Source organism: Acinetobacter sp. ANC 4805 (assembly GCF_022549495.1).
Lineage (GTDB): Bacteria > Pseudomonadota > Gammaproteobacteria > Pseudomonadales > Moraxellaceae > Acinetobacter.
Map to the genome: position 1 here is coordinate 57,672 of NZ_JAKZGD010000011.1, position 54,904 is coordinate 112,575.

The 54,904-nt window shown below is 39.0% G+C and carries 47 protein-coding genes and 1 pseudogene (1 of these 48 running past the window's edge); 32 read left to right on the plus strand and 16 right to left on the minus strand.

Annotation, left to right across the window (positions count from 1 at the left end):
* The 3 genes from MMP60_RS14075 to MMP60_RS14085 form a co-directional block, all read right to left on the minus strand.
* On the minus strand, positions 1-1,706 hold the 5' portion of the coding sequence (locus MMP60_RS14075) for a Mu transposase C-terminal domain-containing protein (RefSeq protein ID WP_241336988.1). The gene continues 187 nt to the left of window position 1, outside the view; 1,706 of the gene's 1,893 nt are visible here — the first part of the coding sequence; it begins with the start codon at positions 1,704-1,706; its stop codon lies beyond the left edge, outside the window.
* A 1-nt stretch (position 1,707) separates the two neighbouring features.
* The gene (locus MMP60_RS14080) at positions 1,708-2,397 is read right to left on the minus strand and encodes a Tn7 transposase TnsA N-terminal domain-containing protein (protein WP_241337023.1); all 690 of its coding nucleotides are present in this window, start codon (positions 2,395-2,397) and stop codon (positions 1,708-1,710) included.
* Positions 2,398-2,629: 232 nt separating this feature from the next.
* The gene (locus tag MMP60_RS14085; RefSeq protein WP_241315673.1) at positions 2,630-2,887 is read right to left on the minus strand and encodes a pyocin activator PrtN family protein; all 258 of its coding nucleotides are present in this window, start codon (positions 2,885-2,887) and stop codon (positions 2,630-2,632) included.
* 161 nt (positions 2,888-3,048) lie between these two features.
* Here MMP60_RS14085 and MMP60_RS14090 point away from each other — a divergent pair, with 161 nt between their 5' ends.
* A complete protein-coding gene (locus MMP60_RS14090; RefSeq protein WP_241336989.1) occupies positions 3,049-3,900 on the plus strand; it encodes a hypothetical protein in 852 nt (283 codons plus the stop codon).
* 98 nt (positions 3,901-3,998) lie between these two features.
* On the opposite strand, the gene MMP60_RS14095 is transcribed toward MMP60_RS14090, so the two are convergent.
* Complete coding sequence (locus MMP60_RS14095) at positions 3,999-4,622, minus strand: hypothetical protein (protein WP_241336990.1); 624 nt, start codon at positions 4,620-4,622, stop codon at positions 3,999-4,001.
* Between MMP60_RS14095 and MMP60_RS14100 the strand changes: the two genes are divergently transcribed.
* The 4 genes from MMP60_RS14100 to MMP60_RS14115 are packed head-to-tail and all read left to right on the plus strand — an operon-like array spanning position 4,613 to position 10,197.
* A complete protein-coding gene (locus MMP60_RS14100; RefSeq protein WP_004638035.1) occupies positions 4,613-4,843 on the plus strand; it encodes a helix-turn-helix transcriptional regulator in 231 nt (76 codons plus the stop codon). The genes MMP60_RS14095 and MMP60_RS14100 overlap by 10 nt on opposite strands.
* A 40-nt stretch (positions 4,844-4,883) precedes the next feature.
* A complete protein-coding gene (locus tag MMP60_RS14105; RefSeq protein WP_241336991.1) occupies positions 4,884-5,777 on the plus strand; it encodes a radical SAM protein in 894 nt (297 codons plus the stop codon).
* Between the two features lie 9 nt (positions 5,778-5,786).
* Positions 5,787-6,197, plus strand: coding sequence for a DUF6375 family protein (locus tag MMP60_RS14110; RefSeq protein WP_241336992.1), 411 nt, complete (start codon positions 5,787-5,789; stop codon positions 6,195-6,197).
* Position 6,198: 1 nt separating this feature from the next.
* Positions 6,199-10,197, plus strand: coding sequence for a hypothetical protein (locus tag MMP60_RS14115; protein ID WP_241336993.1), 3,999 nt, complete (start codon positions 6,199-6,201; stop codon positions 10,195-10,197).
* A gap of 141 nt (positions 10,198-10,338) precedes the next feature.
* On the opposite strand, the gene MMP60_RS14120 is transcribed toward MMP60_RS14115, so the two are convergent.
* From MMP60_RS14120 to MMP60_RS14135, 4 genes are all read right to left on the minus strand, one after another.
* Positions 10,339-11,622 (minus strand): ribonucleotide-diphosphate reductase subunit beta, encoded by a 1,284-nt coding sequence (locus MMP60_RS14120; protein WP_241336994.1) that lies wholly within the window; start codon positions 11,620-11,622, stop codon positions 10,339-10,341.
* A 41-nt stretch (positions 11,623-11,663) separates the two neighbouring features.
* Entirely contained in the window at positions 11,664-12,128 is a 465-nt protein-coding gene (locus tag MMP60_RS14125; RefSeq protein ID WP_004682967.1) for a hypothetical protein, read from the minus strand.
* 24 nt (positions 12,129-12,152) lie between these two features.
* Positions 12,153-12,281 carry a preprotein translocase subunit YajC gene (locus tag MMP60_RS14130; protein ID WP_081401095.1) on the minus strand — a complete coding sequence of 43 codons (129 nt, stop codon included), beginning with the start codon at positions 12,279-12,281 and terminating at the stop codon, positions 12,153-12,155.
* A 71-nt stretch (positions 12,282-12,352) separates the two neighbouring features.
* The gene (locus MMP60_RS14135) at positions 12,353-15,187 is read right to left on the minus strand and encodes a ribonucleoside-diphosphate reductase subunit alpha (RefSeq protein WP_241336995.1); all 2,835 of its coding nucleotides are present in this window, start codon (positions 15,185-15,187) and stop codon (positions 12,353-12,355) included.
* A gap of 544 nt (positions 15,188-15,731) precedes the next feature.
* Here MMP60_RS14135 and bfmR point away from each other — a divergent pair.
* Positions 15,732-16,448 carry a response regulator transcription factor BfmR gene (gene bfmR / locus MMP60_RS14140; RefSeq protein WP_000076440.1) on the plus strand — a complete coding sequence of 239 codons (717 nt, stop codon included), beginning with the start codon at positions 15,732-15,734 and terminating at the stop codon, positions 16,446-16,448.
* Positions 16,449-16,488: 40 nt separating this feature from the next.
* On the plus strand, positions 16,489-18,129 hold the full coding sequence (bfmS, locus tag MMP60_RS14145; protein WP_241336996.1) for a sensor histidine kinase BfmS: 1,641 nt from the start codon (positions 16,489-16,491) through the stop codon (positions 18,127-18,129).
* A 101-nt stretch (positions 18,130-18,230) separates the two neighbouring features.
* On the opposite strand, the gene MMP60_RS14150 is transcribed toward bfmS, so the two are convergent.
* Positions 18,231-18,587 carry a hypothetical protein gene (locus MMP60_RS14150; RefSeq protein WP_241336997.1) on the minus strand — a complete coding sequence of 119 codons (357 nt, stop codon included), beginning with the start codon at positions 18,585-18,587 and terminating at the stop codon, positions 18,231-18,233.
* A 92-nt stretch (positions 18,588-18,679) separates the two neighbouring features.
* The gene (locus MMP60_RS14155) at positions 18,680-20,098 is read right to left on the minus strand and encodes a diguanylate cyclase (protein WP_241336998.1); all 1,419 of its coding nucleotides are present in this window, start codon (positions 20,096-20,098) and stop codon (positions 18,680-18,682) included.
* 396 nt (positions 20,099-20,494) lie between these two features.
* Here MMP60_RS14155 and ndhC point away from each other — a divergent pair, with 396 nt between their 5' ends.
* The 16 genes from ndhC (at position 20,495) to MMP60_RS14235 (ending at position 37,479) form a co-directional block, all read left to right on the plus strand.
* Positions 20,495-21,046 carry an NADH-quinone oxidoreductase subunit A gene (gene ndhC / locus MMP60_RS14160; RefSeq protein ID WP_241336999.1) on the plus strand — a complete coding sequence of 184 codons (552 nt, stop codon included), beginning with the start codon at positions 20,495-20,497 and terminating at the stop codon, positions 21,044-21,046.
* A gap of 6 nt (positions 21,047-21,052) precedes the next feature.
* Entirely contained in the window at positions 21,053-21,730 is a 678-nt protein-coding gene (locus tag MMP60_RS14165) for an NADH-quinone oxidoreductase subunit B (RefSeq protein ID WP_004881335.1), read from the plus strand.
* 84 nt (positions 21,731-21,814) lie between these two features.
* Positions 21,815-23,602, plus strand: a complete 1,788-nt coding sequence (gene nuoC / locus MMP60_RS14170; RefSeq protein WP_018677954.1) for an NADH-quinone oxidoreductase subunit C/D — start codon at positions 21,815-21,817, stop codon at positions 23,600-23,602.
* Between the two features lie 12 nt (positions 23,603-23,614).
* The gene (gene nuoE / locus MMP60_RS14175) at positions 23,615-24,124 is read left to right on the plus strand and encodes an NADH-quinone oxidoreductase subunit NuoE (RefSeq protein ID WP_004669859.1); all 510 of its coding nucleotides are present in this window, start codon (positions 23,615-23,617) and stop codon (positions 24,122-24,124) included.
* A complete protein-coding gene (gene nuoF, locus MMP60_RS14180; RefSeq protein ID WP_241337000.1) occupies positions 24,121-25,446 on the plus strand; it encodes an NADH-quinone oxidoreductase subunit NuoF in 1,326 nt (441 codons plus the stop codon). The genes nuoE and nuoF overlap by 4 nt, the downstream gene beginning before the upstream one ends.
* Positions 25,447-25,457: 11 nt before the next feature.
* Complete coding sequence (nuoG, locus tag MMP60_RS14185; protein WP_241337001.1) at positions 25,458-28,142, plus strand: NADH-quinone oxidoreductase subunit NuoG; 2,685 nt, start codon at positions 25,458-25,460, stop codon at positions 28,140-28,142.
* Between the two features lie 3 nt (positions 28,143-28,145).
* Positions 28,146-29,162, plus strand: coding sequence for an NADH-quinone oxidoreductase subunit NuoH (gene nuoH / locus MMP60_RS14190; protein ID WP_004663752.1), 1,017 nt, complete (start codon positions 28,146-28,148; stop codon positions 29,160-29,162).
* A gap of 18 nt (positions 29,163-29,180) precedes the next feature.
* Complete coding sequence (nuoI, locus tag MMP60_RS14195) at positions 29,181-29,723, plus strand: NADH-quinone oxidoreductase subunit NuoI (RefSeq protein ID WP_004663751.1); 543 nt, start codon at positions 29,181-29,183, stop codon at positions 29,721-29,723.
* A complete protein-coding gene (gene nuoJ / locus MMP60_RS14200) occupies positions 29,723-30,241 on the plus strand; it encodes an NADH-quinone oxidoreductase subunit J (RefSeq protein WP_171067616.1) in 519 nt (172 codons plus the stop codon). Before nuoI ends, nuoJ begins: the two co-directional genes overlap by 1 nt.
* A complete protein-coding gene (gene nuoK / locus MMP60_RS14205; protein WP_004638057.1) occupies positions 30,241-30,549 on the plus strand; it encodes an NADH-quinone oxidoreductase subunit NuoK in 309 nt (102 codons plus the stop codon). Before nuoJ ends, nuoK begins: the two co-directional genes overlap by 1 nt.
* On the plus strand, positions 30,546-32,441 hold the full coding sequence (nuoL, locus tag MMP60_RS14210) for an NADH-quinone oxidoreductase subunit L (RefSeq protein ID WP_241337002.1): 1,896 nt from the start codon (positions 30,546-30,548) through the stop codon (positions 32,439-32,441). The genes nuoK and nuoL overlap by 4 nt, the downstream gene beginning before the upstream one ends.
* Position 32,442: 1 nt before the next feature.
* A complete protein-coding gene (gene nuoM / locus MMP60_RS14215) occupies positions 32,443-34,041 on the plus strand; it encodes an NADH-quinone oxidoreductase subunit M (RefSeq protein ID WP_241337003.1) in 1,599 nt (532 codons plus the stop codon).
* A 3-nt stretch (positions 34,042-34,044) separates the two neighbouring features.
* Positions 34,045-35,541: an NADH-quinone oxidoreductase subunit NuoN gene (gene nuoN, locus MMP60_RS14220; RefSeq protein ID WP_241337004.1), complete on the plus strand. Its 1,497-nt coding sequence runs from the start codon at positions 34,045-34,047 to the stop codon at positions 35,539-35,541.
* Positions 35,542-35,648: 107 nt separating this feature from the next.
* Entirely contained in the window at positions 35,649-36,284 is a 636-nt protein-coding gene (gene upp, locus MMP60_RS14225; protein WP_241337005.1) for a uracil phosphoribosyltransferase, read from the plus strand.
* Positions 36,285-36,401: 117 nt separating this feature from the next.
* On the plus strand, positions 36,402-36,695 hold the full coding sequence (locus MMP60_RS14230; RefSeq protein ID WP_241337006.1) for a cold shock domain-containing protein: 294 nt from the start codon (positions 36,402-36,404) through the stop codon (positions 36,693-36,695).
* Between the two features lie 79 nt (positions 36,696-36,774).
* Positions 36,775-37,479 carry a cold shock domain-containing protein gene (locus MMP60_RS14235; protein WP_241337007.1) on the plus strand — a complete coding sequence of 235 codons (705 nt, stop codon included), beginning with the start codon at positions 36,775-36,777 and terminating at the stop codon, positions 37,477-37,479.
* A gap of 19 nt (positions 37,480-37,498) precedes the next feature.
* Here MMP60_RS14235 and gigC read toward each other — a convergent pair whose 3' ends face one another.
* Positions 37,499-38,383 carry a LysR family transcriptional regulator GigC gene (gene gigC, locus MMP60_RS14240; protein WP_241337008.1) on the minus strand — a complete coding sequence of 295 codons (885 nt, stop codon included), beginning with the start codon at positions 38,381-38,383 and terminating at the stop codon, positions 37,499-37,501.
* A gap of 84 nt (positions 38,384-38,467) precedes the next feature.
* Between gigC and MMP60_RS14245 the strand changes: the two genes are divergently transcribed.
* Entirely contained in the window at positions 38,468-39,229 is a 762-nt protein-coding gene (locus MMP60_RS14245) for a ferredoxin--NADP reductase (RefSeq protein ID WP_241337009.1), read from the plus strand.
* A 52-nt stretch (positions 39,230-39,281) separates the two neighbouring features.
* On the opposite strand, the gene MMP60_RS14250 is transcribed toward MMP60_RS14245, so the two are convergent.
* Positions 39,282-39,704 carry a hypothetical protein gene (locus MMP60_RS14250; protein ID WP_241337010.1) on the minus strand — a complete coding sequence of 141 codons (423 nt, stop codon included), beginning with the start codon at positions 39,702-39,704 and terminating at the stop codon, positions 39,282-39,284.
* Between the two features lie 206 nt (positions 39,705-39,910).
* Here MMP60_RS14250 and MMP60_RS14255 point away from each other — a divergent pair, with 206 nt between their 5' ends.
* The 3 genes from MMP60_RS14255 (at position 39,911) to MMP60_RS14265 (ending at position 42,340) form a co-directional block, all read left to right on the plus strand.
* A complete protein-coding gene (locus MMP60_RS14255) occupies positions 39,911-40,111 on the plus strand; it encodes a hypothetical protein (protein WP_241337024.1) in 201 nt (66 codons plus the stop codon).
* A gap of 228 nt (positions 40,112-40,339) precedes the next feature.
* On the plus strand, positions 40,340-41,902 hold the full coding sequence (locus MMP60_RS14260) for a mechanosensitive ion channel (protein ID WP_241337011.1): 1,563 nt from the start codon (positions 40,340-40,342) through the stop codon (positions 41,900-41,902).
* Positions 41,903-42,160: 258 nt separating this feature from the next.
* Positions 42,161-42,340 carry a hypothetical protein gene (locus tag MMP60_RS14265; RefSeq protein WP_241337012.1) on the plus strand — a complete coding sequence of 60 codons (180 nt, stop codon included), beginning with the start codon at positions 42,161-42,163 and terminating at the stop codon, positions 42,338-42,340.
* Positions 42,341-42,376: 36 nt separating this feature from the next.
* On the opposite strand, the gene MMP60_RS14270 is transcribed toward MMP60_RS14265, so the two are convergent.
* On the minus strand, positions 42,377-43,573 hold the full coding sequence (locus MMP60_RS14270) for an NAD(P)/FAD-dependent oxidoreductase (protein WP_241337013.1): 1,197 nt from the start codon (positions 43,571-43,573) through the stop codon (positions 42,377-42,379).
* A gap of 382 nt (positions 43,574-43,955) precedes the next feature.
* Between MMP60_RS14270 and MMP60_RS14275 the strand changes: the two genes are divergently transcribed.
* Positions 43,956-48,068 (plus strand): hypothetical protein, encoded by a 4,113-nt coding sequence (locus tag MMP60_RS14275; protein ID WP_241337014.1) that lies wholly within the window; start codon positions 43,956-43,958, stop codon positions 48,066-48,068.
* A gap of 107 nt (positions 48,069-48,175) precedes the next feature.
* Here the strand turns inward: MMP60_RS14275 and MMP60_RS14280 are convergent, their stop codons facing one another.
* Positions 48,176-49,045 carry a pyridoxal-phosphate dependent enzyme gene (locus tag MMP60_RS14280; protein ID WP_241337015.1) on the minus strand — a complete coding sequence of 290 codons (870 nt, stop codon included), beginning with the start codon at positions 49,043-49,045 and terminating at the stop codon, positions 48,176-48,178.
* A 334-nt stretch (positions 49,046-49,379) separates the two neighbouring features.
* On the opposite strand from MMP60_RS14280, the gene MMP60_RS14285 reads away from it, so the two are divergent.
* Both MMP60_RS14285 and MMP60_RS14290 read left to right on the plus strand, forming a co-directional pair.
* On the plus strand, positions 49,380-50,057 hold the full coding sequence (locus MMP60_RS14285; RefSeq protein WP_241337016.1) for a DUF1345 domain-containing protein: 678 nt from the start codon (positions 49,380-49,382) through the stop codon (positions 50,055-50,057).
* A gap of 101 nt (positions 50,058-50,158) precedes the next feature.
* A complete protein-coding gene (locus MMP60_RS14290) occupies positions 50,159-50,917 on the plus strand; it encodes a class I SAM-dependent methyltransferase (RefSeq protein ID WP_241337017.1) in 759 nt (252 codons plus the stop codon).
* Positions 50,918-50,962: 45 nt separating this feature from the next.
* Here the strand turns inward: MMP60_RS14290 and MMP60_RS14295 are convergent, their stop codons facing one another.
* Positions 50,963-52,585: an oleate hydratase gene (locus MMP60_RS14295; protein ID WP_241337018.1), complete on the minus strand. Its 1,623-nt coding sequence runs from the start codon at positions 52,583-52,585 to the stop codon at positions 50,963-50,965.
* Positions 52,586-52,942: 357 nt separating this feature from the next.
* Here MMP60_RS14295 and MMP60_RS14300 point away from each other — a divergent pair, with 357 nt between their 5' ends.
* Complete coding sequence (locus MMP60_RS14300; RefSeq protein WP_241337019.1) at positions 52,943-53,566, plus strand: LysE family translocator; 624 nt, start codon at positions 52,943-52,945, stop codon at positions 53,564-53,566.
* Positions 53,567-53,613: 47 nt separating this feature from the next.
* Here MMP60_RS14300 and MMP60_RS14305 read toward each other — a convergent pair.
* Positions 53,614-53,785: pseudogene (locus MMP60_RS14305) on the minus strand (MBL fold metallo-hydrolase); the annotation flags it as partial.
* Positions 53,786-54,054: 269 nt separating this feature from the next.
* Here MMP60_RS14305 and MMP60_RS14310 point away from each other — a divergent pair.
* Positions 54,055-54,852 (plus strand): DUF6119 family protein, encoded by a 798-nt coding sequence (locus tag MMP60_RS14310; protein ID WP_241337020.1) that lies wholly within the window; start codon positions 54,055-54,057, stop codon positions 54,850-54,852.
* Positions 54,853-54,904: the final 52 nt, after the last annotated feature.

Below are 54,904 nucleotides of genomic sequence, written 5' to 3' on the forward strand. Positions count from 1 at the left end.
TTCCTAACAATATCTGTTTGTATGTCCTGCATAAGGCTATATAAGTGATAAAGATCAGCAAACATTCCTAATCGTTGTCTGTCTGAATCTGCCATTAATTTTTTTCTTTTCTGTACTTCTAAGTGAGCTGCTCGAGATAAGTTGCGTGTATATTCAGGTTTTGTTGAATCTGCTTGAATGACGACTTGTTTATCATTTGGAGAAAGAATATAGACTTCATTGAGGTTAAGGTCATCGACCAAAACGGTAACTTTTTTAATCCTTTCTGCTTCTAGAACTGTTAATGCATGGGAGTAATAAGTCAATCCATCTATTTGTACTTGTCCATGATGGATTGTTCTTTCAACAGGTCTACGGCAAATAATTTTAGCATCAGCTTCTGCTAGAAAAGATGGCTTAATATGTTCAATTGCATTATTCCACATCGTAATAGGAGTCAGTCCAATTTGACTATGGATAGATTGCTGATAGATATTATTAATCCACTCATTTATGTATTCTTTGACCTGTTCTAATGAATACCTGGCATTCTTACTGGGATTATAGAGACCTCGCTCACTGGGATTTGAAAAGGTGGTCCCAGATAGCTTCTGAATAACTCCTTTGGTCAATGTCGAGAAAAAGCGTTCGATATGAGGTTTGTTATTAGGTGTTCCAATTTGGGATGGAGTAAGTGTAATTTTTAATTGTTCACAAACTCTTGCCAAGGCATTATTTTTAAATTCGACACCATTATCTGGAATAATAATTGATGCAATGCCTCCAGGTAATCCATGATTTGGACGAGTAATCATGTCCTTGATAACTGCTAAGGTTGTCATGGCACTAGGTGGAAACATACTAATGTAGGTACCCACGATCACACGTGAATATACATCGATCGCACAAGCTAAGTATGGTCGTCCTAATACCTGGTGTGTTATCGGGTCAATCACAATAATATCCAAATAATGCGTATCGATTTCGACCATGTAGAGTGCAAAGGGACTAGGGCAACTTTGACCAGATGCTTGAAACGTTTTTCGTGCTATGCGACTCCCTTTTTTAATTTTAGTAACAAGATAAGGGTCTAATTTTTCTATATAACGTTGAATGGTTCTTCTGCTGGGTAAATATTTTGTTGATATTCCTTGTTCTATCAACTTACCAAGCACATATGCTTGCACATCTTTACTGGTTCGATACTCAGGCTTTAAATAAATTTCATTAATTCCTTGAGATATGATTTGATAAATTTCTGGAGGGAATCGAAGCGATTGATTACCTTTATGCCCATTACTTAAACTTAAATTGTTATGACAGCTACTGTGATATTTATTTACCCATCGGGCTACAGTTCTAGGTGAAGGAGGTGTTTGATCCTCAAGCTCTGCTGCGACTTCCTTAATAAGTTCCTTTAAAGGAGCCAGAGCTGTAGGCATGTGTAATTTGTACAGAGCCGATTTCACATATCGTTCTTTACGTTGTATTTCACTACATTTCTCAGGATTGATGATTAGTTTTTCAGGAGCAAAAATACATTTGATTTCATCATTTTTATAGTATTGTTCAAATGATTCAGACGATAAAGTGAATGATTTTCCTCCGATAACAGCAGCGTAGCGAATTGTTCCATACGTAACCGTAGTGATCTCAAAAACATAGTCTTCTTGATTGCTAAAAATAAAGCGAAAGCCTGGTTGAGGAATAAATAATGATGATGACATTTTAAATTCCTCCTTCAGTATCTATGATGATCTTTTTATGAAAGAGTAAGTAATCTCCCAACTCGCAAGGCAAACCCAATTTTTGAAGAGATTCATAAGTAGCTTCAATATTCTGAAGAGGAAGCCTTTGTAGTGCCCTGATAGCCAAATCAATTTCTAATGATGTCCAAATGCGTTTATGTCCCCGTTGATAAAGATATAAAAGTTTTTGGAGCTGTTTCTTATTTGGTAAGCTAAATTGATCAATAAGTTTAAAAGTAATACCCATTTGATTGAATATTTCAGCGACTTGTTCAAACTTTTGTAGCTCTTCTAGTGTCAGAGCTTTAATAGAAGGTTTAACCTCATGGATTTCAAATGATCCATCTATGTTTTGGACTAAAAAGTCTGGATAGCAAAAATTACTTCCTGATAAGGGAATTTTTAAAGCCTGTGTACGGAAGCGTTTTACTTGGGAACTTTGTTCAAGACAGATTGCATTTGCTAATTCTAGGAAACTTTCAAGCGGAATTGATCCACCAGATTTAGTACTAGGAAATAAGGAAGTTCTACGACCAAAGCATCCTAGGTAAATGTCTCGTTGCCCAGGAAGTGTTGATGCCAAGTTGGGTTCAGCCTGAAAAGCTTTTTCTATTTGCTCCCAAATAAATTTGGTCAGAGTATTCTTTTTTTGTTGTGGGAAAGGGTACATATAAGTATCTCCAGCATTCTGTGACATCTCCAAAATATTTTTTAGAGATGAGTGAAATTCTTTATTGCTTAAAAAATGGCAACAAGACTTGACTGGTGGCTTTATACAGAAGATACTTTTGATTCTGACGTCTTTGTATGTTTCTATATAAAGTCACTAACGGATCCTTTTTTAGGGTCCGTTTTTTATTTGTTAATTCTTTTATGGCATTAATGTCACTCCTCAGTGAAAATTAACTTTGTTGGATAGATTCATTTCGTTGTTTTGCTAACCAAAAGGCTAAGTCTTTAACTAGTGCATATTTACCACGACGGTTTTCGACAGAGAAAATGGGGATTGGTACAGTTTTTCTTGTTAGGGCTTGTCTAAAGGCATCACTAGAGCGATATCCCAATGCAACTCTCAATGCTTCATCTGAAATCATGGGGCCATGACGTTCAAATAGATCACGTTCAATCATTTCTGCATTTATTAAGATTGCTTTATTCATCTTATTTAGTCCTAACACGTCATAACAAAAGCATATATCTTCTTAGAAAAATATGGTAGAAGAGCGTTAAGAGCTAAAGTTATACATAATTTTTTAATTAAGCTTTTGATTTTAAATGAGTAGATATCATTAATTTATAGTTGCGTTGAGGTCGCTACAACATGCAAGCGAAAAAAATAAAAACTAGGATAAGAAGAGATTGGCTTGATGTTATTCGTACAGCCATTTGGTATGCATATATAGAAGCAAAATTTTTAAATAGTACAAACTATGAGATAGCAAAGTTTATTGAACCTGATGTTTTCGGGAAAGATGAGGAGAAAGATATTAATAATCATATTAGGTGGGCAAAATATAGAAGAGGAAAGCATACGCCCGGAAAAGAGCTTATAAGCAAAGCTGATCAACATGTAAAAGGGACCGCTAGGATTATTAATCATGTTTTGTGGGAGGTCATTAGAGGACGTAAACCATTGAAATGGTTCATGGAAGATGGCGTAAATCAACTTTCTTGGGATGTACGAAGAATTATTATTAAATCAGCAAATGATAAAAATGAATTAATCCCTGTTTTACATATAACAAAAAATTTAAGAAGAATAGAGCGACTGGAAAATTTAGATGCATTGGCTGCATTGATCATCTTTTTAAGGATTGCGGTTGATCAAAATCAAAAGGAAATCGCTTTAAGGATAGGGCGTTCAATTTATAGAATATTATTGGTAATGTGTGTATTTCTCCCTTTAGTACATTTTAAGTATGGATTGGTATTTTTAATTTATCTATATGTTTTTTCTATTCTTCCACGTAAAACAAAAAACTTTGATAGTAATGATGTTGAGGAGTTTTGTGATAAATCTAGTAAGTTGAATTATATTTTATTAGCGGCTGAAGATGAAAATATTATTAAGGGGAAGGGAATCAGTAAAAAAATGTACACTAATTTTCTATTTGATATTCTAGATGGTAAGCGTGGGCTTAAACTTATAAAAGAATTTTCTCCCTCTTTTTAAAAAAAGGGAGTTTTTTTAGTTCATAAAGATGGTCAATTGATATGTTGATCAATATCTATACTCTTAAAGCTCATTAGATCAAAAGTATAGGTATCGATCTAATGTTTTTGATTTATAGAAATTTTTGTTGTTGTGGTTATATAGCGCCAAGCATTTGTTCCATCATTTTTTGCTCTCCAGTTTGTTGCTTTGATAGAAGCCCTCCAGTTCTCTGTACTACTTGAACAAGAATAATCACCAATCCATTTAGAATTGCGGATTTGTATTAGTACTTCAATTGTTAATTGGTCTGGTGGGGGCAATGGTTGCCCATTTTTTACTAATCCTGCATTTATCATTACTGCATTATTATCACCTAGATAAGTAAATTGCCCATTTTGTCTGCGGCATAGACCTTGTAGCTTTTTATAAGGTGATGCTACTTGCTCTACCCACTGTTGATGAATGAAAAAAGGGGATGAGTAAGTAGATACTCTCATTTCAAATTCATTATCGATCAGGACTGGTTTTGAAGGATCATATGATTTGATATGCCATTCATTGGTCAGCATCTGACTCACAGATGTAGATGTACCAGTATCTTGAAATTTTGTTGTACAAGACACCAAGGTTATAACACATATAATTATTGGTAAAATTTTAATCTTAAACATCATTCTAATTCTCAAATATCCTATTTTGGGATATTTTGAATTGTAACTGATATTGAGCCATGCGCTCAATACACGACCCTAGGTATCAAGACCTTATTAAGAAACTTATAGAACTTCGTGAGTCAAAAAATGTGACTCAGGTCGAGCTTGCGCGTCGTTTGGTAAAGCCGCAGTCTTATGTATCTAAAGTAGAAATTTTAGAAAGACGTATAGATGTAATTGAATTAATAGATTGGCTTAATGCTTTAGATAAAAAAACTATAGAATTTATTAGTCAACTTAACAATTGAAGCTAGAATACTTTTATCTTAATGACTTTATAAATTTAAAATGAAAAAAAGAATAGGACCAGATGGGATTCATTTTTTTGATAGATTCACAGGTTTAAATATTTTAATCGATGAAGTTATACCTCCTGAAAATGAGTGGTCACAAGCCCCAAGGCAAGTTTCTGTTGCTCTCACAAATGTATGTGATTTGCATTGTGAATTTTGCTATGCGCCAAAAGTAAAGGCTTCACTCCAATTAGATCAATTAAAGAGGTGGATCAAAGAGCTAGATCAACTGGGTACTCTTGGTATTGGATTTGGAGGAGGAGAGCCAACTTTATATCCCCATTTTTCAGAAATTTGTAAATATACGGCAAATGAAACAGAGTTGGCGGTGACCTTTACAACACATGGGCATCGTTTAACAGACACGTTACTATCTAATTTGAAGGGAAATGTACATTTTATAAGGATCAGTATTGACGGAGTGGGGCAGACCTATGAGGGCTTTCGAGGTCGTAAATTTGATAAATTAATAGAGCGCATTGAAAGAGCAAGGGAAATCAGTTCATTAGGTTTTAATATTGTAATTAATGATTCAACAATACAGGATCTTGATCAGGTCACGGAAATTGCAAGGAAGTTTGATATATCCGAAGTTCTACTCTTACCTCAGCAAGCCACCCAAAATGTCAAAGGTTTATCAAAAGATTCCTATGAAAAAATGAAGATTTGGATAACAGGCTATAGTGGAGAAACTCGCTTAACTATAAGTGATATCGGTCTTGAGTCAAATTTTATATGTAACCCACTTTTGATGGAAACTGGGCTTAATGCTTATGCTCATATAGATGCTCTAGGCTTATTAAAAAGTAGCTCATATTCAAATATTGGTCAGCAAATTGGTGACAAAAGTATTTTAGATACACTTAAGTTATTAAAAGAAGATAAGTAAGGGGTAAGTATGAAAATTTGGAATAGTTATGGTTCAGAGCATTCAATGAATTTGGTGTTAATAGGTTCATTTGTTCAGGCTAAAGATGCTGAAAATGTAGAAAATTTAGTGAAGAGTTTACAAAAGATTTCTGAACATGAAAGCTATTATTTATCTGGTGAGCCTCCAGAAAATCATCGATTTTCTAAAGAAGTTTTAGAGGTTCTTCAAAAACAGAAAATTTATCATTTGTCACCTTTAGAAATAGATCAGTTTAATTCTGATTATTATCTAGAACGAGATGGAAATAAGATAACGATTGATACAGAAGAGATTGATATCTCTGCATTTATTAAAATTTTTGTGGATGCTGGTGCAAAAGTAGAAGTTTACTCCAAGCATTTTTATCCTGAGAATCCTGAGCAAGTTGAGGAAAAATAGAATGTCTCAACTTGATTGGAATAAATTTGAAAATTTATCTGGTGCTGCTGATGTTAATTTTGAAAAACTTTGTAGATCATTAATAAAAAGACACTATGGTCAATATGGTTCCTTCAAAGAGCTTGCTAATCAGGCTGGGGTTGAGTTCCATCTAAAGTTAGATAAAGAGTGTGAATTGGGGGATTCAACGAGATGGTATGGATGGCAATGCAAATGGTATGAGATCGCTAAAGCAACCAATATTGGGGCAGCAAGACGATCTCAAATTGTTGATGCAATTGAAAAATCTAAAAATTCCTTGAAGGAATTAACCGATTGGGTTCTATGGACGAAAAATATTTTAACTAAAGTTGATCAAGAGTGGTTTTACGGATTGCAAGCTAGCTATCCATTTAAACTTCATCTTCAAACTTGTGATGACATTGAAAGTTTATTGATTGGGCCTGCATTAGCGTTGCGAGAGGCTTATTTGGGTGAGTTGGTAATTGATGAACAAGTACTAAATCAACATTACCAAATCATAGCATCTACTCATAGTAAGAAGTTTCAACCGGAAGTGCACCAAACGGTTAAAGCTGAAAAGATAATTGAAAAATGTTTAGGAAGACACTCTTCTTGGGACTCACTAGATAGCCTTGAAAAATCTATAAACAATAATTTAAAAATAGTCAAAGATGCAGTTAATCTTGATGATAGCTATGTCAAAACAACCTTGCCCGATTTTATAGCAGATGGGGAAAGATTGAGTGATTTTTTAAATTCTTTATTTTCAGAGTTGGCAGTAGGAAATTTTGAAAAAGCAAAAGAGCTTTTGGTTGAAGATTTAAGTTGTGATGGGTCTAAATATAGGAAAACGATAGCTCGATTACGAGCTAACAGAAGCTATACTGCTATGTTTGCAGCAAATTTGTTAGCAGATTTTTATGCTTTTTCACAAGAAATAAAAAGGGTAAGGAATGCTTTAAATACCAAGGTCATTACTATCGTTGGTAAGGCTGGCGATGGTAAAACAGATCTTGCTTTAGACATATGTAGACCAAGAGATAGCATTAATGCTGGAGTTCTTTTTTTAGGAAAAGATTTAAATGCAGGCGAAACTTTAGATCATTTAGTCAAAAGTTTTAAGATATATGGACGACCTGTTAATACATTTGAGGATCTTTTAGAAGCTGTAGATGCAGCAGGTCAACGTCTTTGTAAACGTATTCCAATTGTAATTGATGGGTTAAGTGAATCTGAAGATCCAAGAAATTGGAGAAATGAAGTAGCTAAAGCAAATGTATTACTAGAAAACTATCCAAATATATTACTAGTGTTAACTTTAAGAGGGGAGTTTTATAGAGATTGTATTCCAGAACAAATTCTAACTTTTGAGTTGAATGGGTTTGTAGATGATCCAATTGCAGCGATACATTGTTATTTTGAACATTACAAAATAGATGCTTTAGATGCAGATATACCAATCGAACTACTTTCACATCCTTTAACATTAAGACTTTACTGTGAATCAGCAAATTCAGAAAGAAGAATAGTTGTAGGTGTAGAAGCATTACCCCGTTCTCAAGTTGCTATATTTGAGAAATATTTTGAAAAAGCAATTGATCATATTGTAGATTTATCTCCGTCAAATCAAAGGTTATATCATGAAGATATTGAAGATACTTTATTGAAAATTGCTGAAGTTTTATGGACAGAAAATCGTAGGACATTAGATTTTAATCAGGCTCGTAGTATTGCTAATGAAGTCGTGAGGTCAGGAAGCAGCTTAATAAAAAACCTTGAATCCGAGGGGATATTATTAAAGTATAGATCACAAAATGGTAATCAAGAGATAGGTTTTGCTTATGATTTAATGGCTGGCTTTAAAATAGCTGAATACTTATTGAAAGGTGATTTTAATAGCTGGATTATACAAAATATAAATAAAATTCAATATCATCAACCACATTCAAATACTTTGGCTTATGATGTTTTTAACTCATTAGTTGGCTTATATCCTAATTATTATTCTAGAAAACAATTTTGGCAATTATTGGAAGGGGCTTTTAGAGAGAAAGCTCTTTTACAAACAACTCAAGAGCAAGCGGCTCTTATCAATAGAGAAACAATCGAGAAGTTTCAGGAATATTTATTATCCTCAGAGAAGTTTGCATTTGAAGCATTTACAAAACTGAAAACAACTCGGTCAGCATATGCTCATCCCTTTGATGCAAACTTTTTAGACAAAGCTTTAAGAGCGATGGGAAATACATACCGTGATTTAACATGGTCTGAATGGATAAGAAGAAATTCTAGAGAACTTAAAAATGACTTAGAGGTCCTTGAAAAAAGATGGTCTGAAATACAAATTGGTTCTAATGAAAAAGGTCGAGCTATATGGGTCCAATGGTTATTAACAACTAACCATAGAGATCTAAGAGATCAAGCAACAAAAGTACTTTCTATATATGCTAAAAAAGATCCAAGAGCATTCTTTGAGATGGCAATTAATTCATTAGATATTACCGATCCATATGTGCCAGAAAGAACTTTTGCTGCAGCGTATGGGGCTATTTTAAGTGCTGATTTTATTGATGGCGAAAAAATAAGTAGTAATGTTTGTGATTTTGCGACACGAATAATTGAATGTTGTTTTGAGCCAGATGCAAAATTCTCAACTACTCATACAATTCTAAGAGAATATTTCCTAGGTATTATTAATTATGCTTCAACGGTAAATCAAAATTTTGTCAGTCAAGAATATTTAGATTATTGTCAAAAGCCTTATAAGCATTTACCAGATCTGTTCGATAGTCTTCCTGATATAAGTGATGAAGAAATTCAGGCTATAAAGGAATCAGCCTTACGTATGGATTTTAATAACTACACTATTGGTAGATTGGTGCCTGAACGGGGAAATTATGATGATTCACATCCTGGTTACATCCAAACACGAAAGACTATATTGAGAAGAATGGCACAACTTGGTTATGTTCCAGCAAAATTTCAAGAAATAGATAGAAATATATCCTCAAGCTCAAACTCTCGCTATGAGAATGATAAAAAAATTGATAGATATGGTAAAAAATATAGTTGGATTGCTTTCTACGAAATGTATGGATGGCGGTCTGATAGAGATCTTTTAGATGAATGGCGGGACAATGAAAGATGTAGCGATGTGAGTATCGATCCAACGTTCCCTAAAATTGATAATTCTTGGAATCCAGAACTTACAGATATATTTACTAATTCTCCAAATGATATTGGTGAGTGGATTTTACATGGACCAATCCCTGATTATTTTAATCTTTTGGAGACTCAGCAGTTTACTCAAGGTGATAGTTGGATTTTACTTAATGGATTTATACAAGAAGATTCAAAAACAGATTATCGTGAAATATTTACATTTATGAGAGGTTTTTTTGTTGCAAATGAATATATATCTACAATACGTGAATTTGTAAGTAATAAGGATTATCTTGGTAATAATGCATTGCCACAAATTCCTGAAAACTATTACAAATATGCAGGCGAAATGGTTTTGGACAATACATTTTTAAATCTGAATCAAGATGTAAGTAGTCGAGTAAGATTTGATGAATGGGATGAATCAAGCTTCTTAATAGAAGTGCCTGTGCAGTCTTATTCTTGGGAGTCTTATCATAGTTCATTGAATCAAGCAGGGGGAATTGACTTTCCAAATCCTGAGTTATGTCAAAGACTAAATTTAAAATATCATAATGGCGATCCAGACTTATATGATATTCATGGAGTCGCGTCTATTTTCAGAACATTCAAGACCGATGTTGGGAATCTGAAAGGTCATTTATCATATTTGAGAAAAGATCTTTTCCAAAAATATCTGACAGAAACTGGACAAACTTTTATATGGATATTGTGGGGGGAGCGGAGACAAAACTATAAGGGCGGTGTTGAAGTATATGAATATTTCAAAACTAAACAATATCTGCATAAACAAGTTTATATTTGGAAGGATGATCAAATAGTTAAATTAGATTAACTTATGATATTAAAATTCAATTAAAGAAAAAAACCGCCAATTTATGGCGGTTTTTTATCAATGACAACTTATGTATCGCTCAATGACATTTTATGTGTCGCAAATGACAACTTATGTGTCGCGTGACGCGGTGGCGCTATCTTACCAACTCAAAGCTCCGCCCGTTTGGTAATCCGTAACGCGCGTTTCAAAAAAGTTCTTCTCTTTACGTAAATCCATCATCTCAGACATCCACGCAAAAGGATTGGTTACTCCAGCAAATTGCTCAGGTAAACCAAGTTGAGATAAACGACGGTTACAGATGAACTTCAAATACTCTTCCATCATTGCCGCATTCATACCCAATACACCACGTGGCATCGTGTCACGCGCATATTCGATTTCAAGCATTGTGCCTTCAAGAATCATCTGAATTACTTCTTGTTGGAACTCAGCCGTCCATAAGTGTGGGTTTTCAATCTTGATTTGGTTGATCATGTCGATACCAAAGTTCAAGTGCATTGATTCATCACGCAAGATGTATTGGAATTGCTCAGCAACACCATTCATCTTATTACGGCGACCCATACTCAAGATTTGAGTGAAGCCACAATAGAAGAAGATCCCTTCAAGTACACAGTAGAATGCGATCAAGTTACGAAGTAAGCGTTGGTCGTTTTCAGGTGTACCTGTATGGAAATTAGGATCAGTTAATGATTGTGTATATTTCAAACCCCACGATGCTTTACGTGCAACACTTGGAATTTCACGGTACATGTTGAAGACTTCGCCTTCGTCCATACCTAAAGATTCGATACAGTATTGGTAAGCATGCGTGTGAATCGCTTCTTCAAATGCTTGACGCAAGATGTATTGGCGGCATTCAGGGTTTGTAATATGACGATAAATCGCCAAAACCAAGTTGTTCGCAACCAATGAGTCTGCTGTTGAGAAGAAACCTAAAGAACGCATAACGATAGTACGCTCATCTTCGGTTAAGCCATTTTCAGACTTCCAAAGTGCGATATCGTGGTTCATGTTAACTTCTTGTGGCATCCAGTGGTTTGCACACCCATCCAAGTATTTTTGCCAAGCCCACTCATATTTGAATGGAACAAGTTGGTTTAAATCCGCACGACAGTTGATCATGGCTTTGTCGTCAACTTGTACACGCTGAGCACCCATTTCAAGCTCTTCTAAGCCCGGTGCAACGTCCAAATGATCTAGGGCTGCAGATGCTCTAGCCAACGAATCGGTTGGATTTGTTGCTCGGTTGGCACTGGCTCCAACGGGTTGTGCAGCTGCCATGCTCGGCGATGATTGCTCTGCATTAGATACCACCTGCGTATTAACCGTTTTTTGCGAGTCGAGGGACGCAGACTTGTGTTCAGGTGTAGTCGGTTTTTGCGAATCATCTTCAAAATCGTCCCAACTTAGGATAGACATATTTAATCTCACTATAATCTTAATTTATTTACATTGCAGTTTTAAAAAATGAAAATGGCGCATAAGAAACACAGCAAAACAAAAAGGGTAATAATCAATCCCATCATCGCTAAACGTTTGAGATTGATAGTTGCGGGAAGTGAGTTTGGCGTTAATAATTTGCCTGTTTCATCATAAATGGCAATCGCTCTTGCCCCGCTACTTAGCCCTAGCTCTTGTAATGCTCGTATTTCTACTTGTGTTAAACCAAATTCCATTCGCTCCATTGCTTGAATAAACATATAAGGAGCTAAATACTTAAAACCGCCACCACCACGTTTGAGTAACTGCGTTAATGTAGTTTCAGCGATACTAAAATCACCTAATAACGAACGTGGATGTGAAAACTGTGCACATTCAGTTAGGTATTCTGTAGAAGATGGATAATGAAGTACTATCCGATCGACATAAATCTGTACTAAAACAGCAGGAGCATTAGCATATCGTTCTAAATCAGTTTGAAGCATAGTTCTATTCCCTAATAAAGCACTTTATTCGTCTTGCTTACGCTGTTGTTTACGAATGGCTAAAAATGCATAGACCATTGGTACATAAAAGAAAATAAAAGCAAAGATGAGAACTGCAAGTCCTAACATATAGTTATGATTGATATTGAACATCATCTTTGCCTCTATATTTTAAATCTTGAATAAGCCCTACTTTATTTGAGAAGGGCTATCCCAAGATCTAATTACTGACAAGCTTCGCAGTCTGGATTGTCAATTGAACACGCCATTGGTACTGGAGCAGCAGTAGTGAAACCATCTTCTTCAACTTGAACTGCTGGTTTCTTTTCTTCAAGGACAGGAGCTGCAACCACAGGTGTTTCAACAGTTGCTGGTTTTACTGCATTAAGCGCACCCGTATTGATTGTTGATTTCTCAGCAGAGGTTGCACCTAAAGCTCGGAGATAATACGTGGTTTTAAGACCGCGTAACCATGCCATCTTATAGGTGATGTCAAGTTTCTTACCATTTGCACCAGCGATATAAAGGTTAAGAGACTGTGCTTGATCGATCCATTTTTGACGACGAGACGCAGCATCAACGATCCAGCGTGTATCCACTTCAAACGCAGTTGCAAAGATTGCTTTTAATTCTTCAGGAATACGTGCAATTTTTTGTACCGAACCTTCAAAGTGTTTCAGGTCATTGACCATTACTGTATCCCACAGACCACGTTCTTTTAATGCGCGAACAAGGTAAGGGTTGATGACCGTAAATTCACCAGAAAGGTTAGATTTCACATATAAGTTTTGGAATGTTGGCTCAATTGATTGAGACACGCCACAAATATTTGAAATGGTTGCAGTTGGTGCAATTGCCATCACATTTGAGTTACGCATACCATCTTTTTGAACTTTGTTACGTAAAGTATCCCAGTCCAAACGTTGAGTACGGTCAACTTCAAACATACGCTCTGGACGTGATTTTGCAACGATTTCTAAAGAGTCGATTGGCAAAATCCCTTGATCCCACAATGAACCTTTAAATGTTGAATACGCACCACGTTCGATCGCCAAGTTACTAGACGTTTCGATTGCGTAATAACTGATGACTTCCATTGATTCGTCAGCGAAATCTACTGCTGCATCTGAACCGTAAGCAATGCCCATTTCATAAAGCGCATCTTGGAAGCCCATGATTCCCATGCCCACAGGGCGATGTTTCATGTTTGAGTTCTTCGCTTGTGGTACTGCATAGTAGTTAATGTCGATCACGTTATCGAGCATACGTACCGCAGTCTTAATCGTGCGAGCAAGTTTCTCACGATCTAACACACCACCTTGAACATGTTGTACAAGGTTGATCGAACCTAAGTTACATACCGCGATTTCGTCTTGGTTTGTATTTAAGGTAATTTCTGTACACAAGTTAGATGAATGAACCACGCCAACATGTTGTTGTGGTGAACGTAAGTTACATACGTCTTTGAATGTGATCCACGGATGACCTGTTTCGAACAACATCGAAAGCATTTTGCGCCATAAATCTTTTGCACGAATTTTCTTGTGCAACATGTTTTGGTCTTTTGCGATTGCTTCGTAGTGTGCATAACGCTCAGCAAATTCAGCACCTGTTAGATCATGCAAATCTGGTGTTTCAGAAGGTGTGAATAGTGTCCATTCAGCATCTTCAAATACACGTTGCATAAATAAATCAGGAACCCAGTTCGCTGTGTTCATATCGTGGGTACGGCGACGATCATCACCTGTGTTCTTACGTAGCTCTAGGAATTCTTCAACATCCAAGTGCCAAGTTTCTAGGTATGCACAAACAGCGCCTTTACGTTTACCACCTTGGTTGACTGCAACGGCTGTATCATTCGCAACTTTAAGGAATGGAACAACACCTTGAGACTTACCATTCGTACCCTTGATATAAGAGTTCAAGGCACGTACAGGTGTCCAGTCATTACCTAAACCGCCTGCCCATTTTGATAACATTGCGTTGTCACGCATTGCACCATAAATATCATACAGATCATCACCAATCGTGGTGAGGTAACAGCTTGATAATTGTGGACGTAATGTACCTGAGTTAAATAGGGTAGGCGTAGACGCCATATAGTCGAAGCTAGAAAGTAAGTTATAAAACTCTATCGCACGTTCTTCTTTGTTTTCTTCATTCAGTGCGAGACCCATTGATACACGCATGAAGAACAATTGTGGTAATTCGAAACGTACGCCATTTGAATGAATGAAGTAACGGTCAAATAACGTCTGTAGACCTAAATAAGTAAATTGGTTTGAGCGTTCTGGTTGAATTGCTGCTGCCAATTTAGCAAGGTCAAAATTAAGAAGATCCGCTGAAAGTAGATCAAGCTCAATCCCTTTCTTTAAGAAAGTTTCTAAAGCATCATTTTCTAATGTATCGGTAGATAGACCTAGGAATTCTAAGCCAGTGCTCACCAATTCATTAGATAATAAACGTGCTGTGACATAAGTATAGTTCGGCTCTTGTTCGATACGAGTACGCGTTGCCATCATCATGGTGGTCGCGATATCGCTTTCTTTTACGCCGTTATATAAATTTTTAACAGTTTCATCAACGATTGCTTGAACATCAATCCCTTCCAAACCTTCACTTGCAACTTCAATTGTTGTTGTAAGCGCACCGAGGTCCAAAGGTTGGAGCTGACCTTTAGCATCAGTGATCTGAAGCGTAGGGTGGTGGTTTGCACCAGTTTGCTGACGAGCGGTTGCACGTTGATCGCGATAAATCACATAGGCACGGGCAACTTTTTGTTCGCCTGTACGCATAAGAGCCAATTCGACTTGGTCTTGGATTTCTTCGATATGAATCGTGCCGCCCGATGGCAAACGACGGTTAAACGTATTGAGTACCATCTCAGTGAGTTGAGTGATACGGTCATGGATGCGACTAGAGTCAGCACCTTGTTGACCTTCAACAGCTAAAAAGGCTTTCCCAATCGCAACAGAAATCTTCTCGGCATTAAATGACGCAATCTCACCAGTGCGCTTAATAACCTGAATTTGACCAGGAGTAGAAGTGATGATGCTCATGTCAGCATAGCTCCATTATCATCTATTTTTATGTTCATAGACCGTTTGAATCGAGCAGAAATATGCCACGATGTTTGAGGGATAAACACAATACTTAGTGGTTAAAGTTTATTTTCAACACAAGATACGGGATTTTTTACAGCAGATCAATCCTTGACATTTTGATAAGTTTTTTTTCATGTCTTAACTGCTGAATTCACAGGCACATAGCATAACAAAGCCATTAAAAAAGGCTTATAGATAACTCTGTGGATAAGTCAAAAAACAAACACTTAAATTATTGGGGGTGAAGAAAGAAACAGATTGTTTAACATTGGCACAAAATCTATACTAAAAATTCATCCTGTCGGAAAAAGCAGACGAAATTAAAAAATATATTAAAATTCATAATTTTAATAAAAATATAACAAAAGTGCTTAGCCGTGTATCAGTTTGGTGAACGCCTACTTGTTTACAATGTAAACGTGTGTATATTGCAAAACATAAACCAATGTATCTGTCAGATTTTTATAGATAGATTCACTCTAATTGTAGGGGCATACAAATGAGCCAAGAAGAAAAGTTACCAAAAATTTTGATCGTTGAAGATGACGAACGTTTAGCTCGCTTAACACAAGAGTATTTGATTCGTAACGGTTTAGAAGTTGGGGTCGAAACAGATGGTAATCGTGCGATTCGCCGTATTATCAGTGAGCAACCAGATTTAGTTGTCTTGGATGTGATGTTACCAGGTGCAGATGGTTTAACCGTTTGTCGAGAAGTTCGTCCACATTACCATCAACCGATCTTGATGTTAACCGCGCGTACAGAAGATATGGATCAGGTACTTGGTTTAGAAATGGGTGCAGATGACTATGTTGCTAAACCCGTTCAACCACGTGTGTTATTGGCTCGTATCCGTGCTTTATTACGTCGTACAGATAAAACGGTTGAAGATGAAGTTGCTCAACGTATTGAGTTTGACGATCTTGTGATTGATAACGGCGGTCGTTCAGTAACACTTAATGGTGAGTTGGTTGATTTCACCAGTGCGGAATATGATTTGTTGTGGCTGTTAGCTTCAAACGCAGGGCGTATCTTATCTCGTGAAGACATTTTTGAGCGTTTACGTGGTATTGAGTACGACGGTCAAGATCGTTCGATTGACGTGCGTATTTCACGTATTCGTCCAAAAATCGGTGATGATCCAGAAAATCCAAAACGTATCAAAACTGTGCGTAGTAAAGGTTATTTATTCGTTAAAGAAACCAACGGATTATAATTTGCCGCTTGCTTAAAATTAGCTTGGAATTATTTTTTGTATGGTGAGTCGAGTACTAAGAAACAGCATTTTCTTGCGAATTTATGCTGGGTTAGTGGTTTTAGTTGTTGTGGTTGCCGCATTTTGTTATTTGCTGGTGCAAGTCATCAACTACCAACGTGCGCAAGAATATCGTGAATCCCTTACTGATGGTATTTCATATGTCATTAGTGAGGGGGTATCTCGACAGCCTCAAAAACAACAAAAGTTAGATTGGATTTCTGATGCTTCTGATTTGTTAGAACTTCCAATCTACTATGTGGATGCAGAACGGGTAGAGCTTTCTCGTACAGAAAAAAAACGGATTGCTGAGCAAAAGTCAGTAGTTCGTTATGATGCAAATAATGGTGTGGGCTATATCATTATTGGTTTGAAAGATGATGCGAAACACTATCTTTATATCAAGGTGGATAAGCTTGCTGAACGCCAAATGAAGGCGTTACCTATTTTTGTATTGGACTATTTGATTTTTTATCCTGGTCAAGAGCGTGAATATCTAGAACGGATTAAAAAGCATTTTTATTATCCGATTACCATTGCCAGTATTAAAGATATTAATCTAGATTCAGAGCAGATCGGTCGTTTACGTCAAGACCAAAGTATTCTGTTATATAAAGACAGTGCAACCGTACGTGGTACAACGATTTCGATTGTTTCTCCGATGCCCAATCATCCTACACAAGTCCTGATTTTAGGGCCTGTTCCAATGTTTAATTGGATGCCTTTTCAGCTTGCAGCAGGGATTACACTATTCAGTTTATTCTTATTGAGTTTGGGTGTTTATGGCTTAATTTTGCCATTGGAACGTAAAATTCGTCAGGTACGTTATGCCTTGAATAAGATGAAGTCTGGTGATTTGTCATTACGTGTACCCATTGAAGGTACGGATGAAATGGCAAACTTGGCATCCAGTTATAACAATATGTCTGATCATATCCAGCGTCTGATCGAAGCACAGCGTGAATTAATGCGTGCGGTTTCGCATGAGCTGAGAACGCCAGTTGCACGTATTCGTTTTGGCATGGAAATGTTGGCCGAAGAGGATGACTATAGTTATCGTATTCAGCAAGTCGATATGATTGATAAAGATATTGAAGCACTCAATACTTTGATTGATGAAATCATGACCTATGCCAAGCTAGAGCAGGGTACACCATCTTTAGATTTTGAAGATGTAGTATTGGTTGAGGTGCTTGATCAAGTTGCAATGGAAACAGAAGCACTGAAGACGCAAAAAGAAATCGAATTAATTGCTCCACCATTAGCGCTATGTGTAGATGCGGAGCGTCGTTATTTGCATCGTGTGGTACAGAATTTGGTTGGAAATGCAGTTCGTTATTGCGATCATAAAGTTCGGATTAGTGGTGGTGTTCGTGCCGATGGTAAAGCATATGTCTGTGTTGAAGATGATGGCCCAGGTATTCCAGAACAAGAGCGTGCGCGTATTTTTGAAGCCTTTGCGCGTTTAGATGATAGTCGTACACGTGCATCTGGTGGATATGGTTTGGGTTTATCAATCGTGAGTCGTATTGCTTATTGGTTTGGTGGTGAGATTCAAGTGGATCAAAGTCCAAATTTAGGTGGCGCACGTTTTACCATGACATGGCCTGCAAAGCGCTATAAACAAAATGTAAAAAAATAGTTTTAACTGATCGAATTTTGAGAAAGATATAAAAAAGCCAAAGCTGAAATACTTTGGCTTTTTTATATCTATCTTTCGATGGACAATTGAATGACAATAATTTATTCGTGGACAGAGGAATCAGGTTCAATCACCGGATGACCAGATTTCAAGTTATTGAGCGCATCACCATTAAAATCAAGCAGTAAGGAATTATTTTTGACGTCTATCTTGTAACTTTTGATCAGTGCTTGATCTCCATGTAGGGTTTCAACTTTATAGCTATCGGCAATGTTTAAAATACTCTCGAGATTGGTTGTGGTTGCAGCGAAATCTTCTCTAAAAACCTCGTAAATATCTCTTAAGTCGAAAATTGCATTCACAGCATCTGGATGTTTTTGAATATAACTTTCAATGTGTCGCATCAATAACTGTGAAAAAAAGAAATAATCTGAGTCATGTCTATATTCTAAATGCATATTTTTCTCCTTGTTTGCTTCTTTTAGAATACCGATCTATTTACCGAATAGTGTATAAAGTTAATTAAAGCATGTAGCTGAATTGCAACATATTATGTCGATATGACAACCTGATTTCGACCTTGTCGCTTGGCTTGGTATAAGGCATCATCTGCCTGCTTAAATAGATATTCAATTGATTGCTGATTTTCAGGTTTACAGATATAGAGACCTACACTAATTTGGATATAAAAATAATCTTGATGTTCTAAAGCAATCGGTGTTTGGCTAATTTTCTCTCGAATTTTTTCCGCACAATGATAAGCCGTTACTGTATCGGTGTTGCTCATAAAAATAGCAAATTCTTCACCGCCTAAACGACCGAGCAAATCGTGAGGTTTGAGGAGGGCTTGAATCGTATGAACACAGCTTTGTAAGGCACGATCTCCGATTTGATGACCATAGTTATCATTTACTTGTTTGAAATGATCGATGTCTAGCATGATAAAAGCAGTGGTTTGTACTGAATCTTTTGCTTGTTGTTGCAAGATTTGTATGGATTGAATGAGTTGACGTCTGGTTAGGCTGGATGTTAATTCATCATGGGCAATAATATGTTGTAACTCTTGAATAAGCTTCGATCTCACCATATTGATGCTAGAGACCGTGAGTGGTGCGATGGTCATCATGATTAACCCAAGGCGAATCGAGATGGTGTTGTTTAAATATTGATTTGGATAAAGTAGTAAATATTTTTGAGAGACGTGGTAGATAATAAATGCACAACTCAGTGAGGTAATGATGGTCACGGAGAAATGACGATAACGTAACGCACACCAAATTAATGCGGCAATTGGATAAAGTAAGGAACCTGGTCCAGCATCATAATAACCAATGACAATCGAAAAAATAACGGCAAATAAGGGTAAGCTTTCTTGTACAGTTTGAGTTTTAATTTCTTTCAGTTGTTGTTTAAATTCAATTAGGTTCGGCATGCTAATGATTGCAGGTAAAAGCAATAGTGCATTTTGAATCTCTGCAGTAAACCAGTAGCTCAAGTCAGTCCAAAAAGAACCAAGTGTAAACTTGGTATTGAAGTAGGGAAGTATAAGGGCTGCGAATAAAGAACTTGATAAAGCACCTACACAGCAAAAACTAAATAAAAATAAGTAGAAATAGCCATGATGCATTGAGCGTATCAAAGCATTAAAGCGTATATAAAGAATGAGGGTGGTGATGACATAAAGTACGTTGGCAAAAGTTAAACAAAGATTGAGTAAAAATGGAGTATCTTGTGAGCTGTCGGCAAGGAGGTAGCCCACAATTGCGCCAATAAAACTGATTGGATGACGTGTTTGTGGAAAGCGAATGAGTAAGCCCAATAAAATGGAATTGGCAGGCCAAAATGATGCGAGAAAAGTTAAATGTCGGGTTGCAATACCGAAGATGCAGCAAAAAAAGATCACAGCAGCAAAAAGTAAAAATAACTGCAAAAGCGATGGAGGCTTTAATTCTGCTACTGATTGAGTCATCCTGACACGTATCCTTGAGGAATTTGGTCGGATTATTATATAAATTTTGTTTAAATTTTCAGCGCAATTTTGTATCAGTGCAATGATTTAGTTCATGCTGCAATATTTTTGCGCACCTGTAATAAATTGCGAATGTTTTTGGCGCATAAATAATGAAAAAAATGATCAAGATGGAGTATTTGATTAGATAATTCGATTTTTAAGGGTGAATTCGTAGTGATCTAGGATAGATCAGTAAATTAATCAATGAAATCATCCTAAAGACTAAAGCGCTTCAACTAGCATGAGAAATTAGAAATCAGGTACAATTGGCGGGATTAATTTTGTGTTTGGTGTATTTGAAGGCCAATACATACATTCTTTGTTAAAAATAGGCCTGCCAGGAGTTATCCCCGCATGAGTGCCATTACTCCATACGATTGGGCGATTATCGCCTTCGTGATCGGCGTTACATTTCTTTGCGTTTTTATGCTTACCGTTCCCTTACTCCTCGGGGGTAAAGCATGGGGGCGTGCGAAACAAGAGCAGTTTGAATCAGGTGTAGTTAGTGCGGGCGGCGCTCGTATTCGCTTGTCAGCCAAATTCTATTTAGTTGCGATCTTCTTTGTGGTTTTTGATTTGGAAGCCCTTTACCTCTACGCATGGGCAACTTCTGTTCGTGAAGTAGGTTGGTTTGGATTTACCACGGTCGTTATTTTTGTTGTTGATCTATTGATCGCCTTAGTTTATGCAATTTCTGTAGGAGCGCTGAATTGGGCACCTGTAGATCGTCGTAAAGCTGCTGGTATGACAGTAAAAATTGGTTCACCGAATATGAATATTGCTGACATTACTCGATTCAATAATATTGAAGAATTGGTTGTCGATCCTACTGGTCATATTCCAGCGCAGTCTTCTGGTCGTGTTAAGTCTAAGACACCGACTACATCATCATTTAAACAGGAGTAAGTCGGGATGAAATATACTTTAACCCGTGCGAATCCAGATGCCGATCAATATCCATTACAAGATCGTCAAATCGTAACTGATCCTCTTGAGGAAGAAGTGAATAAAAGTGTGATGATGACACGTCTTGAAGATGTGTTGCATACCGCAGTGAACTGGGGGCGTAAAAACTCTTTATGGCCTTTTAACTTTGGTACCTCATGCTGCTACGTTGAATATGCAACAACATTAACTGGCGTACATGACTTATCACGTTTTGGTGCTGAGGTGATTCGTGCTTCACCACGTCAAGCGGATTTGATGATTGTTGCAGGAACCTGCTTTGTCAAGATGGCACCCGTTATTCAACGTTTATATGAACAAATGCTTGAGCCTAAATGGGTCATTTCAATGGGTGCTTGTGCAAACTCTGGTGGTATGTACGACATCTATTCTGTGGTGCAAGGCGTAGACAAAATTATTCCTGTTGATGTGTACATCCCAGGTTGTCCTCCTCGCCCAGAAGCACTCATTCAAGCGTTGATGTTACTTCAAGACCAAATTCAACTTGAGCGCCGTCCACTTTCAGCGGTGATTGGTGATGATCTTCAGCCTGTATATAAGCCAAAGATGATGCCAGAACGCGATCGTAAGAATGCTGACCGTATTGCGGTGAAAAACTTACGCTCTATGGATGAAATTAAATAATTTTAACGATGAGTTTTGACATATCTAATGGATATGGTCATCGGGAAAATTGCCAGAATTTGTATTAAATAGGAAGCCAAGCCAATGGCTGAAACTGACATTGCTATGCCAGAATCAACGAAAGTTGATTCACGCCCAGCATTTGCAATTGTAGAAGAGCTCAAAACCAAATTTGGTGAGAACTTCTACGTGCAGGCGACTTTTGAAGAGTTTCCAACAGTCTGGGTTGAGCGCGCACGCGTGCAAGAAGTCCTTATGTTCCTCCGTAAAGTGGAACGTCCTTATGTGATGCTATTTGACTTGTCTGCGGTAGATGAACGCTTACGTGTTCACCGTGATGGTTTACCAGCATCTGATTTTACTGTGTTTTATCATTTACTTTCACTTGAGCGCAATAGTGATATTCGTATCAAAGTTGCATTGAATGAAAATGATTTAGACATTCCAACAGCAAGTAATATCTGGCCAAATGCGAACTGGTATGAGCGTGAAGCCTACGATATGTTTGGGATCAATTTCGCAGGGCATCCAATGCTCCGTCGTATTTTGTTACCAACTTACTGGGAAGGTCATCCTTTACGTAAAGAGTATTCGGCGCGTGCGACAGAATATACGCCGTATATGCAAGACCAAGCGAAGCAAGATTTTGAACAAGAACACTTGCGCTTTGTACCTGAAGACTGGGGTCTAAAACGCGGCACTGCCGATGAAGACTTTATGTTCTTAAACTTAGGTCCTAACCATCCATCTGCGCACGGTGCATTCCGTATTGTTTTGCAGTTAGATGGCGAAGAAGTCAAAGACTGTGTGCCTGACATCGGTTATCACCACCGTGGTGTGGAAAAGATGGCTGAACGTCAAACATGGCATTCATTCATTCCGTATACGGATCGTGTTGACTACTTAGGTGGTTGTGCGCAAAACATGCCATATGTGATGGCGGTTGAGCAGCTTGCAGGGATTAAAGTTCCTGAGCGCGCACAAGTCATTCGTGTGATGTTGAATGAATTGTTCCGTATCAATAACCACTTGTTGTTCTGTGGTACAGCGATTCAGGATGCGGGTGGTATGACGCCAGTATTCTATATGTTCGCAGACCGTCAAAAAGTCTATGACATCGTTGAAGCAATCACGGGTTACCGTATGCACCCAGCATGGTTCCGTATTGGCGGTACAGCACACGACCTTCCAAATAACTGGCAGAAGCTAGTGAAGGAGTTGTTGGAGTGGATGCCGAAGCGTTTGAACGAGTACTACACTGCAGCACTTAAAAACTCAGTATTTATTGGTCGTACTCGCAATGTTGCGCAATACGATGCTAAATCTGCGTTGGCTTGGGGTGTAACAGGTACAGGTTTACGTGCGACAGGAATTGACTTTGACGTTCGTAAATATCGTCCATATAGCGGTTACGAAAACTTTGATTTCGATGTGCCAGTAGAATACGAAGGCGATGCTTATGCGCGCGTATTGGTTCACTTCCGTGAAATTACTGAGTCGTTGAAAATCATTCAGCAGTGTTTGGATAACATGCCTTCTGGTCCTTATAAAGCGGATCATCCATTGGCAGTTCCACCACCAAAAGATAAGACATTACAAGATATTGAAACTTTGATTACGCACTTCTTGAGCGTGTCTTGGGGTCCTGTAATGCCTGCGGGTGAGTCATCGTTCATGACTGAAGTGGTGAAAGGTGCGAGTACTTACTATTTGACTTCAGATAAGTCAACCATGAGTTACCGTACGCGTATTCGTACACCGACCTTCACGCATTTGCAGCAAATGCCTTCTGTGATTAATGGCAGTTTAGTTTCTGACTTGATCATTTATTTGGCGACCATTGATGTGGTTATGGCTGACGTGGATCGCTAGGGGCAAACGATTATGATGATTTTGACTGATAAAAAACCTCGTGTGAATGTTGAAGGGATTTTGACTGCTGAAGAAATCCATGACATTGAACATCACATTGATCACTACCCGTACCCACGTGCGGCATCGCTTGATGCGTTGAAGTGTGTACAGCGCCGTAACGGTTGGGTAGATGACGCGCAAATGAATGCGATTGCACAATTGCTCAGCATGAGTGTGGCGGATCTGGAAGGCGTAGCAACGTTCTATAACCGTATCTACCGTCAACCTGTTGGTCGTCACGTGATTTTATTGTGTGACTCGATTGCGTGCTTCTTGATGGGCGCTGAAACTTTGGCAGAAGCGTTCCAGCGCGAGTTGGGCATCCAGTATGGACAAACCACAGCAGATGGCCGTTTTACCTTGCTCCCAATTTGCTGTTTAGGCAACTGCGATAAAGGTCCAACTTTAATGATTGATGAAGATACGCACGGTCTTGTGGACGTGTCATCAGTTAAACAGTTATTGGAGAAGTATGTATGAATACTGAACCAAAACCAATTTATGGCGACGGTAACCCAGAAACGCATCCATTGACTTGGCGTTTGAGCAAACAAGAGTTTGTTCGTGCTGCCGATGAGTACGAAGCACTTGAAGGTTATGCTGGCTTTAAGAAAGCATTGGGCATGCCACCGAAAGATGTACTTGACGTCATTAAAGCTGCGACAGTAAAAGGTCGTGGTGGTGCAGGCTTCCCAGCAGGAATTAAATGGTCACTCATGGCACCAAATGATGGTGGTCCACGTTATTTGATCTGTAATGCTGATGAAATGGAGCCAGGTACATTCAAAGACCGTTTGTTGATGGAGCAGCTTCCTCATCAATTGATCGAAGGGATGTTGATTGCAGGGTATACCCTTGAAGCGACTCACGGTTATATCTTCATCCGTGGTGAATATATCGAAGCGGCTCAATACTTAAATGAAGCGTTAGAGCAAATCCGTGCCAAAGGTTACTTAGGTGAAAATATCCTTGGTACTGGCTGGAACTTCGAGATGCATGTGCATACGGGTGCAGGGCGTTATATCTGTGGTGAAGAAACCGCATTGATTAACTCGCTTGAAGGTCGTCGTGCCAATCCACGTACTAAGCCACCATTCCCGCAAGTTGCAGGGGCGTGGGGTCGTCCAACGATTGTCAATAACGTTGAAACCTACAATAACTTGCCTGCGATTATGCTTCGTGGTCCAGAGTGGTATATCAACCTGTCTGCGGGTAAATCCAAAGATCCAGGCACCAAGATTTATGGTGCATCAGGCAAAGTGAAATTCCCTGGTTTATGGGAACTTCCATTTGGTACAACTGCGCGTGAAGTGATTGAAGATCATGCGGGTGGTATGCGTGATGGTTTAACCCTGAAAGCATGGTTGCCGGGTGGTGCATCAACTGACTTCTTAGCGGCTGAACATATTGACTTGCCAATGGACGCTGAAAGCATCATGAAAGCAGGTTCACGTTTAGGAACATGTTTGTTGATGGTGGTTGATGAAACCCAATGTATGGTCTCTGCAACACGTAACTTAGAAGAGTTCTTTGCACGTGAATCATGTGGTTTCTGTACACCGTGCCGTGATGGTTTACCTTGGGCAGTCAAAGCGCTGAAAGCACTCGAAACAGGTACAGGTAAGAAAGAAGATATCGATCATTTACAAGAACTCACTCGTAAATTATGGATCGGTAAAACTTTCTGTGCTCACGCACCAGGTGCGATGGAGCCGCTTATGGGCGCATTAAAATATTTCCGCCATGAGTTTGAAGCAAAGGTTAAAACCCATGCTCCTGCTCTTGACGTAGAACAAGCTTAAGGAATTCGACTATGGCTACAATTCATGTCGATGGAAAATCGTATGAAGTCAATGGCTCTGAAAACTTGCTACAAGCATGTCTCAGCCTTGGTATCGACATCCCGTATTTTTGTTGGCACCCATCCTTAGGTTCAGTTGGTTCTTGTCGTCAATGTGCTGTTACGCAATATAATAATGCGGAAGATACACGTGGGCGTTTAGTCATGTCTTGTATGACACCTGCGACCGACAATACCTATATTTCGATTGAAGACAAAGAAGCGACGGATTTCCGTGCCTCGATCGTTGAATTCTTGATGACCAACCACCCACACGACTGTCCAGTCTGTGAAGAAGGTGGTCACTGTCATTTACAAGATATGACGGTGATGACGCAACACGATCGTCGTCGTTATCGCTTTACCAAACGTACTCACTATAACCAAGAGTTGGGTTCGTTCATTGCGCATGAGATGAACCGTTGTATCGCGTGCTACCGTTGTGTGCGTTACTACAAAGACTATGCTGGTGGTACCGATTTTGGTGTCTATGCCAATGCATCACGTGTTTATTTCGGTCGCCCAGAATCAGGTACTTTAGAATCTGAGTTCTCAGGTAACCTGACTGAAGTGTGTCCAACAGGTGTATTTACCGACAAGACCCATTCAGCACGTTATAACCGTAAATGGGATATGCAATATGCGCCAAGCGTGTGCCAAGGCTGTTCTTCAGGTTGTAACATTTCACCGGGTGAGCGTTATGGCGAAATCCGTCGTGTTGAGAACCGTTTCAATGGTTCAGTCAACCAATACTTCCTGTGTGATAAAGGTCGTTTCGGTACAGGTTATGTGAATCGTGAAGATCGTCCACGTCAACCACAGTTCCGTAATGGCGACGCTGTTACAACTGTGAGTGTTGATCAGGCACTTGATCAAGTCATTGCACAGCTTAAAGGTAAGAAAGTTCTAGGTATCGGTTCTCCTCGTGCAAGCTTGGAATCAAACTACGCACTTCGCCAACTTGTTGGTCAAGCCAACTATTCAACAGGTATGTCTCAAAAAGAGCAGAACTTGGTTGAGTTAGCTGCTTCAATCATGCAAACACAGGGTATTTATAACCCGAACATGCGTGAAATTGAGAGCTATGATGCAGTTCTAATCTTGGGTGAAGACTTAACGCAAACAGCACCACGTATGGCTTTATCAGTTCGCCAAGCTGCGAAAAATAAAGCGAAAGAAATGGCAGCTAAAACACGTACACCTGATTGGTTGGCAGAGCCTGTACAACGTATTGGTCAAGATGCTAAATCTCCAATCTATATTCTTGCTGCAACGCAAACACGTTTAGCAGATGTGGCAACGGGTGAAGTAGTTGCATCGCCAAATGACATCGCACGTTTAGGTTTCGCGGTTGCTGCTGCTGTTAAAGGCGAAGCGCTTTCTGGTTTGGCTGATGATGCAAAAGCATTTGCGCAAACCATTGCAGATACCTTGAAAGCAGCGAAAAAGCCTTTGATTATTTCTGGTACGAGTTTACAAGATCCTGCGATTATCGAAGCGGCTGCACAGGTTGCACAAAACTTAGGTGAAAACGCTGGTTTATCATTGACTGTTCCTGAAGTGAACTCAATGGGCTTAGCATTATTCGGTGGTTTAAGTTTAGAACAAGCTTTTGCACAAGACTATGATGCCGTAGTTGTGGTTGAAAATGACCTAACTCGTCGTTTGCCAGTCGCTCAAGTAAAAGCTGCGCTTAATAAAGCTGAAACTGTGATCGTATTGGATCACAGCGAAACTGAGACCGTGAAGCTTGCAGACATCGTTCTTTCAGCAGCAAGTTTTGCTGAAGGTGATGGCACTGTAGTGAGTCAAGAAGGCCGTGCACAACGTTTCTATCAAGTGTATGACCCAAGCTACTACAAGCCTGAATATGCGATCAAAGAATCATGGCGTTGGTTACATGCTGTTGAGACAGGTCTTAAAGGTAAAGCAGTCGATTGGACATTGCTTGATGATGTAATTGATGACATCGTGAAGAATGTACCAGTACTTGAAGCGATTCAAGATGTTGCACCAGATGCAGGTTATCGTGTTCATGGTTTGAAAATTGCACGTGAGCCACGTCGTTACTCAGGTCGTACTGCAATGCGTGCGCCGTTATCGATTCACGAGCCAAAACAACCAACTGATCCAGATTCAGCATTAACATTCTCTATGGAAGGTTATGTGGGTAATCAGACAGCATCGTCTTTAGTACCTTTCGCATGGGCTGCGGGTTGGAACTCGCCACAAGCGTGGAACAAGTACCAAGATGAAGTTGGTGGTCACTTAAAAGGTGGTGATTCGGGTGTGCGTTTATTCGATCGCTTAGCAAAACGTCCTGCACGTAGCTATGTTGCACCGACTGCCGTGGTTGTGAATCCTGAAAGCTTCCGTCTTGTGCCAATGCACCATATCTTTGGTTCAGGTGAATTCACGATTAAAACACCAGCAATGGAATCACGTATTCCTGAAGCGATGTTTGCCGTGGGTGAACAAGATGCGACGCGCTTAAATGTTCAAGATGGTCAACGTATTACCGTGAAAGCAGGCGAAACGAGCATCAGCTTACCTGTACAGGTCATCGAATATTTACCAACAGGCTACATTGGTTATCCAATTGGTCTAGCACCAACCGTTTCATTGGCAGAGCCTGTGTCTGTGGCAGTAGGAGTGTAATTCATGAATCAAGAAATTATACGTCAAACGCCACTTTGGGCTGAGAACTGGCCAATCGCTTATTCAGTGATTCAAGCAGTTGTGATCCTGTTGGTGGTGGTTTTGGTTGCTGCATTAATGTCATTTATTGAGCGTCGTCTCTTGGCGTTATGGCAAGACCGTTATGGTCCAAACCGTGTTGGTCCGGGTGGTATGTTCCAGATCGTTGCCGACATGCTCAAGATCATGTTCAAAGAAGACTGGACACCAAAGTTTGCCGATAAGCTGACTTTTCGTTTAGCACCAGCAGTTGCGATGGCAACTGCGGTACTTTCGTTTATGGTCATCCCAGTAAGTCCTACACTGGGCGTTGCGGATATGAGTATCGGTCTATTGTTCTTTATGGCAATGGCGGGTATTGCAGTTTATGCAGTGCTATTTGGTGGTTGGGCGTCTAACAACAAATACTCGTTACTCGGTGGTCTTCGTTCTGCTGCTCAAACTATTTCTTATGAAGTGTTCTTGGGTATTTCATTGATGGGTGTGGTTGCGATTGCAGGCTCATTCAACCTACGTGAAATCGTTGAAGCTCAACGTGATGTTTGGTTTGTTATTCCACAATTCATTGGTTTCATTATCTTTGTTATTGCTGGTGTTGCAGTGACGCATCGTCATCCATTTGACCAACCAGAAGCTGAGCAAGAATTGGCGGAAGGTTATCACGTTGAATATGGTGGGATGAAGTGGGGGATGTTCTTCGTTGCGGAATACGTGAACGTGGTTTTAATCTCTGCACTGATCGTAACGTTATTCTTCGGCGGATGGCTTGCACCATTTAACTTAGAAATTCCATTTGTTCCACCAGTTTTTTGGTTCGTGATTAAAACAGCATTCTTTGTAATGATGTTTGTATTGGCGCGTGGTTCTTTAATGCGTCCACGTTATGACCAAGTGATGAATTTTGGTTGGAAAGTTTGTTTGCCATTGGCGTTGGTCAACTTGTTAGTGACTGGTGCTGTGATTCTGATGAATCAGGCCTAGGACAGCAGGGAGTACAAAATGTATAAAATTCTAGCTGGATTTGGATCGATTGTCCGTTCGTTGTGGATGGTGTTTAGCCATGTAACACGTAAACGTGACACGATTTTATATCCAGAAGTACCAGCTGAACAAATTGTGCCTCCACGCTTTCGTGGTCGTATCATCTTGACGCGTGATCCAGATGGGGAAGAGCGTTGTGTGGCATGTAACCTTTGTGCGGTTGCATGTCCTGTTGGCTGTATTTCATTACAAAAAGCGGAAAAAGAAGATGGACGTTGGTATCCAGAATTTTTCCGTATCAACTTTTCACGCTGCATTTTCTGCGGTATGTGTGAAGAAGCTTGTCCTACAACTGCAATTCAGATGACTCCAGATTTTGAACTTGCTGAATATGTACGCCAAGACTTGGTTTATGAAAAAGAAAACTTATTGATTTCTGGCCCAGGCAAATATCCTGACTATAACTTCTACCGTGTCACTGGTATGGCAGTAAATGGTAAGGAAAAAGGTCAGGCACAAAAAGAAAGTGCACCAGTTGATGTACGGAGTTTATTACCATGATGTGGCCATTTTATTTGATGGCACTTGTGGCCATTATTTCGACCGTTCGTGTTGTGACTAACACGAACCCTGTGCATGCACTTTTAAGTTTGATTGTTTCTCTACTTGCTGTTGCTGGCATTTTCATGATCGTGGGTGCGCCGTTTGCGGCTGCACTTGAGATCATCGTTTATGCAGGTGCGATCATGGTCTTGTTCGTCTTCGTTGTCATGATGTTGAATCTTGGACAAGATACGGTTGAACAAGAACGTAAATGGTTGAGTTCTGATGCATGGGCTTTTCCCGCACTGATGAGCTTTTTATTGGGCTTAATTTTAGTGTGGATGCTCGGTGGAGAATACACCACGATTTCTGCACCAATGGGTACAGAAGTTGTCGGACCTAAAGCAGTTGGTCAAGCATTATTTACTCACTATCTATTATTGGTAGAAGTTGCCGCGATGTTATTGCTTGCAGCATTAGTTGCTGCATATCACCTCGGCAAACGTGAACCAAGCGCAGAAGAGGATAAAGAATAATGGGACACATCCCTTTAGAACATGGTTTGATTGTTGCAACCATCCTTTTTGCACTCGGTTTTTACGGTGTAATGGTGCGACGCAACCTATTATTTATGTTGATGAGCCTTGAAGTCATGATGAATGCTGCCGCATTGGCATTTGTTTTAGCAGGCAGTGTTTGGGCTCAACCAGATGGACAAGTGATGTTCATCTTGATCTTAACACTTGCAGCAGCAGAGGCATGTATTGGTCTTGCGATCGTCCTTCAGTTTTATCATCGCTTCCATCACTTGGATGTGGATGCTGCTAGTGAGATGCGCGGATGAGTACATTATATTTAACCGTTTTATTTCCGCTCATTGGTTTTATCCTGTTAGCGGCAGGGCGTGACAAACTTTCTGAAAATGTAGCTGCCATTATTGGCGTCGGTTCAGTGGGTTTATCTGCGTTATTTGCTTTAATTGCGGGTCTTGCATTTACCAGCAGCGGTCAAACCATTTTTGTACAACACTTATGGACGTGGTTCAGTGTTGGTGGTTTTGAACCAGGTATCAGCTTACATCTCGATGGTTTGTCATTATTGATGACAGGCATGGTGACAGGCGTTGGTTTCCTGATTCATATCTTCGCATCGTGGTATATGCGTGGTGAAGAAGGCTATGCGCGTTTCTTCTCTTATTTCAACCTATTCGTTGCTAGCATGTTGTTGTTGGTACTCGGCGATAACTTGGCGTTATTGTTCTTGGGTTGGGAAGGCGTAGGTCTGTGTTCATATCTATTGATTGGTTTCTACTACTCAAACCCTGCAAATGGTTGGGCAGCAATTAAAGCATTCACCGTAACACGTGTGGGTGATGTCTTTTTACTTATTGCATTGTTCTTGCTCTATCAACAATTTGGTACCTTGAATATTCAGTACATTGTTGAACATGCGGCGACTGTTATGACGCAAAGTTCATCATTGTCGATCTGGACAGCATTGATGTTGTTCTTGGGTGCGGCAGGTAAATCAGCGCAAATTCCATTACAAACTTGGTTAGCCGATGCGATGGCTGGTCCTACACCAGTATCTGCATTAATCCATGCTGCAACAATGGTTACAGCAGGTGTGTACTTATGCTGTCGTATGTTCTCTGTAATGGAAATGGCACCAGAAGTAATGCAGTTCATCTCGATTACCGGTGCTGTGACGTTGCTTGTGGCTGGTTTTGCCGCATTAGTGCAAACTGATATTAAACGTATCTTGGCTTACTCAACTATGAGTCAGTTGGGTTATATGTTCATGGCAGTGGGTGCTGAAGCTTACCAAGCTGGTTTATTCCACATGCTTGCTCACGCATTCTTCAAAGCATTATTGTTCCTTTCTTCAGGTGCCGTGATTCTTGCGTGTCATCACGAACAAAACATTTTCAAAATGGGTGGATTACGTAAAAAGATTCCATTCGTATTTTGGTGTTTCGTGATCGGTGGTGGCGCATTGGCAGCACTTCCAGTCGTAACAGTTGGCTTCTTCTCTAAAGATGCGATCTTGGGTGCAGTCTATGCACAGTCTACGATTGCAAATCTTCCGCTTTACCATACCTTGTACTGGGTGGGTGTTGCAGGTGCATTCTTAACGTCTATCTATACGTTCCGTCTTATCTGGGTTGTATTCTTTGGCGAAGAAAAAACCCATGCACATGCGATTCATGGTGTGACCTATTGGGGACCGCTTGCGATTCTTGCGACCTTATCAACAGGTATTGGTTATTTCTTACAAGCACCAGTTGCAGGCTTATTAACGGCTGCCAAAATTCCAAGCTTTGTTGTTCCTGAGAGCTTAGAAGCAGCTGTTGTACATGCTGAACATTTAGCAAGTGGCGTTGCCCTCGCTGGTTTAGCTGTGGGTATCTTCTTGTTTGCTTTTGCATACGGTGCAGTAAAAGCTTTTGCTCAAACATCTTTGGGCTCAGGTTTAGCGCACATTTGCCGTACCGCATTTGGTTTTGATGCTTTGTATGACATCGTTTTTGTAAAACCATACTTACTGATTGCGAAAATCTTAGGTCGTGATCCGGTCGATAGCTTATGGCTCGTACTTCCTGCAATTGTGAAAGGTGGTAATAGCTTTACAAGTTCGCGTCAAACAGGTTCATTACGTGAATACGCATCAAGCATGTCACTCGGTGTAGTGGTGTTATTGATGATCTTGATCGTAGTTCAGGTTGTGGGGAAATAAAATGGAAAACAATTTAATTTTACCCGCACTGATTTTAGTTCCTTTCATTGCTGGTTTTATTTGTTGGTTGGTCGATAAATTCGACCAACACTTACCACGTTGGATTGCCTTGATTGGTATGCTCATTACCTTTGGTTTGGGTATTGCACTTTGGCAAACTGGTACATATAGCTACGAGTTAGGCGGTAAAGTCCCAACGTGGGCAGCTGAATTCCAACTTCCATGGATTCAGTCTTTGGGTATTAGCATTCACTTAGCAGTGGATGGTTTATCTTTACTCATGGTTTTACTTACAGCATTACTTGGTGTACTTGCTGTTGGTTGCTCGTGGGGTGAGATTCAAAAGAATGTTGGTTTCTTCCACTTAAACCTCCTTTGGAGTTTGGGTGGCGTGATCGGTGTATTCCTTGCAATTGACTTATTCCTGTTCTTCTTCTTCTGGGAGATGATGCTTGTACCAATCTACTTCTTGATTGCGTTATGGGGACATTCAGGATCGAATGGTCGTTCGCGTGTTTATGCTGCAACGAAATTCTTCTTATATACACAAATCGCTGGTTTGATCATGCTAATCGGTATCTTAGGCTTAGTGGTCTATGGATACATGATGACAGGTATGATTGGTTTCGATTACAACTATTTATTGGCTGTTGCGAACCATTTACCACCAGAAGTTGCTTACGCATTCATGCTGTGTTTCTTCATTGGTTTTGCGGTGAAATTACCTGTATTCCCATTACATGGTTGGTTACCTGATGCGCATGCTCAAGCACCAACAGCTGGTTCTGTGGATTTAGCTGGTATTTTGATTAAAACAGCTGCGTACGGTTTGCTCCGCTTTGTGATTCCATTCTTCCCAGCAGCATCAGCACAATTTGCTGATATCGCCATTATTTTGGGCTTGATTGGTATTTTCTACGGTGCATTCTTAGCGTACCAACAAACAGATATGAAACGCTTACTTGCGTACACGTCTATTTCGCACATGGGTTTCATCTTACTTGCAATTTATGCAGGTAATATCCTGACTTTCCAAGGCTTAATGATCATGATGTTGGCACATGGCTTGTCATCTGCTGCATTGTTCATTATGTCGGGTCAAGTCTATGAGCGTTTACATACACGTGATTTACGCTTGATGGGTGGTCTTCGTGGTCAACTGCAATATTTACCATTCTTCTTGATGTTCTTCGTTGCTGCACTTGTGGGCGTGCCTGGTCTAGGTAACTTTATCGGTGAATTCTTGATTTTAATGGGTTCATTCAAAGCTTATCCTGCATTCACGATCATTGCTGCTGTAAGTTTGGTATTTGCAGGTCTCTACGGTTTGATTTTGATTCACAAAGCACTTTTTGGTGAACCGAATCCAGAACAAAAGCAACACTATACAAGCCCACTTAAAGATTTATCAGTACGTGAAGTTAGTATTTTGATGATCTGTGTGATTGGTTTGCTTTGGTTAGGGCTTTACCCACAAACATTCTTGGATATGTCTCATTCAAGCATGCAGTGGTTAGTCAATAGTTATATGCCAGTACAAGAAGTTGTTGAAACTGTTCAACAGGCTGCAACTCAACTTGAACAAGTGGAGATGCAATAAACCATGAACTTCACACTTTCTTTTTCTGAGCTTATGCCACTTGTCCCAGTGATGATTGTGGCATTGACTGCAGTTGTTGTGATGTTATTGATTGCGATTAAACGTAATCATAATCTTGTTGCAACAACGACAGTGGTTGGTTTAAACCTCTCTGCAATTTTTATTGCATATACGATGTTTAGTGGACACTTTGTTCCAGTAAATGTCATGGGCATGTTTATGGTTGATCCATTCACCATGCTCTATCAATTCTTGATTTTGATTGCTGCTTTAGCATGTAGCACGCTTTCACATGCCTACATTGAAACCTATAAAGATAATCGTGAAGAACTTTATATCTTGTTACTTTGTTCTGTAGCAGGTGCAATGTTGTTGGTTGCGAGTTCTAATTATGCTGCTTTCTTTATCAGCTTAGAATTGATGTCGATTCCTGTGTACGGTATGTTGGCTTATACTTATCAACGTAGTCAGTCTTTGGAAGCAGGGATCAAATATCTTGTACTTTCAGCGACTGCATCTGCAATGTTGCTGATGGGTATGGCGTATATCTATGCTTATACAGGTTCATTGTCATTCTATGATTCTGTTCAAGCATTATTTACTGCAATCAAACAGCCAATGGTGTTATTGGGCTTAGGTCTTATTATCTTTGCTGTTGCATTTAAACTTTCGCTTGCACCATTCCATAAATGGACGCCAGATGTGTATGCAGGTGCGCCAGCACCAATGGCAACCTTCTTGGCAACTGCTGCCAAAGTTGCAACGATTGGTTTATTTGTACGTTACTTATTGACCTCTGGTGCAATCTTAGTTGAATCACTGGTGACAGTTTTGACGGTCATTGCTGTGTTATCAATCTTAGTGGGTAACTTACTTGCAGTGCGTCAAGTCAACTTGAAACGTATTCTTGGTTATTCATCAATTGCACACTTTGGTTACTTGCTGATTGCTTTAATTAGTATGACTTATGCAAGCTTAGGTAGTGTAACTGTTTATGTGATTACCTATGTATTTACAACAATCGGTGCATTCGGTGCAGTTGCGTTGATGTCTAGTCCATACAACAATCTTGATGAAGCACAAAGTCTAGCTGATTATCGTGGTTTGTTCTGGCGTCGTCCGATTTTGACTGCAACATTAACCGTAATGATGTTGTCTTTAGCAGGTATCCCATTAACAGCGGGCTTTATTGGTAAGTTCCTTGTGGTCATGGCTGCGGTCACAACGCAACACTGGTTCTTGGCTGCAATGGTCGTAGTGGGTAGTGGTATTGGTTTGTATTACTACTTACGTGTGATGATTGTGATGTACATGACACCACCAGAAACCCCACGTATTGATGCAGATGCGCATTGGGGAACTAAAGTTGGTGGGATTATGGTACTTGGTGCAGCATTGCTTGTATTACTATTAGGTATCTATCCAGATCCAATGATTAAATTGGCATTGAAGTCAGAAATTCTTTCTCCATTGCATTTCATGTTGTCTCAACAACAATAATGATCTGATTAGTACAAAAAAGCCTCCAAAAATTGGGGGCTTTTTTTAATGAATAGTAAAAAACAATCTATAATAGCTCTAGATTAATATTATTTAGGTGCTTACCCGTGTCTGTCCAAGAAATTCGCCATCCGCTTATTCGCCATAAACTTGGTTTATTACGCCGTTCAGACATTAGCACGAAGAACTTCCGTGAATTGGCACAAGAAGTCACGATGCTACTGACTTATGAAGCGACTAAGGATCTACCTGTTGTGGATCATGAAATTGATGGATGGGCAGGTAAAGTCTCAACTCAGCGTATCGCAGGCAAGAAAACTACCATTGTTCCTATCTTGCGTGCTGGTATTGGTATGCTTGAAGGCGTTCTTAGTCTGATTCCAAGTGCGAAAGTGAGTGTATTGGGTTTAGAACGTGATGAAGCAACTTTAGAAGTGCGTACGTATTATAAGAAATTAGTGCCTGATGTTGCCAATCGTTTAGCTATGATTATTGATCCAATGTTGGCAACAGGTAACTCTTTAATTGCTGCAATTGATGTACTCAAGGCAAGTGGCTGTAAAGATATTCGTGTGATGATCTTGGTGGCTGCACCTGAAGGTATTGCAAAAGTAGAGGCTGCACATCCAGATGTTCGTATTTATACGGCTTCAATTGACCAAGGTCTAAATAAAGATGGCTATATCGTGCCTGGTTTAGGCGATGCTGGCGACAAAATATTTGGTAGTGTGCAGAAAGATTAATTTTTGAAAATATGCTTAAAAAAGAGACTTAATCCAACCGTATAGATTTTAGGGGAGGATTTAGAGTCTCTTTTTTTATATACTGAATGATAGTATTTGCAAAATTGGATGAATGTCATGAAGAAAGAATTTTATCAGGGAAAAGTTAAACAATATAATCCAGACAAAGGGTATGGTTTTATTGCGACGGCTGAAGGAGAGATCTTTTTTCATATTTCAGATTTTCCAGCAGCGGAAGGTGAGCCTAAACGCAATGAAAAAGTAAAATTTGTAGCTCTAGAAAATGCTGGCAAATTTAAAGCAGTCCAAATTGAACGTGTAGATCCGAATCCTGCAAAAACTAAAAAAAATAAAATATTGGCTCATAATGAATCGATAACGAGTGAGCTATTGTCAAACTTTCGACGTTAATCATCTAGATAAAATATGGAGAGAATTTTTTTGATCTCCATATTGATCTATTAGGCTTTGCAAATGAGAAAAGAAAAATATGTTTGTTGAAGGTAAAATTAAAAAATATAATTCAGAAAGAGGGTTTGGCTTTATAGCACTTGAAGGGCAGGCAGATATCTTCTTTCATATTACCGATTTTCCCAAAGCAGGCGGTGAGCCAAAAGTTGGCGAATTACTTAGATTTCTTATTGTGCAAGATAAAGATAAATTTAAAGCAGCAAATATTGTTCGGTTAGATTTAAAGAGCTCTCATCCTTCTAGTCATTTTGCCTCTAATTCTGAGATTACCTCTAATGCAATTTCACCAAATAATCCTCAGTCTAGCTCTAAAAAGAGAATGATCCTTACGGTCATTGGTTTAATGATTATTGCGGTTTTAGCAGTTCTGGTCTTTAAAAAATATCAGTCTTATCAACAGTCACAAAAATTAAAAGCAGCTCAGTTGATCGAAGAACAAAAGAAAATAGTGATTGCTCAAAGGCAGGCATTGGGTGATTTACCAGAGCTAAAGCGATCTGAAAAAACAGAACAGGTGTTAGACGTACCATCAACACCGTCAGTATCATATCATCAAATGCAAGCTGTGCAGTCCGTTAAAGCTCAAGCCCAGTTTAGTTGTGATGGGCGTGAGCATTGTTCACAAATGCATTCTCGTGAGGAAGCTATATTCTTCTTAAGAAATTGTCCGAATACAAAAATGGATGGTGACAATGATGGTGAGCCATGTGAACAACAATTCTGATGATAAAAAAAGATCAGGCTTAAACCTGATCTTCACAGAAATGTAAAAAGGCTTTAAGCCCAGGACCTTGATATTTTTGACGATGTACTAGCATATAAAGAGGGCGGGTCAGTTGCCAATAAGGTGTATCTAAAATAACAAGCTGTCCTTTCTCTTCCAGCGGTTCAATCGCGAGTCTTGAAACACAAGACATCCCCAAACCACCAGCAACAATTTTTAAGATTGCTTCGTTATGACCGAGGGTTAAACGGATATTAGCATCTGGTAGATCTTGTAAAATCGCATTATCAAAAACTTCACGTGTACCTGAGCCTTCTTCACGTAAAATCCACTCAACCTCATGGAAATCTGCTGGTGTAATTGGGCGATCTAACTTTGCAAGAGGGTGATCAGGTGCACAGCAAACAGCGAGTTCGTCATCTTTCCAATGAATACTTTGTAATTGGGGTAAGTGGCAAGAGCCTTCGATTAAAGCCAAATCCAGTTGAAATTGATTCACTGCTTCAATCATTTGGCGAGTATTTCCCACCTGTAACTGTAAATGTGCTTGAGGGTGATGTTGTAAGAATTCCGCCATGAGATCAGGCATCAAATAATCACTGATCGTTAAGGTTGCACCTAAACGTAAATCAATACTTTGAAGTTCACCCTTAGCGGCTTGTTCAAATGATTCACAGCGACCTAAGATTTCTAAAGCTTGAGGCAGTAAAAAACGTCCCAAGTCATTGAGTTGTAAACGCTTGCCTAAACGGTCGAATAAAGGCGCACCTAAACCATCTTCTAAATCAGCTAAAGCCATACTTGCCGCACTTTGTGTGAGTCGGACAGCATCACTCGCTTTGGTTACAGTTCCTTCCTGAGCAACCGCCACGAAAACAGCCAATTGGCGTAAGGTCATGCGCATGTTAAATAGCCTTAATGTTTTGAGTATCCATCAATTATTCGATCATGCTAACATGAGCCTACTGTTTCGTGCCACGTTCAAATCATGTCAATTGAAAAATTTAGCGTAGAAAAGGTTTTATCTGTTCATCGTTGGGCCCACAATCTTTTTAGTTTTACCCTGACTCGACCTGCTCATTTTAAATTTAGTGCAGGGCAGTTTGCACGGATTGGGTTAATGGTTGACGGTGAATTAGTGGTACGCGCTTATTCTGTAGTTTCTTCACCCTTTGATGAAACGCTAGAATTCTTTTCAATTGTTGTACCTGATGGTGCATTTACCTCAAATCTGCAACACCTTAAAGTGGGTGATGAATTGTATTTGGATAAAGTGTCCTATGGCTATCTGACCTTGGCACGTTACCAACTGCCTGTCCCCCAAGATCTTTGGTTATTGGCAACAGGAACAGGTTTAGCTCCGTTTTTGTCGATGTTACAAGACTTTGAAACATGGAAAAAATATCAACATATCAACTTAGTTTATAGTGTTCGTACAGCATCTGAATTGGCATATGTGGAGCGTATCCAAGAAATTGCAGCCCTTTTTGGTGAGGGGCATACAGGTTTTAAATTTGTGCCAATTATTACTAGAGACCCAAACGCGACATTACATGATCGTTTACCGATTTTGATCGCCAATGGGGAATTAGAGAAAACGATAGGGTTATCTTTGAATCCTGCCAGTAGTCATGTGATGTTATGTGGCAATCCACAGATGGTTGAGGATACCAAAGAAGCACTCAAAAAACGTGGTTTAACCATGAATCGCCGTGGCGAGGGAAATATTGCAGTAGAGAATTATTGGTAATGAGCCGCGTTGTAGCGGCGCAAGAGCGATTGCACCCGTTAAAGGATATGTTTTAGTGAACAAACATATCCATAAATTCACGAATTTCTTGAATGGCAGTATCTACATCGGTGGTTAACCATGTTGGTTCAAAAAGACCAATGTAATGTTCTAAACGATCTTGAGGTACAACGAGCCTTACAGGGCAATCTTCTTCGAGTAAACGCCAAGGTAAGATAGGTACTTCATTATCTAAAAAAGGTTGTACATTCCGAATGTCGATAATCATTGCATTGACACAATCAGGTAAAGGCATCACCGAGAATTCTTCGGTACGGCGACGAAAATATTCCAAATCTCCCCATTTCAAAATATAACTTGGTTTATTGAACTCAATGATTCCAATCAAATGTTCATCACGGGTGTGATGTAAAAAACATTGATGTGTGACATCAGTGTCTAATTCAAGAGAAACGCTTTGTTGGCTATAGGACATAAAGCAGAAGGTTTAGGAGATGAGGGCAGCTATTATAGCTTATTTCTTGCATATTCTAAACCGACTATATTTTATACAAAAGTTTAAGAAATAAAAAGTAGAGTTCTGCAACCAATGCAACGATAGTGCGAAGCTTTTTCACACAATGCAACATTGAGTATTGTTAAGATAAAGGTCTAACAAGTAAAAGGATGAGGGCTGCTATGATGCATGATTTTAGTAAGCCACAACCTCATGTGGCAAGTAAGGAAGAGATTGCACGTAAAAGGAAATTGCCAGTCTATATGTTGTTGATTGTTGGAATTTTTCTGATAGCGTTGCTGGTATTTATGATCGCCGATCATTCAGCGAATCCAACTGCTCAAGTGATTATGTCAAATTTGCAGTCTGAACTTATGAATGTTTAAACGGTTTTAGACCAAAAAAAATTATTGCTAAATAAAAGCCCATTAGTGTGAACTGATGGGCTTTTTTGCAATATTTTGCATGGTTTTTGTTGTATTAGTGATGTTGTTTATTGCGTGAAAAATCAACAAAAACTAAGGTGGAAATATTCATAGTTTATGTTTTTCGGCATAGAACAGTGATGGGTGATTTATATCAAGATTTAAAAATACAATATAAGGACAACATACATGAATGAATTTTTTAATGACCTTTCTCATCAAGGAGGATTTGATGGAATGTATTACTGGGATCAGTTTCATCCGATTTTTGCAGCCATTTTCATCTTACTTGTTGGTTGGATTATTGCTTTAGTCATAGCGGCAGGCGTGAAGCGCTTACTGCAAAAGCTAGGCACCAATCATAAATTATCTACAGCAACGGGTTTTACTCCTAATATTGAGCGCTTGGTATCCAAACTGGTGTTTTGGTTTGTGGTGATTCTTGCGGTGGTTGGTGCACTGAATGTTTTAAATATTAGTGGTGTGAGTGATCCGTTTAGTCATATGGTTGGGCGGGTACTCGCTTATATACCAAACTTGTTGGCTGCTGTTGCTGTTGGATTTATTGGCTGGATTGTTGCACATTTGGTGCGAGTAGGACTGACCAATGTTTTATCTAAAACAGAATTAGATGAGAAACTGAGCAGTGAAGTTGGCGTTAATGCTTTAAGTAGCAATATCGCAGAAATTTTTTACTGGTTGGTTCTATTACTATTTTTACCAATTGTGCTGTCTATTTTAGGTCTAACAGGATTACTGATTCCTGTACAGAATATGCTGAATGAAGCAATTGCTTATCTGCCTAATTTGTTTATTGCAGGTGTGATCATCTTTGTCGGCTATATTCTTGCGAAAATTGTGCGGGGTATTGTTGAAGGTTTGAGTCATAGCCTTGGACTACAAACACAAGCTGAAAAAGTCGGTTTATTTAAAAACTCTAAAGTGTCTAAATTTTTAGGCTCATTTGTGTTTGCTATTATTATTATCACAGCTTTGATTGTGGCATTTGAGGCATTAGGTATTGAAGCGATTTCCCAACCTGCAACGACAATGCTGAATGAGATCATGTATGCAATTCCACAGATTATTGCAGCAGGTCTCATTTTAATTGTCGCTTATATCGTTTCTCGTTTTGTTGGACGTTTAGTGGCTGAGTTGATTTCAGGTGCAGGTGTTGATGAAATCCCAATGAAGCTTGATTTACAACGCTTCCTTGGACAAACCCGTGTTTCAGATATGATTGGCTACTTAATCGTTTTCTTTACCATGCTGTTTGCTGTTTCAGAAGCTGCGAATCGACTTGGATTAGAACAAGTTAGTGTACTAATTGCGATGTTTATTCAATTTGGTGCAAGTATTTTATTGGGTGCAGTCATTTTGGTGATTGGATTTTGGCTCGCCAATGTCGTGGCGAATGTGGTACAACGCGGTGAGTACAATAGTTCACGTTGGTTAGCAAACTTAGTCCGTATTTTAATTATGGGCTTGGTGATCGCAATGGGATTAAAGGCAATGGGTATTGCAGATTCGATTGTGAATTTAGCATTTGGTTTAACACTTGGTTCTGTTGCAGTTGCCTTTGCACTGGCATTTGGTTTAGGTGGTCGTCAACCTGCTGAGCGTTTACTGACAGATTTGCTAGACAAAGCAAACACTGAAGTAAAACAACCCAATTCATTGTATAAAAACGAAAAAAACTCAACCAATACAGTGAGTCCTACCACATCATCTTTGCCAGATTTAGATGAATAGTAAAAATAATCTTTGATTTTTTTGATCAATTCGACCACTCTAGGCAGGGTGGTCGTTTTGTTTGTATAAGCGTTTTGGGTATTTTTACGGATGAAGCACTTAGGGTATTTTTAGCAACAATAAGACATAAAACTGAATTATAAAATCGCTATGATCAGTGTTTAATGCCTTTTACTATGAAATTTGACCTAAAAAGCAATTCATTTATATAGAAAGTATCAATAATCTCTAAATAAAAAGTCTATAGAGGAGAATGAAATGAAGAGGCCAAATCGTGTATTCGCACCGATTATTATTGCAGGCATTACTGTAGGTTTCTTGGCGAGTGCGTACAAATTTGTCGTTTCTAAGTCAAATTCAGCCAAAGAAAAACCGCTTGAAAAGATGCAAAAGGTTTCGTCTACAGAGGCAGCAAACTCCTCAGATCATGACTCTTAGCAGGGTATCGTGTGAGCAGGCTCAATTTGACTGAAATTAAACGAATTGAGCTGCGGCTTGTGCAGAAGACCATGCCCATTGGAAGTTATAGCCTCCTAAGTGTCCAGTCACATCAAGTACTTCACCAACAAAATATAAGCCCTTTTGTTTTTTACTTTCCATGGTTTTTGAAGACACTTCACTGGTATCCACACCACCCAATGTGACCTCCGCGGTACGGTATCCCTCAGTTCCAGAAGGCTTAACTGAAAAAGCGTGTAGTTGTGCCGCAATATGTTCCAATTGCAGATCACTGATATTTCCAATCGCTATTTCACTTTGTTCTGCCCAAATCAGTTGCTGTAACTCAAGCACAATACTCTTGGCTGTAAATTCACTAAGTAGAGTACGCAGTAACACTTTGGGTTGTGACTTTTTCTTCTCTTTTAAAAATTGGATTAAGTCTTGGCTAGGAAAAAAATCAATCTTGAAGCTTTCACCAACATGCCAATAGTTGGAAAGTTGTAATGAACTTGGGCCACTTAAACCACGGTGGGTAAACAAGAGTGCTTCAGTAAACTGGTGGCGATCATTCATCAACGTTGCATCTAAAGCATTACCACTTAAACGTGTTGTCACTTCTTTAAAATGATCTGAAAAAGTGAATGGAACTAAACCTGCACGTGTTGGAAACACATGATGACCAAATTGTTGCGCCAGTTCATAACCGAAACCTGAACCACCAAGAGTCGGAATGGATAAGCCACCTGTGGCAACCACGACAGACTCGCAGTGATATGTTCCTTGACTCGTTTCAATAATAAAACTTGAATCCGCTTGTGCATTTACCTGTTGCACTTCGCAATGAGTTTGAATCTGGACACGTTTGGCTTTGTCACATTCTGTAAGCAAAAGTTCAAGAATCTCTTTCGCACCCTTTAGGGTAAATAACTGACCATGCTTACGTTCTTCATACTCAATACCATATTCACAGACCAAACCAATAAAGTCCCAATTGGTATAGCGAGTTAAAGCTGAAATAACGAAATGTGGATTTTCAGAAATGTAATGAGCAGGCTCAACATCCAGATTAGTAAAGTTACATTTACCTCCACCAGACATTAGAATTTTTTTACCCACTTTATTGGCTTTCTCGAGTACCGCAACAGAGCGCCCACGTTTAGCTGCTTCCGCAGCTAACATCAAGCCTGATGCACCTGCACCGATAACAACAACATCAACTTGATGAACCATGAGTATTACTCGATAGACGAAAAGCGAGCGATTATAAAAGATTTGAGACAAGTTTAGTACGCTCAATTCACAATGCCCAAATTATTTGTAATCGGTGGGAGTATCTCTGTGGTTTACATTATTAGATACAAAAAATGTTCAGTTTTTTTAAAAATAATCTTTAGTGTAATAAAAAATGAGCATGTACTGATGTAAAATATAGTGAGAGTTCTGTCTCTATTTGATATTAAACTTTGATGTTTTTCAGAAAACTTTGTTATTTTTTGTTGTTTTTTGCGGCGGTGTGATGTTCTTGGCATGAATATGCTGAGGCATTCTTTGTGTTTTTTTTAATAGCACTCTATAGCCAGTTAAAGCTACAAATTTAATTTGGGGGCGCGCTATGTTGGGCATGAAGACTTTGCATTTATCTAATATGATGAAATTGCGGTGCGATTATCTCCTCAATATATTTGTTGTCACTTTATTCTGTCTATTCAATGTTTCTCTTGCAAACGCAGCTTATCAGCGTGGATATTTAAATTTAGGTTTTGAGACACCGACCATTGCGACGGGTAGTAATGTTTGTCGTGTCTATATTAGTAGCACACGTGTTCCAGGTTGGTTGACCACACACCCTTATGGCAATGAAGCATCTAGCGGGACTTGCTCGATTTCTACCAATGGCTCAGGGCAATTGATGGAGATGTGGGCAGGGTCAAGAAATATTGACGGTACGAATACCACGCTAACGAATACGATTAAAGCGCGAGAAGGCAATCAATTTGTAGAGTTGAATGCAGATGCGGTTTCAACGGTGTCGCAGAATATCTGTTTGGTCAATGGTGAATCGGTATCTTGGAAATTCAGCCATAATGGTCGTAATACCACAGATGACACCATGTTATTACGAGCTGGGTCTCAGACCATCGCAACGGTGTCAACGAGTAAAACAGGCGATGGTCAACTCACAAGTTGTATGTCTGGAACATGCTCGGTGTCTAGTGGTTCAGGTTCAGGAGTTGGGGCAACAACAGGTTCTACCATTAAACGTTGGGCAGATTATAGCGGAACCTTTACTTATACAGGTGCGACGAGCCAAGTACCAATGGGATTTCAGTCCACTTCTGGAACGGGCACAAGCGGAAACTTTTTAGATGCAATCCAAATTGTAGTAAAACCAATTATAGAATTTAGTTCAGCGAATTATGTTGTGCCTGAAAATGGGGGAACAGTGCAGCCACTGAAAGTGGTTGTGGTCGGTGATGTACCGAGTGGTGGTATTTCATTGGTTTTCAATGTGAATGATGGCACAGCCCAATTAGGTGTTGATTATAGAATTAATGGCGGTATTGCCAATACTTTTACCAAGGTTATCCCAGAAGGGAATTATGGTGCTGGAACGCCTTACGTTCTGGAAGTTCCTGTCGAAATTATTAATGATTCAATTAATGAAGTTGATGACACATTTAGTGTAACGATCAATCAAAGCAATGATTTTCATGTTATGTCCTCAAATGATTGTGGTGCCGCAGGGAATGGCACTGCAAACTATGTGATTAGTGATGATGATCAACCCACAGACATGGACTTAAAAGTTGAAAAGAAACAAAGAATAGGGACATCTGGGTCATTTTTATCTAATGCATTGATTATGAATGTCGGTGATACCATTCAGTATCAGTTAGTCATTAGTAATAACGGTGAAAATGCTGTGAGTGATACCAGCCGAGCTAGCTTTACCGATTCAGTCCCAAGTAATTTCAATACACTTTCTATACTCAGCACAACGAAAGCAAATGGTGCGATCACTTGTAGTGCAAGCTTTACAGGCAATAATTTAAGTGGTCAGTTTAGTGGCCCCAAAGGTGCAACTTGTACGCTTATTATTCAAGCTAGAGCAAATAGTGCAGGGATTATCACCAATACCGCGACAGTGAGTGTACCTGCTGCCAATACTGACATTTACCCATCAGATAACAGCAGTAGTGTACAAGTTTCAATTGCAAAAGCTCTAATTACCTTAACCAAATCTACGATTGGTGGGCTTGGAACATTTGGCTTTGCATTAACAGGTACCAGTCAAACGTCGGGAACAATCACAACGCAGACTCAAGGTGATGAATATCAAGTTGATGGTGATACAACATTAACAGGCATACAGCCTTTTGTGGTGACAGGAACAGGTAATGTCACGATTAATGAAAATAGTTTACCGACGGGAGGAGGCTGGAGTCTAACTGGAGCAAGTTGCCGTAATAGTGCAGGCAATGCTGTTGGTAGTCAGTCTGGTTCGACTTATACACTTACCGCGACCGATATCACCAATAACCCCAATTTAAACTGTAACTTTGTAAATACCAAAATTCCGACCATCAAGATTCAAAAAATCTCTCGTGGAGGAACAGGAACGTTTGGTTTTACCAATACCAATTTATCAAGTAACTCCACGAATGTTGCAACAACATTGCAAGGGTCATCAAATGTTGGTACAGGCATATCTTCAGCCTTAACGGTGTCGAGTACCTCAACAGATGTGACCATTAGAGAGTCCTCGATTGTTTCTGGGTATGCTTTAAAATCAGCGAGTTGTGTTGATTCAAACAGCTTGATTACAGGGAACATCGGCACATTTGGTAATTTTAATACAGATAGAATAACGATTCCTTATAACCACCTCATTACCGGTGGTGCAGATATTACCTGTACATTTATTAATAGTAAGCCAAGCCTGACAATCAAAAAAATCAGTCGAGGGGGAATCGGTAAGTTTGATTTCACAGGTAATAATGGGATTGCCAATCACTCAATTACCACAACCGCCCAAGATACGGAAACAGTTGGTGAGACCCAGTATTTTACCAGTCCTAACCCTTCAACAGATGCGGTGATTACTGAATCGAGTATGCCAACAGGTTTCCGTTTAACCAATGCTGTCTGTACAGGATTGCCAACTAGCTCTGTAACGCCGAATTATGTCAATGGGACAGTCACACTTAATAAAAGTGGAATTGTCTCAGGTGCAGATATCATCTGTACGTTAACCAATACGCTGACGACATTAACGATTGTTAAAAAATGGGAAAATGCCATAGCGGGTGATAGTGTAATCGTCAATAGTGTTGGTTTTGATACCAATGCGACCACAGCAGTTTCGGTTGCTGATCAGACAGGCGCAAATACCACGACGGGAACACCTGTGATTCTGATGCCAAATATGGTCGGAAAAACGGGCACAATTCTTGAGGCATTTAGCAAAGGTGATGCAGCAGATTATAATAGTACCTTGATTTGTACAGGCAATAACACTGCTTTAAATGGTAATAAATTAACGATTCACAGTGATGATGCAGCAATTATTTGTACATTAACCAACAGCCGAAAAAAACTGGTTTTAATTACGGGGCGTGTGTTTAATGATAATGGGGGCAGTATCAATAATAGTGTTACAAATGCCTATAATGCACTTCAAGATGCCAATGAATCAGGTATTGCAGGTAGTAGCCTGAAGCTCGCAAATTGCTCTGGGGTAGAACTTAATGTTGTGACCATCAGTAATAGTAATGGCGATTATAGTTTTAAAGTAGAAGACAGTGTTTTAACCAATCCATTTTGTATTGTCCAAACAAATTTGCCTGAATATAGCTCGGTGAGTGGTTCGAGTCCAACAGGAAGCTATAACCGCAGTGCTGATATGATTAGTCTACCAAAAACAGCAGCAACGAATTATCTCAACAATGATTTTGGTGATGCAAATCTGAATATTTTACTGACCGAAGATGGTCAGCATATGGTGGTAGCGGGTGATGTTACGGAATATCCACATCGTTTAAATACCCAAGCGCCAGTACAAATTACTCAGCTAAGTCAGGTGCTTTCACAGCAACCGAATGCGAGTAATGATCAGCCTTGGCAAGCGCTGGTTTATCAAGATAGCAACTGTAATGGCAATGTTGATGTTGGCGAAACGGTATTTAATCCTAGTACAGCCAATCCTTTCTTATTACAGCCTAATACTGATCTGTGTCTAGTTCAGCGTGTACATGTACCTACAAATGTGGTTGCAGGGGCACAGCATGTCAGTACGCTACAAGCCAGTTATAGTGTGGTGTTAGCCAATCCAACGCAGTCAATTACGGGTAAATCTGTTCAGCGACAAGATGTTACATTGATTGGAAGTGCTGGTTTAAGCCTAACGAAAAAAGTTCGTGCAGTTGCAAGTTGTCCATCGACATCGGCTGATCAAAATGTATTTGCGATCAGTAACCAAGCCAAAAAAGTGGATTATTTAGAGTATGAAATTGTCTATAAAAATAATAGTACCAAGCGACTAAATAATATAAAAATCAAAGACAGCTTACCTATCGGAACAAAATTTGGCAGTATGGGCTGTAGGTCGACACCGAGTGGAAATACCTGTAGTGCTAATAATGTGGGCAGTGCTCTCGAATGGGGGCTGAGTGGTGCATTAGCCCCAGCAGCTACAGGGGCGGTCAGGTTCTGTGTAAGGCAATGATTGTGAGGAAATATCAATAGGCTCTAGTTTTAAGCTCACGCGAATGCTGAGCTAAACAGAAACCATGGGTCTAGTTTAAAAGCGGAATTTAACGATTAGATTGCGCTTTATCTATTCAGTTTGCCCTGTAAACCACCTGTATGAATCGCTAAAATACGTGTGTTTGCTGAAAAGTGATTCTTTTGGATTAAATCAAACAGTCCCATCATCATTTTAGCGGTATATCCCTGTTCCAATGGAATCGCATAACGCTGTTCAAATTGCTGCATAAATTGTAAGAGCTCCTGACTCGTTTTGGCATAACCACCGCAACAATAGGCATCAGTTAAAGCCCAGTTTTGTTTATCTGTCCATTGTTGAATATCTCGTTGTAGAAAATCACCCTTCAACGCCGAAAAGCCTAAAACCTGTTGTTGTTCTGAGCTGCTTTCAATGATGCCTGCAATAGTTCCACCTGTACCGACTGCACAGCAAATCACATCATAATTTTCTCTATCTTCAGATGTGAGAATTTCTTGAGTACCCTGAATTGCAAGTGCATTTGTTCCACCTTCTGGAATTATAAAGGCTTGAAGATATTGCCGTTGTAATTGCTGTAAATACTCCGATTCATGGCGCAGACGATATTCAGCTCGACTGACAAAATGGAGCTGCATCCCGAAGTCCTGCGCCACTTGTAGCGTTGGATTCAAATCTTGTGTGCTAAGTTCTTCTCCGCGAATGATGCCAATACTTTGAAAACCAACGAGCTGTGCTGCATAAGCTGTTGCTGCAATATGATTGGAATAAGCCCCACCAAAGGTGAGAACTTGACGTAAACCTTGTTGTTGGGCTGCGGAAAAATTGTATTTGAGTTTGAAAAACTTATTGCCTGAAATTCGAGGATGAATCAGGTCAAGGCGTTTAACTGTCAGTTGAATTGAGCAAGGAAGTGCTAATGTTTGATAAGGTGTATCAAAGGCAATGTGATCAAACATTTGAGATCATTAAAAATAAATTGAATCCTATTGTAAGTGTATTCGATTGTGAAAGTCAGTATTGTTCTTCGAGCCTCGTTTATCTTGGTCAGTATTGGAATGGCTAAATTACTTTATGCATGATTCGATTTAGTCCAATCTAATTCGCTTATGGTTTAACTATTTTTCGATAACATTTGCCGTAGATGAATTTCAAAAGTTTAAGTGTCTATCACTTGGCTCATGGTTTGTGTGGTTTAGGTAAAATCTAGGTAATAAGGTACTTTGATATAAGATTACAGTGTTAAATATAAGCCTAAATTGATTGTGAATAAAAAATAGCAGCAGGTGAAAGATGCAAGGCTTTGTAAAGCGTTTTGCGAGAGGGCTAAAACATCGCCCATACTTATCAGCAACCTTTAGTTTAGGTTTAGTGATCTATGCTGTTTTGCATTTTTTTACGCATTGGCAATGGACGACTTGTCTACAAATTGGGTGGAATATTGCCATTTGGTTATATTTATTCCTGACCTTAAAAATGATGTGGCGCTTAGACTCAACTCATATTTTACAACGCGCTCAGCAACAAGATGCAGGGAAATGGGCGATTCTGAATGTTGTTTTGATCGCCATTGTGATCTGTTTTATTTCAATTGTGGTACAACTCAGCCATGTCCCCAAAGATCAGGCTTTTTTAAAAGGATTTCTGATTTTATTGACCATCGGGACTATTTTTTCAACATGGCTGCTACTACATACTTTATTTGCGATTCATTATGCGCATGATTATTATCTTGCTCAAAGTCAGCAAAAGAACCCTGGTTTAGATTTTCCAAAAACTGATCAACCTGATTATCTCGATTTTATTTATTTTAGTTATATTATCGGCACTTCTGCACAAACGGCAGATGTTTCGATTACCAGTTCTGAATTGAGGCATCTGAATATTTTTCATTGTGTCTTGGCTTTTATTTTTAATACCATGATTTTAGCCATCGCAATCAATGTCGCAGCCAGTTTGATTGGATTATAATTTATAACTTATTTTTATTAATTAAATTAAAATTCATCATTTTTTATTTTTGATTAGTGTCATCTATTTTAAAAGATCGATGACGTCGCAAGGATAAAAAGATGACCACTCAGCATCAAGTTAATCAACAGCAATATCAGGATAAATCGCAAGCTTATTTAAACAGTCAAGTGCATGCACAAGGCATCGAGTTTCAGAAGATGCAACAACTGATTCAGTCTCATCAATTCCAAAAAGTCTTAGATTTGGGCTGTGGTGGAGGGCATGTAACTTATCAGGTGGCAGCATTGGTCGATGAAGTGGTTGCCTATGATTTAACCCCGTCAATGGTCGAACTCGTATCGACTCAAGCCAAACAGAAAGGCTGGAACAATGTGATTGCCCAACAGGGTGCAGCGGAAAAATTGCCTTTTGTAGATCAACGTTTTGACTGTGTGATCACACGTTATTCAGCGCATCATTGGCAGAGTGTCGCTCAGGCAATGCATGAAATTTATCGTGTATTAACTCAAGACGGCAAAGTTATTATTGTTGATATTTTAGGAAATTCAAATCCTGTAATTGATACTTTTTTTCAGACCATTGAAACGATTCGAGATCCGAGTCATGTCAGAAATTATAGTTTGCAGGAATGGATGTATTTCGCGGAATCTACTGGCTTTAAAGTTGAAACCGTTGAAAAGCAGCGTTTAGATTTAGATTTCCAAAGTTGGACAGAACGGATGCAAACGCCTGAATATGCCATTACCACCATACGTGATTTACAAAACAAAGCATCAGAGCAGGTGCAACGATATTATCAAATCAAAGCCGATGGTTCATTTAGCAGTGACGTTGCTTATATCGTTTTATCAAAATAAGGTTAAAAGCCATAGAGCAGCAAGCCACCCTATGGCTTTTAAAACTTAGTGAAAAACTGCTTCCAAAGCATTTAAGCCAACTTTAGGATCGAGTAAACCATTGTAAATCTCTGGAATTTCACGTTCGACACCTAAGAGTTGATAAATGGCAATCATGGCACAACGTACTGAATATTCCACAGTGAAAACCACATCATCTTCAAGCTCTACGAATTGACCTAAGAAAGCAAAGTTGACCGCATTTTCAGGAATCACCAATGGGCGATCACCTGCTTTACGACATGCAAATAGGGCAGAGGCATAAGGCATCATTACTGTGGTAATGTCGGTATGTGCCAACACATGATCCAAGATATCATCGAAACCAAGTTGGTGAATCAACTCAATTAAAATCTCTTGACCTGTGGCTTCACTCATTGGTTTTTTAATGTAATCACCGATATGGTCAATTTCAAAACCATAGCCCCATAAGGTGAATTTACCTTCAGGTAAGTCAGCAAAATGAGGTTGTGCAGGAACGACCACAGACAGATGCCAACCAGATTCAAACCATGTCATCAATGCACCTGTACCAGGTTCATTTCCTGTGTAATCAATAATCCGTTTTAGCAGCACATCATCATGCATGGTGAGCGTAAAAGATTTCCATTTATGCTCATCAATGTTGCCATAGAAGGTCATTGGGCGACCAAAATCAGGGGCTTTTTGAGCCAATGTTTCCCACAAACGCCAGCCATGATCTTGTCGATCACGAATCAGCTCAGGAACATCGAATTTATCACCATAGCGTGAATCAGCCGTAATCGAACCTAAAGTAAAGAGCGCAATATCATGCTCACCCAATTGAATTTGTTCAGTGCCTTCTGGAATGTTGACATAAAGTTGAGTTGCCTTACGTTCCTTCGTTTGGGCATCTTCGACAAAGTCCGCATCTGTGACATAACTACCAAAACGAACATCAACACCTTGTTCCACCAACCAACGTTGTAGGGGATGAATCATTGAATCATATTGATTGTATTTGGTTCGTTTTACGCCTGCTAAGGTATGGATGCGTGGTAATTCTTGAATGAAACGTAAAAAATAACGGCGTAATTCTGCTGCGCTATGCCATTTTTGAAACGCAAATGTGGTTCGCCACATCCGCCAAAAATTGCTTTGGAAAAATGCATCATCAAAAAATTCATCAATACGGCGGCTACCGATACGATCTTCTTTTAATGCCAGTAGACGTAACATTTGAGCACGGTTGAGCGTTGATAATCCTAATTTTTGAGCTTCTGCAATAATATGATTTGAGTCGATCAAACGTGCTTGAGCATTGGTTTTGACTTGTTCATTGAACTCACGACATTCTTCATGGACAGAAATGTCTGGGTTTTCTAATGATGGAATGCTTGAAAATAAATCCCAAGTACAAAGATAAGTCTCATCAGTTAGCATACGTCCACCACGTGTGACCCATGCTTGATTTGGATTGAGTGGATTATGTCCACCATCCATAGAACCACCTGAAACATTCAATTCTTCTAAAATATGAATATGTTTGGCTGGCACTTTTGCATCGCGGATGGCAAATGCCGCAGCAGCCATACCTGCAATGCCGCCGCCAACAATCCAAAGATGTGATTTAGAGCGATCGAGAGTATTCAGTTTTTTACTTTGCATCTCATGTGCCTCATTTGTAGTTCTAAAGGAAAAATTAAAAACCATATTTTTATTATGGAATTGTATTGTGTAAAAATATATGAAAGTTGTGCTAAAAAATGATGATAAATTTTTATCATAAAAATACTTTAATAGAAAAAATGGATACACAATAAAATCTTAATATTCCTGTGTTATGTTTTAACTATTTGATATTGAAATTAAATTGAGTTTTTGCTCTATTTTATTGTTTTATAAAAATTATTAGTTTGATCAAACAAGAGGTTGAATTTTTCGTTGATATCAAAAAATTGTATCTTCTATAGTGATTTTTTAAGTAAAATAATGGTTGAAAATTACTTTAATTAAGAGGCTCACTTGGAATCATTATTGATTTTAGGCTCTATTACTTTGGCATTAATGTTAGGTGCTATTAGTCCTGGTCCTACATTTATTTATGTCGCCAAAAACTCAATTGCGATTTCTCGTAAACATGGCTTATTTACTGCTTTAGGTACAGGCACGGGTGCAGCACTATTTGGTTTGCTTGCTGTGATGGGACTACAAGCGATTTTGTTGGCGGTGCCTTCTGCTTATATTGCGTTGAAAATATTTGGTGGTCTGTATTTACTTTGGCTGGCGTATAAAATTATTAAACATGCCAAAGAACCCATGGAAGCTGTGAATGGTACTGTGAAGACCATGAGCTATGCACAGGCTTTTCGTTTAGGACTGATTACTCAGCTCAGTAACCCTAAAATTGCGATTATCCTTGCCAGTATTTTTACTGCGTTATTACCGAAAGAAATCCCAACGTATTTTTATGTGGTGTTGCCGATGTTGTGCTTCTTTATTGATGCAGGTTGGTATTCGCTTGTTGCGGTGGCATTGTCTGCGGAAAAACCGCGCCGTGTATATTTAAAGTTTAAGAAAGTATTTGATCGTGTTGCAGGTGGTGTAATGACCTTGCTTGGGTTGAAGTTGATCTTTGGGATGAAGTGATTATTTTAGTTCTAGCTACTTTTTAATATGTCATGTACTTACTGTTACAGAATGTCTTTAAACAAGCTTGGTGACATAAAGTTAGTGCCATCGAGCAGGGCGGTAATTTGTACATCACCGACTTGGTGTTGGTAGTAACCAGCGACTTGTTTCTGCGTGAGTGAGTAAAGGGAAGCTGCTCAAGATTGAGATAGAAAGGAGTAGGGTAGTTTTTTTCATTTATAGATATTCTCAAGTTCAGTTGAATTGTCTACTTTTTAGCATGGATAGATATAATTTTAAAGAAAAACGATATTAAATTGAATCTACTGTTTTACCTTGTAAAGGAGAATGTGAGTAAGTAATAAATTTTTGATTTTTATTGTTTTTATTTTATTTTTTGATTTGTGGAAATACTTATTGCATATTTATTTAAATCTTGATTATTATAATAATAGTTATATAAAAATTAAATTTTCATTAAACTTATTTTATTTGATGAGGGTGTTATGGGGAATATATATAATATTTATAAAATTAAGCATGATAAGTATGAGGATTTGTTAGTTAAGATTGAATCTGTAGGTCTAATTCAACAAAAAACCTTATGTCCTGAAAACTATAATATGGTGTTTTATTTTTCGGAAAGTATTGAGGGAAATGAAATTTGGTGGTGGTCAACTTATAGAGTATTTATAAAGGATGATATCCCTACACCAAAAAATAAATTTTATTTTGGTTTGTTAATATGCACTAATGTAGATAATCCAAATGAAATATATGCTATTAGCTTAGGGAAGTCACATTTCTATTTATCAAGATTTATTGAGGCAGACTTTGGAATTAATTTAGCTATACGTATGGCTGATGAACAGTCTATTCTTTTAAAGAAAAGTAGATACTTTACAGGCACTAAACGTCATGAAGTATCTTCTTATGAGAACTTTAATAAAGATAGTTATGATTCGGGTGAATCAGTTGAGCATTTAAAATTGAAAGCCTCGAATACAGATATATGGGGTGATAAAAATATAATTTTTGCTGATTCTATTCAATTGGATATAAGTAAAGAACCTAGTGATCTATCAAAAATACTTAATGATATTTCAGATAGTATGAGTGATGATGAAATTATTAGGTTGCCAAAATTAGAACTTATATCAGATGAAATATTAATTGGTGATCTTAACTCAGTGGTTTTAACTGCAATCATTAATAATCAGGCTAATGTAGGTGTGGAAGAAATTAGTATATCAGGCATCAATATTAGATCTCTTGCGAAAGTTAATTTTGACTCATCCAGTTAATCAGCCCAGCAATTAAATTCATCCTTAAACCAAATCGTTTTCTTCTGTTTCG

Bases quoted from the DNA above. Each gene is read 5' to 3' on its own strand.
- MMP60_RS14080 (WP_241337023.1), bottom strand. From the start codon at position 2,397: ATGTACCCTTTCCCACAACAAAAAAAGAATACTCTGACCAAATTTATT.
- MMP60_RS14085 (WP_241315673.1), bottom strand. From the start codon at position 2,887: ATGAATAAAGCAATCTTAATAAATGCAGAAATGATTGAACGTGATCTA.
- MMP60_RS14090 (WP_241336989.1), top strand. From the start codon at position 3,049: ATGCAAGCGAAAAAAATAAAAACTAGGATAAGAAGAGATTGGCTTGAT.
- MMP60_RS14100 (WP_004638035.1), top strand. From the start codon at position 4,613: ATGCGCTCAATACACGACCCTAGGTATCAAGACCTTATTAAGAAACTT.
- MMP60_RS14105 (WP_241336991.1), top strand. From the start codon at position 4,884: ATGAAAAAAAGAATAGGACCAGATGGGATTCATTTTTTTGATAGATTC.
- MMP60_RS14110 (WP_241336992.1), top strand. From the start codon at position 5,787: ATGAAAATTTGGAATAGTTATGGTTCAGAGCATTCAATGAATTTGGTG.
- MMP60_RS14115 (WP_241336993.1), top strand. From the start codon at position 6,199: ATGTCTCAACTTGATTGGAATAAATTTGAAAATTTATCTGGTGCTGCT.
- MMP60_RS14120 (WP_241336994.1), bottom strand. From the start codon at position 11,622: ATGTCTATCCTAAGTTGGGACGATTTTGAAGATGATTCGCAAAAACCG.
- MMP60_RS14125 (WP_004682967.1), bottom strand. From the start codon at position 12,128: ATGCTTCAAACTGATTTAGAACGATATGCTAATGCTCCTGCTGTTTTA.
- MMP60_RS14130 (WP_081401095.1), bottom strand. From the start codon at position 12,281: ATGTTCAATATCAATCATAACTATATGTTAGGACTTGCAGTTCTCATC.
- MMP60_RS14135 (WP_241336995.1), bottom strand. From the start codon at position 15,187: ATGAGCATCATCACTTCTACTCCTGGTCAAATTCAGGTTATTAAGCGC.
- bfmR (WP_000076440.1), top strand. From the start codon at position 15,732: ATGAGCCAAGAAGAAAAGTTACCAAAAATTTTGATCGTTGAAGATGAC.
- bfmS (WP_241336996.1), top strand. From the start codon at position 16,489: ATGGTGAGTCGAGTACTAAGAAACAGCATTTTCTTGCGAATTTATGCT.
- MMP60_RS14150 (WP_241336997.1), bottom strand. From the start codon at position 18,587: ATGCATTTAGAATATAGACATGACTCAGATTATTTCTTTTTTTCACAG.
- MMP60_RS14155 (WP_241336998.1), bottom strand. From the start codon at position 20,098: ATGACTCAATCAGTAGCAGAATTAAAGCCTCCATCGCTTTTGCAGTTA.
- ndhC (WP_241336999.1), top strand. From the start codon at position 20,495: ATGAGTGCCATTACTCCATACGATTGGGCGATTATCGCCTTCGTGATC.
- MMP60_RS14165 (WP_004881335.1), top strand. From the start codon at position 21,053: ATGAAATATACTTTAACCCGTGCGAATCCAGATGCCGATCAATATCCA.
- nuoC (WP_018677954.1), top strand. From the start codon at position 21,815: ATGGCTGAAACTGACATTGCTATGCCAGAATCAACGAAAGTTGATTCA.
- nuoE (WP_004669859.1), top strand. From the start codon at position 23,615: ATGATGATTTTGACTGATAAAAAACCTCGTGTGAATGTTGAAGGGATT.
- nuoF (WP_241337000.1), top strand. From the start codon at position 24,121: ATGAATACTGAACCAAAACCAATTTATGGCGACGGTAACCCAGAAACG.
- nuoG (WP_241337001.1), top strand. From the start codon at position 25,458: ATGGCTACAATTCATGTCGATGGAAAATCGTATGAAGTCAATGGCTCT.
- nuoH (WP_004663752.1), top strand. From the start codon at position 28,146: ATGAATCAAGAAATTATACGTCAAACGCCACTTTGGGCTGAGAACTGG.
- nuoI (WP_004663751.1), top strand. From the start codon at position 29,181: ATGTATAAAATTCTAGCTGGATTTGGATCGATTGTCCGTTCGTTGTGG.
- nuoJ (WP_171067616.1), top strand. From the start codon at position 29,723: ATGTGGCCATTTTATTTGATGGCACTTGTGGCCATTATTTCGACCGTT.
- nuoK (WP_004638057.1), top strand. From the start codon at position 30,241: ATGGGACACATCCCTTTAGAACATGGTTTGATTGTTGCAACCATCCTT.
- nuoL (WP_241337002.1), top strand. From the start codon at position 30,546: ATGAGTACATTATATTTAACCGTTTTATTTCCGCTCATTGGTTTTATC.
- nuoM (WP_241337003.1), top strand. From the start codon at position 32,443: ATGGAAAACAATTTAATTTTACCCGCACTGATTTTAGTTCCTTTCATT.
- nuoN (WP_241337004.1), top strand. From the start codon at position 34,045: ATGAACTTCACACTTTCTTTTTCTGAGCTTATGCCACTTGTCCCAGTG.
- MMP60_RS14230 (WP_241337006.1), top strand. From the start codon at position 36,402: ATGAAGAAAGAATTTTATCAGGGAAAAGTTAAACAATATAATCCAGAC.
- MMP60_RS14235 (WP_241337007.1), top strand. From the start codon at position 36,775: ATGTTTGTTGAAGGTAAAATTAAAAAATATAATTCAGAAAGAGGGTTT.
- gigC (WP_241337008.1), bottom strand. From the start codon at position 38,383: ATGCGCATGACCTTACGCCAATTGGCTGTTTTCGTGGCGGTTGCTCAG.
- MMP60_RS14245 (WP_241337009.1), top strand. From the start codon at position 38,468: ATGTCAATTGAAAAATTTAGCGTAGAAAAGGTTTTATCTGTTCATCGT.
- MMP60_RS14250 (WP_241337010.1), bottom strand. From the start codon at position 39,704: ATGTCCTATAGCCAACAAAGCGTTTCTCTTGAATTAGACACTGATGTC.
- MMP60_RS14255 (WP_241337024.1), top strand. From the start codon at position 39,911: ATGCATGATTTTAGTAAGCCACAACCTCATGTGGCAAGTAAGGAAGAG.
- MMP60_RS14260 (WP_241337011.1), top strand. From the start codon at position 40,340: ATGAATGAATTTTTTAATGACCTTTCTCATCAAGGAGGATTTGATGGA.
- MMP60_RS14265 (WP_241337012.1), top strand. From the start codon at position 42,161: ATGAAGAGGCCAAATCGTGTATTCGCACCGATTATTATTGCAGGCATT.
- MMP60_RS14270 (WP_241337013.1), bottom strand. From the start codon at position 43,573: ATGGTTCATCAAGTTGATGTTGTTGTTATCGGTGCAGGTGCATCAGGC.
- MMP60_RS14275 (WP_241337014.1), top strand. From the start codon at position 43,956: ATGTTGGGCATGAAGACTTTGCATTTATCTAATATGATGAAATTGCGG.
- MMP60_RS14280 (WP_241337015.1), bottom strand. From the start codon at position 49,045: ATGTTTGATCACATTGCCTTTGATACACCTTATCAAACATTAGCACTT.
- MMP60_RS14285 (WP_241337016.1), top strand. From the start codon at position 49,380: ATGCAAGGCTTTGTAAAGCGTTTTGCGAGAGGGCTAAAACATCGCCCA.
- MMP60_RS14290 (WP_241337017.1), top strand. From the start codon at position 50,159: ATGACCACTCAGCATCAAGTTAATCAACAGCAATATCAGGATAAATCG.
- MMP60_RS14295 (WP_241337018.1), bottom strand. From the start codon at position 52,585: ATGCAAAGTAAAAAACTGAATACTCTCGATCGCTCTAAATCACATCTT.
- MMP60_RS14310 (WP_241337020.1), top strand. From the start codon at position 54,055: ATGGGGAATATATATAATATTTATAAAATTAAGCATGATAAGTATGAG.